The sequence below is a fragment of the Micromonospora sp. U56 genome, from assembly GCF_018070095.1.
Lineage (GTDB): Bacteria > Actinomycetota > Actinomycetes > Mycobacteriales > Micromonosporaceae > Micromonospora > Micromonospora purpureochromogenes.
On sequence record NZ_JAGPYL010000007.1, the window covers coordinates 1 to 57671 of the forward strand.

Here is a 57671-nt window from a genome sequence, read left to right on the forward strand (position 1 = left end):
GCCCGACCGCCGGGATCGTCCGGCTGCGGCTGGTCCCCGACGGGGTGCTGGCCCAGGCGGGGCTGCAATCCGGCCTGTGGGGGGAGACCGGCGAGGAGCGGGAGCGGGCGCACCGGGCGTTGAGCCGGGTGCAGGGCATCCTCGGCCCGGAGTCGGTGGTCACCGCCGTGCTCGGCGGCGGTCGTTCCCCGGCCGACCAGACCCACCTGGTCCCCTGGGGCGACGAACGGCTCCCCGCCCGCCCCGGCCCACCCCCGCTGCCCGGCGAGCCGGCCCTGGGCGCCGACCGGGCCGTCGGTGCGGTCCGTGCCACGGACGCCGGCCGGGCCGCCGGTGCGGTCCGTGCCACGGACGCCGGCCGGGCCGCCGCCGGTGCGGGCCGTGTCAGTGGCACCGCCGGCGGGGGGAGCGCCGTCCCGCCGTGGCCGGGCCGGCTGCCGCCGCCCGCACCGGCCGTGGTGCTGCCCACCCCGCTCGCCGCGACCGTGCACGACGCCGCCGGCGAGCCGGTCGTGGTCAGCGCGCGCCTGGCGGTGAGCGCCGCGCCGGCCCGGCTGGCCGTCGGCACGGCCCGACCGGTCGAGATCGTCGGTTGGGCCGGCCCGTGGCCCGTGGACGAGCGCTGGTGGGCGCCGGCCGAGGCCCGGCGCCGGGCCCGGTTCCAGGTCTGCCTGGCCGACGGCGCCGCCCTGCTGCTGGCGGTGGAGGCCGGCCAGTGGCTGGTGGAGGCGATCTATGACTGAGCCGGTCCCGTCCGGTCCGGGGCGGTTCCCTCGCGGAGCTGGCGCGCCCGACCGGTCGGTTCGCTCCGGGTCGGGGGCGGATGCCCCGGTGAGCGATATGACTGTCAGGCATATTTATGCCGCTCAGGTATATCGCTCACCGACCCTTTCGTCGGTGGAGCCGGCCGTCGGGACCCGGTCGCCCGCGGGGGCGGCCGGATGAGCTTCCACAACCCCAAGCTGCCCTGGTCCGAGCTGGAGCGGGTGCTCTCCGGGCGGCCCGGCGGCGGGTCGGGCGGCGGCGGGAGGTCGGGGGGTGGGCGATCGCGCGAGGAACGGCACCTGCACGTGGTCGACCCGCTCGCGGTCGACGCCGACGGCGGCGACGCCCCGGCCTGGAGCCGCAAGCGCCAGCAGTACGAGGCGCCCGAGCTGCCCCACCCGGACGGCACGGTGCCCTACGCCGAGCTGCACGCGCACACCAACTTCAGCTTCCTCGACGGCGCCAGCCATCCCGAGGAGCTGGCCGAGGAGGCCGCCCGGCTGGGGCTCACCGCGCTCGCCGTCACCGACCACGACGGCTTCTACGGCGTGGTCCGCTTCGCCGAGGCGGCCCGCGCGCTGCACCTGCCGACGATCTTCGGCGCCGAGCTCTCCCTCGGGCTGCCGGGCCCGCAGAACGGCGAGCCCGACCCGCACGGCGCGCACCTGCTGGTGCTCGCCCACGGCCACGAGGGGTACGCCCGGCTGGCCACCACCATCGCCCGCGCCCAGCTGCGCGGCGGGGAGAAGGGCCGCCCGGTCTACGGCGAGCTGGCGGAGGTCGCCGCCGAGCTGCGCGACCACGTGCTGGTACTGACCGGCTGCCGCAAGGGGCACGTGCCGGGCGCGCTGCTCACCGAGGGCGTCGACGCGGCGGCCCGCGAGCTGGACCGGCTCACCGCCCTCTTCGGCGCCGAGACGGTGGCGGTGGAGCTGACCGACCACGGCCACCCGGTCGACGCCGACCGCAACGACGCCCTCGCCGAGCTGGCCGCCGCCGCCGGGCTGCCCACGGTGGCCACCAACAACGTGCACTACGCGACCCCGGCCCAGCGCCGGCTCGCCACCACCCTGGCCGCCGTCCGGGCCCGGCGCAGCCTCGACGAGATCGACGGCTGGCTGCCCGCCGCCGCCACCGCCCACCTGCGCAGCGGCGCGGAGATGGCGGCGCGGTTCGCCGCGTACCCGGGCTCGGTGGCCCGGGCCGCGGAGTTCGGCGCCGAGCTGGCCTTCGACCTCCAGCTCGTCGCGCCGCAGCTGCCGGCGTACCCGGTGCCGCCGGGGCACACCGAGATGAGCTGGCTGCGGCACCTGACGATGCAGGGCGCCCGGGAACGCTACGGCCCGCCCGAGGCGCACCCGGAGGCGTACGCGCAGCTGGAGCACGAGCTGAAGATGATCGAGGAGCTGGGCTTCCCCGGCTACTTCCTGGTGGTCTACGACATCGTCACGTTCTGCCGCGAGCAGGACATCTACTGCCAGGGCCGGGGCTCGGCGGCGAACTCGGCGGTCTGCTACGCGCTGCGGATCACCAACGTGGACGCGGTCCGGCACCGGCTGCTCTTCGAGCGCTTCCTCGCCCCGGAACGCGACGGCCCGCCCGACATCGACGTGGACATCGAGTCCGATCGCCGGGAGGAGGTGATCCAGCACGTCTACACCCGGTACGGCCGGGAGCACACCGCGCAGGTCGCCAACGTCATCTCGTACCGGCCCCGCTCGGCGGTGCGGGACGTGGCCAAGGCGTTCGGCTTCTCACCCGGTCAGCAGGACGCCTGGAGCAAGCAGATCGACCGGTGGGGCTCGGTGGCGTCGGTCGACGTCGAGGACATCCCCGAGCAGGTGGTCGCGTACGCCAACGAGCTGCAGACGTTCCCCCGGCACCTGGGCATCCACTCCGGCGGCATGGTGATCTGCGACCGGCCGGTGATCGAGGTGTGCCCGGTGGAGTGGGGCCGGATGCCCGGCCGCAGCGTGCTCCAGTGGGACAAGGACGACTGCGCCGCCGTCGGCCTGGTCAAGTTCGACCTGCTCGGCCTGGGCATGCTCTCCGCGCTGCACTACGGCTACGACATGATCGGGATGACCCTCGACCTGGGCGACATGACGCTGGACGACCCCGAGGTCTACGACATGCTCTGCCGGGCCGACTCGGTCGGGGTGTTCCAGGTGGAGAGCCGCGCCCAGATGGCCACCCTGCCCCGGCTCAAGCCCCGCGAGTTCTACGACCTGGTGGTCGAGGTGGCGCTGATCCGGCCCGGCCCGATCCAGGGCGGCTCGGTGCACCCGTACATCCGGCGCAAGAACGGCCAGGAGCCGGTGACCTTCGCGCACCCGCTGATGCGCAACGCGCTGGAGAAGACCCTCGGCGTGCCGCTGTTCCAGGAGCAGCTCATGCAGCTCGCGATCGACCTGGCCGGCTTCGACGCGGCCGGGGCCGACCAGCTGCGCCGGGCGATGGGGTCCAAGCGCTCGGTGGAGCGGATGGCGCAGATCGCCGACCGGCTCTACGCCGGGATGGCCGAGCGGGGCATCACCGGCGAGCTGGCCGACGACGTCTACCGCAAGCTCACCGCGTTCGCCAGCTACGGCTTCCCGGAGAGCCACGCGATGAGCTTCGCCTACCTGGTCTACGCCAGCTCCTGGCTCAAGCGCTACCACCCGGGGCCGTTCCTGGCCGCGCTGCTCAACGCCCAGCCGATGGGCTTCTACTCGCCGCAGACCCTGGTCGACGACGCCCGCCGGCACGGGGTGGAGGTACGCCGGCCGGACATCAACGCCAGCGGGGCCAAGGCGGTGCTGGAGTCGACGCCGGAAACCCGGTGGGGGAGCCAGCCCGGGGAGCCGCCGCACGCCTGGGGGCTGGGCGGGCCGGCCGTCCGGCTCGGGCTCGGCAGCGTGCGTACCCTCGGCGAGGACGTGGCCGAGCGGATCGAGGCGGAGCGGGCGGCGCACGGGCCGTACCGGGACATGCCGGATCTGTCCCGGCGGGTCGGGCTCACCGCCGCGCAGCTGGAGGCGCTGGCCACCGCGGACGCCTTCGCCTGCTTCGGGCTGACCCGGCGGCAGGCGCTCTGGGCCGCCGGCGCGGCGGCCCAGGACCGGCCGGGCCGGCTGCCCGGCACGGTGACCGGGACGGCCGCGCCCACCCTGCCCGGGATGGAGGCGGTGGACCGGCTGGTCGCCGACGTCTGGGCCACCGGGCTGTCCCCGGAGAGCCACCCGGCCCGGTTCATCCGCGACCGGCTCGACGCCCTCGGCGCGGTGCCGATCGCCCGGCTCGGCCGGGTGGAGCCGGGTCGGCGGATCCGGGTCGGCGGGATCGTCACCCACCGGCAGCGGCCCGCGACCGCCGGCGGGGTCACCTTCCTCAACCTGGAGGACGAGACGGGGATGCTCAATGTCACTTGCTCCCCGGGGCTGTGGCAGCGCTACCGTCGGATCGCCCGCACCAGCGCGGCGTTGGTGGTGCGAGGCCGGTTGCAGCGGCACGAGGGAGTCACCAGCCTCACCGCGGACCGGCTGGACGCCATCGAGCCACCGGTCACCCCGGCGTCCCGGGATTTCCGCTGATTCCAGTGATCCACATTACGGTTTCCTCGGACGCCAGGCGGGAGACTTCCGGCACGTGCGGGCAGAGTGGCCCGCTCGCGGCAAGGGGGAAGACGCGATGACGTCGAACAGCATGTACACCGGCGGCGTGGCGAACGCCCGGCGCACCCGGCTCGCGGCCGGCTGGGCGCCGGCGCAGGACGTGGAGACGCGCGAGTACCAGGTGCACGACGGCCCGGTGGCCAACGCGAACCGGTCCCGCGCGGAGGAGGACCCCGCCGCCGGCGGCGAGTCCTGACCAGCGCGGTACCGCCTGCGGGGGGTCCGGTGGCGCGGGTGACTAGGCTCGACCGGGTGGAGCAGACCACCCGAGGCCGGTTCACCGGGCCACCGTTGACCCCCCGTACCGCTGTCATCTGGTCGGTCCTCGCCGCCGAGCTGGACCGACGTGCCGGCGCCGAGCTGACCGTGCTCGACGTCGGCGGTGGGACCGGCGGCTTCGCCGTCCCGCTCGCCCAGGCCGGGCACCGGGTCACCGTCGTCGACGCCAGCCCCGACGCGCTCGCCGCGCTGACCCGCCGGGCCGCCGAGGCCGGGGTCGCCGCCCGGGTACGCGCCGTGCAGGGCGACGGCGACGCCCTGGCCGGGCTGGTCGAACCGGCCAGCGCCGACCTGGTGCTCTGCCACTCCGTGCTGGAGGTGGTCGACGACCCCACGCCGGTGGTCAGCGCGCTGGCCGCCGCGCTGCGACCCGGGGGCGCGGCCAGCGTGCTGGTCGCCGGCCGGGCCGCCGCCGTGCTGGCCCGGGCGATGAACGGCCACCTGGACGTCGCCGCCGCGCTCGCCGCCGCCCCGGACGGCTCCGCCGGGCCGCGCGACACCCTGCGCCGGCGCTTCGACGCCGACGGCGCCGCCGCGCTGCTGCGCGCCGCCGGGCTCACCGTCGAGGAGATCCACGGGGTACGCGTCCTCGCCGACCTGCTCCCCGCCGCCGTGGCCGACGGCCAGCCGGGCAGCCTGGTCGAGCTGGAACGGGCCCTCGCCGCCCGGTCGCCGTACCGGGACCTCGCCGCCCAGCTGCACCTGTTCGCCCGCCGGCCGGCATGACGGCATGACCCCCACCGCACCGGCCGATCCGCTGGTCGTCGTGGCGCCCCGCTACGGCGGCGGCAGCCTCGCCGACGTGGTGCCCAGCGCGCTGGCGGTGCTCGGCGTGCCCGGCGCGGTCGACCTGCTCGGGCTCACCCCCCGGCTGGCCGGGGTGCGGCGGATCGCCGTGCTCCTGGTCGACGGGCTCGGCTGGTACCAGATCCCGACGGCAGCGCCGTACGCGCCGACCCTGGCCGGGCTCGCCGCCACCGTCGGTCGGCCGCTGACCTCGGGTTTTCCCTCCACCACCCCGACCAGCCTGGTGAGCTTCGGCGCGGGCGTCGCGCCCGGGCCGCACGGGGTGCTCGGCTTCACCGTCCGGGTGCCCGGCACCGACCGGGTGCTCAACCACATCGAGTGGGCCGGCGACCCGGAGCCGCTGACCTGGCAGCCGGTCCGTACCCAGTGGGAGCGGGCCCGGGCGGCCGGTGTCGCGGTGACCGTGGTCAGCCGCCCCGAGTTCGCCGGCAGCGGGTTGACCCTGGCCGCCAACCGGGGTGGCGACTACCGGGGCGCCACCGGGGTGGACGCCCTGGCGGCGACGATGCTCGCCGCGCTCGCCGCCGGCCCCGGGCCGACCCTGGTCTCCGGCTACCACCCCGACCTGGACCGGCACGGTCACCTCACCGGCGTCGACTCCGCGCCCTGGCGGATCGCCGCCGCCGAGGTGGACGCGCTGCTCGCCCGGCTCGTCGACGGGCTGCCGCCGGACGCCGCGCTGCTGGTCACCGCCGACCACGGGCAGCTCGACGTGCCCGCCGCGCACCGCTTCGACCTGGACACCGATTCCCGGCTGCGGGCCGGGGTGCGGGTCGTCGCCGGGGAGCCGCGGGTGCGCTACCTGCACGTCGAGCCGGGCGCCGTCGACGACGTGGTGGCCGCCTGGTCGGCGGTGCTCGGCCCGGCCGCCCGGGTGGAGACCCGGGGGGAGGCGGTGGCCGCCGGGCGGTTCGGCCCGGTGCCGGAGGAGCACCTGCGGCGCATCGGCGACGTCGTGGTGACCTGCCACGGCACGTACGCCGTGCTGGCCAGCCGCTCCGAGCCGCCCGCGGTGTCCCGGCTGGTGGCGTACCACGGGGCGGACACGGCGGCGGAGCTGACCATCCCGCTGCTGGTGGTGCGGGGCTGACCGGTCGGGCTGTCGTACCGGCGGGCTAACCTGCGGGAATGGGTCGGAGCCAGTCGTTGCCGCGCGGTGGTGGTGACCCGCGTTTCGGTCCCGACGCCGACGACTCCGGCAGCCCGATCCTGCACGTCGACATGGACGCCTTCTTCGCCTCGGTGGAGGTGCGTCGCCGCCCCGAGCTGCGTGGCCGGCCCGTGGTGGTCGGTGGCGTCGGGCCGCGCGGCGTGGTCAGCTCCGCCAGCTACGAGGCCCGGCGGTACGGTGTCCGCAGCGCCATGCCCACCATGCGCGCCCGGGCGCTCTGCCCGCACGCGGTCTACCTCCCGACCGACTTCGCGCAGTACACGGCCGCCTCCCGGGCGGTCATGCAGATCTTCCGGGACGTCACCCCGCTGGTCGAGCCGCTCTCCCTGGACGAGGCGTTCCTCGACGTGGCCGGCGCCCGGCGGCTGTTCGGGCCGCCGGCCGAGATCGCCCGCCGGATCCGTGAACGGGTGGCGGCCGAGCAGGAGCTGACCTGTTCGGTCGGGGTGGCCCCGACCAAGTTCGTGGCCAAGCTCGGCTCCACCCGGGCCAAGCCGGACGGCCTGCTCGTGGTGCCGGCCGACCGGGTGCTGGAGTTCCTGCACCCGCTGCCGGTCGGCGCGCTCTGGGGGGTGGGGGAGCGCTCCGCCGAGACGCTGCGCCGGCTGGGCCTGAACACCATCGGCGACCTGGCCGAGGCGCCGTACGGCATGCTCCGCAAGGCGGTCGGCGAGGCGTCCGCCAGCCACCTGCACGAGTTGGCCTCGGGGCGCGACCCGCGCACGGTCAGCCCCGAGCACGTGGAGAAGTCGATCGGCGCCGAGGTGACCTTCGACGCCGACGTCGCCGACCCGGTGGAGATCCGCCGCGCCCTGCTCGCCCTCAGCGACAAGGTCGGCGCCCGAATGCGCCGGGCCGGGCAGGTCGGCCGGACGGTCTCGCTCAAGGTGCGGCTGGCCGACTTCCGCACGGTCAACCGGTCCCGCACCCTCGGCGTGTCCACCGACACCGCCCGGGAGATCTTCGACACCGCCTGGGCGCTCTACACCGTTCTCGACCCCGCCGAGCGCGTCCGACTGGTCGGCGTCCGGGTGGAGGGGTTGGCCGGGGTGACGGAGACCCCACAGCAGCTGACCCTCGGCGCGCCCGAGCGCGGCTGGCGGGAGGCGGAAGCTGCCGCCGACGCCGCGGCTGCCCGTTTCGGGCGGTCCGTCATAGGTCCGGCCAGTCTGCTCGCCAAGCGTGATACCCGTAGAGGCGAAAATCCGACGCGGCCGTAGGTCGTCCCGCTTTCCGACGCGCGAGCCCCCTCGTAGACTTGACGGCAAGCAGCCGGTTGGCTGCCACGGTCTGTCGGCCCGACCGGGCCGACCAACGTGACCGGGGAGGAGTGCCGTGCCGCTCTCGGAGCACGAGCAGCGGCTGTTCGAGCAGATCGAGCGGTCGCTTGCCGAGGACCCCAAATTCGCCTCGGCCGTGCGCGCCAGCGACCCGCGTTTCCACGCGCGGCGTCGCCTGCTCGTCGCTGCCGGCGTGGTCGTCGTCGGCCTGGCCCTGTTGGTCTACGGCGCGGTGATCAAGACTCCGCCGCTGGCAGTGGCGGGCTTCGTCGTCATGCTGGCCGCGCTGGGCTACGCGGTGCAGTCGCATCGCCGGTCGCAGTCACCCGACCTGCACGTGGTGGGTGGCACGACGAGTCGCCGTCGTCCGCGCGGGCGCGCGGGTGGTCGACGGCCGTCGCTGCTGGACCGCATGGAGGACCGGTGGCGGCAGCGTCCGGAGGGACATCGCTGAACGCTCACCGCCCCTGAGGCGGGTGGGCGTCGCCACGACGGTGGGTGCCGGACGCGTCCGGCCACCTCCGTCGTTTCCGCACGTCCAGCCCCAATCCGAAGCCGCCCCACCGACCTGCTGATCTGGAACGCGTCCAGCCGCGCTACCCGTCTGGGTCCCGACGCGCCGGGGTGCCCCGGCCGGCTTTCGACTCCATGTCGGCGTCGTGGCGGGGTTCGGCGGCGCGTGATGCTGCCATGTCGGCGTCGTGGCGGGGTTCGGCGGCGCGTGATGCTGCCATGTCGGCGATATCGCGTGACGCCGCAGACGGAATGTCCAGCGACCGAGCCCGACAACGCGGCATCACCCGGCACGCCCAGTTGTCCTCACGCATTTTCCGAGAAAGCGTGGCTATCCGGCGAAGAATAGCCACGCCTTCTCGGAAAGTGCTCGGGGCCGGGGCGGCTCGAGCGCGTGGCCGGGTGGGGGGCGGGTCAGGCGCGGCGGGTGGCGCGGTTGGCGAGCAGCCGGCGCGGGTTCCAGCGCAGCAACCGTGAGCGGGTCCTGCCGCCGCTGGCCACCAGCTGGGAGGACGAGTCCGCCACCGCCAGCCGCCAGCGCAGCAGCACCGACGGCGGCAGCACGGTCGCCATGAACCGGGTGCGCCGGTCCGACCGGGCGGCGAGGGCGCCCCGGACCGCCGTCAACGCCGGGTGCAAGGGCTCGCCGGTGAGCGGGTCACGGGCGTAACGGGCCCGCTCCTCCGCCCGGCCGAGCAGCCGTACCGCCGCCGCGGACGCGGTGTCGTCGGCGACGGCCTCGCGGGCCAGCCGCTCGGCGGTGGCCCGGGGCGTCTCGGTGCGGTCCACGCGTACCCGGTAGTCGACCAGCGTGTCGAGCAGTTCGTCCCAGGCCGCGTGCGCGTCGGCGCGGGCCCGGTCGTGGTCCGCGCCCAGCACGACCATGCCGGGCGCGTCGGCGCCCGCCCCGGCCGCCCCGTCCGGGCCGCCGGCGCCGGCGACGGCGGCGACCGGCCGGGCCGGCCGGCCGTGCCGGCGACGCCGCAGCGCCATCCGCCGCAGGGCCGGCAGGCAGAACAGGGCGATCAGCGCCAGCACGGCACCCGCCGTCCACCAGGGCCAGCTCGGCGCGCGCCGGGTCGGGGCGCCGCCGGCCGCGTCGAAGCCGGCGTCGGTGTCCCGGTCGGCGGCGTCCTCCCGGTCCGGCCCGGCCGTGGCGGCCGGGTCCTCCGGGGAGGCGCCCGGCGCGCTGGTCTCCGACGGCTCCGGGTCCGGGGCGTCGCTGTCCGGGGCCCAGGCCGAGCGGTTCGCGCCCTGCACCGCGTACGCCGGGGTCGCATCGAACGGGACCCAGCCCAGCTGGTCGAAGTAGACCTCCGTCCAGGCGTGCAGGTTGCGGTTGGTCAGCACGTACGCGTCGTCGCCGGCGCTGGTGCCGTTGGTGAAGCCGAACGCCACCCGGGCCGGGATGCCGGCGGAGCGCACCAGCCAGGCCATCGCCGCCGCGTACTGCTGGCAGTAGCCGACCTTGCTGGTGAGGAAGTCGACGATCTCCTCGCCGCTGGTGCCACCCTTGGTGCTCAGCGAGTAGCTGAAGCCGTTCTCCCGGGAGAAGTAGTCGTAGATCGCCCGGACCTTGTCGTAGTCGTTCTGCTTCCCCTCGACCAGCCGGGACACCAGCAGGTCGACCTGCTGCACCGCCGGCCGCCGGGTCTGCTGGACGGCGATCGGGTGCTCGGCGGGCAGGGAGCGGGCCCGGCGCAGGGCCGACGGGGTGAACGTCGAGCGGACGTATTCGAAGGAGTAGCGCTTGCCCCGGGAGTTGTCCTGGTTGGAGAAGACCACCCCGAGGTTCGAGTCGTAGAGCCAGTTGCGGCTGAGCCCGTCGACGTTCACCGGGTCGGCGTACACCGGCACGAACGGCATCTCCAGGTTGCGGGTGACCTCGACCGTGGCCCGGTACCGCTGCTGCTCGGAACCCTGGCGGGCCGGTGGGGCGGGCAGGTCCCGGTCCACCCGCCGGCCGTTGGGCGGGCGCACCCGGAAGCCGTCCGGCCGCAGCTCGTCGGCGACGCCGAAGCGCAGGTAGAACGGGCTCGGCTCGGTGGTGGTCACCTTGACCATCTCGGCCACCTCGCTCTGGTTGAGCTGGCCGCTGAGCGCGGCGAACAGGTCGATCCGGCCGGGGCTGCCGCCCTGGCCGGGCCGCCCGTTGCCGGTGCCGTTGCCGGTCGAGTTGACCTGGTCGAGTAGCCCACCGGTCATCCCGGGCACGGCCAGCGGGAGCACCACGGCCAGCGCCACGCCCACCACCGCCAGCCGGCGGCCGGCCGCGGCCAGCGGGGAGGACTCCCAGACGTCGACGTCACGTCCCTCGCCGGTGAACCGGCGGCCGAACCGGCGTACCCGGTCGACGTTGTCGGTGACCAGCAGCCACAGGTAGCCGGAGGCGCCGACCACGAACGGCAGCGCGGGCACGCTGTCCACGTAGACCGCCACCGGCACCGAGTAGATCGCCAGCATCGGCAGGCCGGCCAGCGCCGGACGGCGCAGCCCCACCGCGAGCACGTCCACCATGATCGCCACCGAGCCCACCCCGAGCGCGGTGATGAACAGCAGCGGGGTGGTGTCCGGCACCTCGACGCCGTACGAGCGCATGTCCTGCAACGAGCCCTGCAACAGCTCGCCGAAGTGGGCCAGGGTGGCCGGCGTGGGCAGGAACGCGACCAGTTCGGTGCCGCCCGGGAAGAGCCAGGTCAGGGCGAGCAGCAGGCCGGCCAGCATGCCCAGCACCTGGCCCCACAGGGGAGCCCGGACCAGTCGGGTCAGCGCGGCCACCCCGGCGACCACGGCCACCGCGATGGCGGCCTCGATCAGCCAGGTCCAGCGCTGGAAGATCGAGGACAGCGGCGCCGCGGCGAGCAGAGTCGCCGCGGCGGCCACGAAGCCGAGGTTCCGGGACGCGATCACGACGTCACCCTTTCCGTCATCGGACGCCGCCGGCGACCGTCTCGGCGAGCGCCGCGCGCAACGCGAAGCCCTGCGAGCCCCGGGCGGCCTGCGGCCAGAGCGCCGGCAGCCGGCCGCCGTGGTCGACCCCGATCACCCGCCAGCCGCCCTGGAGCAGGGCGAGCGCGGCCGCGCCGTGCGCCCGTTCCGACTCGGCGCGGGCCTTTTCCGGCAGGTTGAGCCAGGTGGAGCTGTCCAACAGGAAGGCGACGCAGGTCGCCCCGTTGGCGCGCAGCCCGGCCAGCAGTTCGGCCTCGGCGGTGCTCACCGCACCGAGCAGGGCGATGATCAGGCCGCCGTCCGAGCGCTGCCGGACCCGCTGCACCAGGGTGGCGACCTCGCCGCGCTGGTCGAGGCGGACGTCCGCCAGGTGGTCCAGGAGCAGGCCGTCCCCCGCGCCCTCGGTGGCGTCCACGTCCGCACCGGAGCCGGTGACCAGCCGCAGCTTGTAACCGGACTGGCGCAGGTGCACCGCGATGCTCGCGGCGGCGGAGACCGCCCACTCGAAGCTGGCGGTCGGGCCGTCGCCGCGGTGGCCGAACGCCCGGGTGTCCAGCACGACGGTGGCCCGGCTCTCCCAGGGCTGCTCCTCGCGGCGCACCATCAGCTCGCCGGTGCGGGCGGTCGACTTCCAGTGCACCCGGCGCAGGTCGTCGCCGACCCGGTACTCCCGGGTGGCGGCGTCGTCCTCGCCGTGCACCGCCACCGACCGGGCCCGGCTGTCGCCGCTGCCGGCGTACTCGCCGGGGAGGCGGACCGTCGGCAGCGGGGTGACCTGGGGAATCACGGTCAGGTGGTCGGTGCTGGGGAAGGCCCGGGTCAGCTCGCAGAGCCCGAACGGGTCGGTCAGCCGGACCACCAGCGGGCCCACCTCGTACCGGCCGCGCACGTCGGCGCGGACGGTGTACGCCACCGAGCTGGCCTGGTGCGCGCCGAGCCGCTCCAGCACCACCCGGGGCCGGCTGCCCAGCGCGTACGGCAGCCGGTCCTCCAGCAGCAGGGTGCCGGTGGGCAGGCGGGACATGTTCTGCAGGCGCAGCACCACCCGGGAGCTGGCCCCGACCGGCACCCGGTGCGGCTCCAGCGACCGGTTGCAGGCCAGCTTGTAGCGGCTGCGCCCGACGTAGAGCGCGGCGAGCAGCGGCAGGACGGCGAGCAGCACGGCCACCCGCAGCAGGTCCTTCTCGCCGAGGATGCCGGCGGAGACCGCCGCCGCGACCGCGGCCGCCAAGAACGAGCGACCGCGGGTGGTCAGGCCGCGCAGCCCGTCGCGCACCTCAGGGCCTCCGCGGCTCGTACGGCCCGCGGCCGTTGCCCGCGGCGGGCCGCGGCGTGTCGTACGGGGTGCGCTTGCGCTCCTGCGGCAGCGCCAGCCGGTGCACCAGCTCCGAGACGATCGCGTCGGTGGTGCGCCGGGCCAGCTGGGCGTCGGCGGTCGGGATGATCCGGTGCGCCAGCACCGGCACCGCCAGCGCCTGCAGGTCGTCGGGGAGCACGTAGTCGCGACCCTCCAGCGCGGCGACCGCGCGGGCGGTGCGCAGCAGCTGGAGCGTGGCCCGGGGGGAGGCGCCGAGGCGCAGGTCGGGGGCCTCGCGGGTGGCGGTGACCAGGTCCACCGCGTACTGCTTGACCGCGTCCGCGACGTGCACCTGCCGGACCGTGGCGATCAGCTGGCGCACCATCGCGGCGTCGGAGACCGGGCGCAGCTCCTGCAGCGGGTCGGTGGCGCCGTGGCCGTCCAGCATGGCCAGCTCGGCGCCGGGGTCCGGGTAGCCCATGGCGATCCGGGCGGTGAACCGGTCGCGCTGGGCCTCCGGCAGGGGGTACGTCCCCTCCATCTCGATCGGGTTCTGGGTGGCGATCACCATGAACGGCGTCTGGAGCTGGTAGGTGACCCCGTCGACGGTGACCTGCCGCTCCTCCATGCACTCGAGCAGCGCGGACTGGGTCTTCGGCGAGGCCCGGTTGATCTCGTCGCCGACCACCAGGTTGGCGAAGACGGCGCCCGGACGGAACTCGAAGTCGTGCGTCTCCTGGTTGTAGACGCTGACCCCGGTGACGTCGCTGGGCAGCAGGTCGGGGGTGAACTGGATCCGCCGGACCGAGCAGTCGATCGAGCGGGCGAGGGCCTTGGCCAGCTTGGTCTTGCCGACGCCCGGCACGTCCTCGATCAGGAGGTGTCCCTCGGCGAGCAGGACGGCCAGGGCGAGGCGCACGGTCGCGGTCTTGCCTTCGATGACCTGCTCGATGTTGGCCACGATGGCTTCGCTGGCGGCGCGGAACTGGTCGTGCGGCAGCAGGCCGCCCACCTCGTCCCAGGTCTGTTGTGTCACGGGCCTCCTCCTCGTCGCCGGAACGGCAGCTCTGTATAGAGCACCTGGACCCGCCGTTGGGTTCGCGACGCCGAGCCACGTCTGCCGCAGAAATCTCACTGGTTCTCAGGCTAACCATGTTTCTCGTTGTCGCCGACCCCCGCAGGTAGACGGTCGGTTACGCCCCGAATATCCACCGCAACGGGGGACCTGACGGTCGCTGTCGGTGCCCACCATGATCACGATGGGCACCGGCGCGGGCCCCGGCGGGGGTGGTCCCGGCCGGCCCGGCGCCGACCCGCGGTGGCGGGCCACCCGCGCGCCCGGCGGGCGAGGTACACTGCCGGACATGGCCGGAGTCTTCCTGCTTCTTACCGGGCCGTGCTGATGCGCTGACGCGCGACAGCACGGCGGCCCCTCCTGCGCGAGGGGCTTTTTTGTGCCCTCCGCCGGCCGGCGTGTGCCCCGGGCCCGCCCGGGCGGGCCGCACCGAGAGCGGATCCACTCCCCATACCGACCCATGACCACGCCGAGCGAGGTCAGCACCCAGCCCGGCCGCGCATGGCCGGCGGCGACGAGCGAAGCGAGGAGACGCCATGAGTGAGGCAGCCGCACCGGCGGGCGACATTCCCCCCTACCGGTACACCGCGGCCCTGGCCGACGAGATCGAGCAGCGTTGGCAGGACGTCTGGGCGCGTGAGGGCACCTTCCACGCCCCGAACCCGACCGGCCCGCTGGCCGACCCGGACCACCCCCGGGCCGGCGCGGAGAAGCTGTACGTGCTGGACATGTTCCCGTACCCGTCGGGCGCCGGCCTGCACGTCGGCCACCCGCTGGGCTACATCGGCACCGACTGCTTCGCCCGCTACCAGCGGATGGCCGGGCGCAACGTGCTGCACGCGATGGGCTTCGACGCGTTCGGCCTGCCCGCCGAGCAGTACGCGGTGCAGACCGGCACCCACCCGCGGACCACCACCGTGGCGAACATCGAGCGGTACAAGGCGCAGCTGCGCCGGCTGGGGCTGGCCCACGACGAGCGCCGCTCGGTGGCGACCATCGACACCGACTTCTACCGCTGGACCCAGTGGATCTTCCTGCAGATCTTCAACTCCTGGTACGACCCGGACGTGCGCAGGGCCCGCCCGATCGCGGAGCTGATCGCCGAGTTCGAGGGCGGCAACCGCCCCACCCCGGACGGCCGGCCCTGGGCCGAGCTGACCGTGGCCGAGCGGCGGACGATCGTCGACGACCACCGGCTGGCGTACGTCTCGCAGGCCCCGGTGAACTGGTGCCCGGGGCTGGGCACCGTGCTGGCCAACGAGGAGGTCACCGCCGACGGCCGCTCCGAGCGGGGCAACTTCCCGGTCTTCAAGCGCAACCTGAAGCAGTGGATGATGCGGATCACCGCGTACGGCGACCGGCTGCTGGACGACCTGGACACCCTGGACTGGCCCGAGCCGATCAAGCTGATGCAGCGCAACTGGATCGGCCGCTCCCAGGGCGCGCACATCTTTTTCCCCACCTCGACCAGTGATTCCGGTTCTGCGGGCGAAGCCCGCATCACTGTCTTCACCACCCGGCCGGACACCATCTTCGGCGCCACCTACATGGTGCTGGCCCCGGAGCACGAGCTGGTCGACGCGCTGGTGCCGGCGGCCTGGCCGGCCGGGACGAAGGACGCCTGGACCGGCGGGCACGCCAACCCGCGCGCCGCCGTGGAGGCGTACCGGAAGGCGGCGGCGGCCAAGACCGACGTCGAGCGGCAGTCCGACACGAAGGAGAAGACCGGCGTCTTCGTCGGCGCGTACGCCGTCAACCCGGTCACCGGCGGGCAGATCCCGATCTTCATCGCCGACTACGTGCTGGCCGGCTACGGCACCGGCGCGATCATGGCGGTGCCCGCGCAGGACGAGCGGGACTGGGCGTTCGCCGAGGTCTTCGAGCTGCCGATCGTGCGGACCGTGCAGCCGTCGGAGGGCTTCGACGGCAAGGCGTACACCGGGGAGGGCCCGGCGATCAACAGCGCCGCGCCCGACCGCGGCGTGGACCTGAACGGCCTGGGGGTCGCCGACGCCAAGGCGGCGATCATCGAGTGGCTGGAGGCCAACGGGCACGGCGCCGGCGCGGTCACCTACCGGCTGCGCGACTGGCTGTTCTCCCGGCAGCGCTACTGGGGCGAGCCGTTCCCGATCGTGTACGACGAGACCGGCGCGGCGATCGCGCTGCCCGAGGAGATGCTGCCGGTCGAGCTGCCCGAGGTGGACGACTTCTCGCCGCGCACCTTCGACGCCGACGACGCCGCCAGCAACCCGGAGACCCCGCTGTCGCGGCGGCGCGACTGGGTCGAGGTCGAGCTGGACCTGGGTGACGGCCCGAAGCGCTACACCCGCGAGACCAACGTGATGCCGCAGTGGGCCGGCTCCTGCTGGTACGAGCTGCGCTACCTGGACCCGACGAACCCGGACCGGTTCGTCGACGCGGAGAACGAGCGGTACTGGATGGGCCCGCGCGGCGAGGGCGACTGCGGGGGAACCGACATGTACGTCGGCGGCGCCGAGCACGCCGTGCTGCACCTGCTGTACGCCCGCTTCTGGCACAAGGTGCTGTACGACCTGGGCCACGTCTCGTCGTTCGAGCCGTTCCGCAAGCTGTTCAACCAGGGCTACATCCAGGCGTACGCGTACACCGACGCCCGGGGCGCCTACGTGCCGGCGGAGGACGTGATCGAGCGCGACGGCGGCTTCTACCTGGGCGACACCCAGGTCAAGCGCGAGTACGGCAAGATGGGCAAGTCCCTGAAGAACGTCGTCACGCCCGACGAGATGTGCGCCGCGTACGGCGCCGACACGTTCCGGGTCTACGAGATGTCGATGGGCCCGCTGGAGGTGTCCCGCCCGTGGGAGACCCGGGCGGTCGTCGGGTCGTACCGGTTCCTGCAGCGGGTCTGGCGGGCGATCGTCGACGAGCAGACCGGCGCGCTGCGGGTCACCGACGCCCCGGCCGACGAGGCGACCCGGCGGCTGCTGCACAAGGTCGTCGACGGGGTCCGCGGTGACATGGAGGCGATCCGGTTCAACACCGCGGTCGCCAAGCTGATCGAGCTGACCAACGGGCTGACCCGGCTGTCGGAGACCCCGCGCGAGGTGGCCGAGCCGCTGGTGCTGATGCTGGCGCCGTTCGCCCCGCACGTGGCCGAGGAGCTGTGGCGGCGGATGGGGCACGAGACCTCGCTGACGTACGCGGACTTCCCGACCGCCGACCCGGCGCTGCTGGTCGCGGAGACGGTGACGTACCCGGTGCAGATCAACGGCAAGGTCCGCGGCCGGGTCGAGGTCCCCGCCGACGCGTCCGAGGAGACCGTCCGCGCGGCGGCCCTGGAGGCGGTCGCGTCGTCGCTGGCCGGCAAGGAACCCCGCAAGGTCATCGTCGTCAAGGGCCGCATGGTCTCCGTAGTCGCCTGACCCCCCCCGCCCCCGGCCGGCGGCTTGCAGTTTCAGAGAAAGAGTGGCTGTTCCGCACGGGCACTCTTTCTCTGAAAGTGGGCGGATCTTGGGGCGGGGGGTGGGGCAGAGCTCGGCGTCCGCGACCGGGTGCACCTGGTCATCGCCGCCTACGAGGCGAGGCTGGTCCACCCGTCGGAATGACCCACCGGCCCGCGGCGGTCGGGCGCGGCCCGGTCCATCGGGGAACGCCGCCCAAAAGGCCGGGACACGGAGCGTGACGTCCGTGGTGGCACACGGCGAGACGAGCGTGATGACTGTGCGGCATATTTATGCCTCACAGTCATCACGCTCCTCGGCCACGTTCACTTCGGGCCGCGACACGCCCGGGCCGTACACGGCCGGCGGCGGAGAGGGCTTCAGGCGTGGAGGGTCGACTCCACGGTGCGCCGGTGGGTGCGCACCCCCCGGCCGGCTACCACCCGTCACGGTCGCGGCTCCGTCGCACCGAGCCGGCGCTGCCGTTCGGCCCGCCACCAGCGGTGGATCAGCACGGCGCTGGCGATCAGGCCGAGGCTGGCGGGGGCGGCGGCGTACCAGTTGATCTCGCCCGGCAAGCTGACCGCCGCGCCGATCGCGGCGTAGCCGAACGCGGTCGGGGCGGAGGCGAGCAGGCTGCCGGCGAGGAACGGCAGCACCCGCGCACCCGTGGTGCCGTAGCCGTAGCTGACCAGGCCGAAGCCGGCGATGGGCAGCAGCCGGACGGTGATCACCCCCAGCACGCTCTGTCGGGCGAACCAGCCGTCGAGCCGGGCCAGCCGGCCCCGGAGGTGTTCCGCGACGAACTCCCGGCCCAGCACCCGGCCGACCGCGAAGCCGATCGCTGCGGCGAGCAGGGCCGCGCCGAGCGCGTACGCGGCGCCCTCCAGGGGGCCGAAGATGGCGCCGGAGGCGAGCGTGACGAAGGTCCGCGGGACCAGCGCGACCAGCAGCACCGCCCCGGCGGCGATTGCCGCGAGCGGGGCGTACCCGCCGAGGGAGTCGGCGAGGCGCGGCAGCCGGGCGACGTCCGGCCGGGGCACCACCAGCAGCAGCACCCCGAAACCGGCGAGCAGGAGCAGCAGCGCGGCGAAGCGACGCCCGGACGGCTGGCCGAGCAGCCGCCGGACGGCGTGGATCATGCCCGGTCGGCGGCGGCCACCGCGGCGCGGCGCTCGGAGCGGAGCCGGTCGGCCCAGGTGTCGTCCAGCGGCGGGAGCTGGTGCACCCCGGTGGCCCAGCGCAGCAGCAGGTCGGCCAGGGCCGGGTTGCGGGCCAGCGCCGGCCCGTGCGAGTACGTGCCGAGCAGCTTGCCGCGCCAGGCGCCCTCGGTGGCGCCGTCGTTGCCGACCCCGGCGGTGACCCGGGCCAGCGGCGAGACGCCGGGGCCGAGGTGGGTGCGCCCGCCGTGGTTCTCGAACCCGGACAGCGCCGGTACGCCGAGCCGCGGGTCGATCTCGCCGGCCAGCTCGCCGACGGCCCGGGTGGGGCCCCGGTCGGAGGAGAGATCGAGCAGCTCCAGCCCGGCGTACCTGGTGCCCTTGGCGAAGAAGGAGGTGCCGAGCAGCTGGTAGCCGGCGCAGACGCCGAAGACCACCGAGCCCTGGGCGACCGCCCGGTGCAGGCCGCCGTCGGCGAGCAGCCGCTGGGCGCCCAGCGCCTGCGGGCCGTCCTCGCCACCGCCGATCAGGTAGATGTCGGCGGTGGCGGGCAGCCGCTGGTCGGAGCGGACCTCCAGCACCTCGACCGGCATCCCGCGCAGCTGCGCCCGGCGGGCCAGGATCAGCATGTTGCCCCGGTCGCCGTAGGTGGAGAGCAGGTCGGGGTAGATCCAGACGATGCGCAGGCTCTCAGTTGACACGGTCCAACTCCGCTCGGATGTCCTGGAAGGCGGTGTAGTTCGCGATGACCTCCAGCCGGCCCGGCGGGACCGCCCGGACCGCCTCGTCGAACGTCCGCACGTGCTGGAACGGCACGGCGTTGACGTCGAGCCGGACCGCCAGGTCGTACGCCCGGTCGCCGGTGATCAGCACCTGCCGGCCGCGCAGCGGGGCGAAGTCGACGTCGAAGAGCCAGGAGGTGTCCAGCCCGTCGGGGTCGCGGGCGTTGATGGAGAGCAGCGTCGGCGCCACGTCGGCCATGTCGAACGCCTCCAGCCAGCTGGCCGGGTTCTTGGCCAGCAGCAGCCGGATGTTGCGCCCGTCCCGGTCGACCTGGGCGTAGCGGCCGGCGACCGAGGTGACCGTGCCCAGCCGGGAGACCGCGTCGACGGGGCGTACCCCGAACTCGGCGGCGACGGCCAGCGCGGTGGCCGCGTTGCCGATGTTGACCTTGCCGGGAAGCTGGAGGGCCACCTTGTGCCAGGCGCCGGTGGGGTCGAGGACGCCTTCGTCCTCCACGGTCCACTGCGGCTCGGGCCGGCGCAGCGGGCAGCCGGTGCACCACCACTGCTCTCCTGAGCGCTGGATGGTGGAGCCGCACTCCGGGCAGACCCAGGAGTCGTCGTGCCAGCGCTGGCCGGCGCTGAACCAGGTGACGTGCGGCGGGTTGACCCCGCGCGCCGGGTCGGCCGGCGGGGTGGCCGCCCAGACCACCATCGGGTCGTCGGCGTTGGCCACCACCCGCACGTCGGCGTGCCGGACCAGCGCCGCGCGCCAGAGCTGCGCCATCATGGCGACCTCCTTGGCCCGGTCCAGCTGGTCGCGGGAGAGGTTGAGCAGCGCCACCACGTGCGGCTCGGTGGCCTCCAGCACCTGCGCGAGGTAGTGCTCGTCGACCTCCAGCACCGCGTACGGGGTGCTGCCGGCCTTGGCCAGGGCGGAGGTGTGGCCGGTCGGCATGTTGGCGCCGAAGGAGTTCGTGGCCACCCGACCGAGCACCCCGACGGCGGCGGCGGCGAGCCGGGTGGTGGTGGTCTTGCCGTTGGTGCCGGAGATCAGCGCGATGGCGCGGCCGGCAGAGAGGTGGGCCAGCAGGTCGGGATCGATCTTCAGCCCGATCCAGCCACCGATCACCGAGCCGTCGCCCCGGCCGGCGGCGCGCGACAGGGCCGCGGCCGTCCGGGACACGGAGCTGGCCACCTTTGCCCGCAGGGGCATCTTCGCGTCCGTCACCCGAGCGAGGTTACCGGACCCGCACGCCCACCAGATCGCCGCCGACGGCGAACCGTTCGGCCGGATCCTTCTCGGGCGTCCGGTCGCCCCGCGCTCCGCCGGTCGGAGTCGACCGGTGTCGGGTAGCGGACGCGGCTCGGGGGCGCTCCGGCCCTCCACTCCGCTCCACCCCTTCTGACGTGCGCTTTTGCCCGGCAGAGCGGCGCGCCACGCGGGCGTTTCTGGTTGCAGGTGGAGGGAAGTGGAGTAGAGTGGGGCGCGATGGTGAGGCCGGGAGGGCCCACCGGCCCGGGGGGTCAGCGGCGCCGCGAACGCCGCTAAAGGGCGAGGGGGTAGGGCCGATGTTCCTCGGCACCCACACTCCGCGCCTGGACGACAAAGGCCGGTTGATCCTTCCGGCGAAGTTCCGGGACGAGCTGGCGGGGGGTGTCGTGATCACCAAAGGGCAGGAGCGCTGCCTCTACGTCTTCCCGACGCCCGAGTTCCAGCGGATCGCGGACCAGTTGCGCGCGCAGCCGATGACACACAAGGCGGCCCGGGCCTACAGCCGGGTCTTCTTCGCCAGCGCGCACGACGAGGTCCCCGACAAGCAGGGACGGGTCACCATCCCGGCCCACCTCCGGTCGTACGCCGCGCTCGACCGGGACCTGGTGGTGATCGGGGCGAGCACCCGGGTGGAGATCTGGGACAAGGCGGCCTGGGAGACCTATCTCGCCGAGAGCGAAGACGACTTCGCCGACATCGAGGAGGGGGTGCTGCCCGGCGGCCTGTAGGGCGTGGCGACGCCCGACGTACTGCGAGATCTCCAGCCGCTTTCGAGTTCCTGGCACCCCTTCCCCGGTGCCAGGCGCACGATCAGTCTCCGGGGCCGCGGCCTCGGGAGGCGAAGCGGGAGCGGATGGGGATCTGGCGGTACGACGGCACGGCGTCGTCCGACGAGCAGGGTCGCAGGACCGAACGGAACTTTCAACCAGTGGGGGTCGACATGGGGGAGCTACGCGGCACGCACGTGCCGGTGCTGCTCGAGAGGTGTCTCGAGTTGCTGGCCCCCGCGCTGGACCGGGGTGACCGGACGGTGCACGTCGACGCGACGCTGGGGCTGGCCGGGCACGCCGAGGCGGTGCTGGAACGGCACCCGCGGACGGTGCTGATCGGCCTGGACCGGGACACCGAGGCCCTCGCCCACGCGCGGGTCCGGCTGGCTCGCTTCGCCGACCGGATCCACCTGGTGCACGCCGTCTACGACGAGCTGCCCGAGGTGCTGGACCAGCTCGGCTACCCGGGCATCGACGGGATCCTGTTCGACCTGGGGGTCTCCTCGTTGCAGCTGGACGCGCCCGACCGCGGGTTCGCGTACGCCCAGGACGCGCCGCTGGACATGCGGATGGACCAGACCCGGGGGGTGACCGCCGAGGAGGTGGTCAACACCTACTCGCACCCGGACCTGGCCCGGGTGCTGCGGGTCTACGGCGAGGAGAAATTCGCCGGGCGGATCGCCTCGGCGATCATCCGGGAGCGCGAGCGCGGCCGGATCACCTCCTCGGCCCGGCTCGCCGAGCTGGTCAGGGAGAGCATTCCGGCACCAGCCCGGCGAACGGGTGGACACCCGGCCAAGAGAACGTTTCAGGCTTTACGGATCGAGGTAAACAGGGAGCTGGCAGCGCTGGAGACGGCGCTGCCGGCCGCTCTGGACAAGCTCAACGTGGGCGGCCGCATGGTGGTCCTGTCCTACCACTCGCTCGAGGACCGGCTCACCAAGCAGGCGCTCGCCGACCGGGTCCGCAGTAAGGGCCCGATCGACCTTCCGGTGGAACTTCCCGGGTCGGGCCCGACGTTCCGGCTGCTCAGCCGGGGCGCCGAGCTTCCCGGGGAGGCGGAGGTCGCCGTGAACCCGCGCGCCGCCTCGGTGCGCCTGCGGGCCGCGGAGCGACTCGACCCGGCCACCGAGCAGCAGGGGCGGACCGACCGCGAACGGTACCGCCGCCGGGTCAAGGCGATGCACCAACCGGGGACGGGGTCGACGCCGGGATCCACAGTGGACCGTGGGTCGGCGCCGGGGGACGGCAGAGGGACGGACGAAGAGGGGGAGGGGACATGAACGTCAACAAGCGCGACGGCCGGGAGGCCGTCGGGCAGCGCGCACCGCGGTCGGGGGGCCGGACCGCGGCGCAGCGCACCACGCGCGGCGACAAGCCGGCGGACCTCGCCGGCCGGCAGGGGGAGACTCGCGCCCGGGGGGCGCGCGAGTTCCCGGTCCAGGGCAACGCCGCGCTGCGGCCGGCCGAGAAGGTCGCCGACACCACGGCCGCCCGGCCCCGGCTGCGGGTCGCTCCGCCGGCGCCGGTGCGGGTGCCGCGGGCGCCGTTCGCGGCGCTGATCGTGGTGCTGGTCGTCGGCGGGGTGCTGGGCATCCTGGCCGTGAACACGAAGATCAACGAGAACGCCTTCAAGCTCCAGCAGCTCCAGCAGCAGCAGTCCCGCCTCGACGTGGACGAGCAGCAGCTGAACAAGCAGATCGAGGAGGCCCGGGCGCCGGGCAACCTGACCGCCGAGGCGCGCAAGCTCGGCCTGGTCGAGGCCGGCGAGCCGGCGTACATCCGGCTGCCGGACGGCCGGATGATCGGCGTGCCGCAGCCCGCCGACGGGCAGCCGGCGATCACCAGCCAGCAGGGCAACGGGGGATAGCAGTGCCGCCGAGATCGGACGAACCGCGCCGGGACCCCACCACGGGCTCCCGGCGCGGCCCGTCCCGGGCCGGCCGGGGCGGGGACCCGCGGACCGGCGAGCCGGGGATCGGCGGGATCTCCGACGCCCGGGCGTACACCCCTCGGGGCCGGACCATCCGGGAGAGCGGCGAGGAGCGGGCCGCCGGCCGTGAGGAGCGGGCCGGCCAGCGGCGTACCCCCCGGGCGGGCCGCTCCGGCGACCCGTTCCGCCCGGCGTTGCAGGTGCTCGACGGCGGCCGGGCGGGGGCGCGCGCCGGGCGGCGGGAGGCCGCCCCGGTCGCCCGGGCCGGCGTCATCCGCACCGTCCCGACCCGGCCGGCCTGGACCGACGACGAGGAGGAACTGGCCCCGCCGCGCCGCCGGGCCGGCGGGCGCACGCCGCGCCGGCCGGAGCGTCCAGCGGCCCGCCGCCCCGCCCGCAAGCCGCGCCGGCCGCCGAAGCTGGCCGAGCCGCGCCGCCGGCTGCGGCTGGGCACCATGCTCGTGCTGGCGCTCTTCGTCACCATCGGCATCCGGCTGGTCTTCCTCCAGGCGGTGGACACCCCGGCGTACGCGGGTGGGGGCATCGACTCCCGGCTCACCCGGGTCGACCTGCCCGCCCCGCGCGGCGCCATCGTCGACCGCACCGGCGCGCCGCTGGCCCGCAGCGTCGAGGCCCGGTACGTCTTCGCCGACCCGACCCAGGTCAAGGACCGGGCGACCAGCGCCCGGCTGCTCTCCCCGCTGCTCGGCGTGCCCGCCTCCGAGCTGGCCGAGAAGATGAAGCGGCGCGGCCTGCCCGGCGGCGGCGAGTCGCAGTTCCAGTACCTGGCCCGGGGCGTCGACATCCCGAGGGCCAAACAGATCGAGGCGCTCGACCTCGACGGCATCGGCACCCACCGCGACGAGCGGCGCGAGGTGCCCGGCGGCGACCTGGCCGCCAACCTGGTCGGCTTCGTCAGCCAGGACATGAACGGCCTGGAGGGGCTGGAGGCGCGCTACGACGACGTGCTCCAGGGCAAGGACGGCCGGCGCGTCTACGAGGCGGGCCAGGGCGACCTGGACGCCCCCATCCCCGGCGGCTACAGCCAGACCACCCCGGCCAAGCCGGGCAGCTCGCTGGTGCTCACCATCGACCGGGACCTGCAGTACCAGGTGCAGCAGGTGCTCGGCCGGCAGATGGCGCAGACCCGGGGCAGCGTCGGCGCGGCCGTGGTGCTGGACGTGGCGACCGGCGAGGTGCTGGCCCAGGCCAGCCACCCCAGCTACAACGCGGCCAACCCGGAGCCGAGCCGGCCGACCGACCGGGAGGACGCGGCGACCAGTTTCGTGGTCGACCCGGGGTCGGTGCACAAGGCGATCACCTTCGGCGCGGCGTTGCAGGAGGGCGTGATCACTCCAGACAGCACCCTGCCCATCCCCAACACCGTCACCAAGGGCGACACGACCTTCGCCGACACCCACCCGGCGAACGGCCGGCGGATGAGCCTGCCGGGGATGATGGCCTTCTCGTCCAACGTCGGCACCATCAAGATCGCCGACGAACTGGGCCGGGACCGGCTGATCGACTACCAGAAGCGGTTCGGGCTGGGGCAGCCCACCGGCGAGGGGATGCCGGGGGAGGCCTCCGGGCGGCTGCTGCCCGCCGACGAGTGGAGCGACTCGTCGAACGGGTCGGTGCCGATCGGGCACAGCGTGGACGCCACGCCCCTGCAGATGGCCGCCGCGTACGCCGCCATCGCCAACAACGGCACGTACGTCCAGCCGCACCTGATCAAGGAGGTGATCAGCGGGGCGGACGGGAAGCGGACGGCCGCCGGGCCGCCGGTCACCCGGCCGGTGCTCAGCCCGGCCAACGCCGCCGCGCTGCGCACCATCCTGGAGGCGGTCACCACCGTCGACGGGGCGACCGGCGTGGCCGCGGCGGTGCCCGGCTACCGGGTCGCCGGCAAGACCGGCACCGGCTGGCGGCTGGTCGACGGGGACAAGCAGCCCGGCGAGGTCGGCTCGTTCATCGGGATGGCCCCGGCGGAGAAGCCCCGGTACGTGGTGGCGGTCTTCGTGTGGAGCCCCGGCGGCGAGGGTGGCACGGTGGCCGCGCCCGCCTTCCGCGAGATGATGGGCTTCACGCTGCGGCATTACCGGGTTCCCCCGTCGGGCGGCAAGGCCCCCAAGTTCGAGGTCTTTCCGCGCTGAACAGCCACGGCGGGACATCATCGGTGAGTGGGGACGAACCACCGGGGCGGCTGTGCGGTCGGAACCGGACGACCGGGTAGGGTCTGACGCCGTGCCCGGCAATCCACGTCCCCGTACCGTGCCCGGAGTCCGGCTCGGCGACCTCGCCGCCCGGCTCGCCGTCGCGCCGCCGGAGGCCGCCGCCGACGTGGCGGTGACCGGGGCGACCCACGCCAGCCAGGAGGTCCGTCCCGGCGACCTGTACGCCGCGCTGCCCGGCGCCCGCCGGCACGGCGCGGAGTTCGCCGCGGCCGCCGCGGCGGCCGGCGCGGTGGCCGCGCTGACCGACCCGGCCGGCGCCGCCGCGGTGACCGCGGCCGGCCTGCCCGCCCTGGTGGTGCCCGACCCCCGGGCGGTGCTCGGCGACCTCGCCTCCGCCGTCTACGGCGACCCGACCGAGGGGCTGACCGTGATCGGGGTCACCGGCACGGCCGGCAAGACCTCGACGGCCTACCTGGTGGAGTCCGGCCTGCGCGCCGGCGGGCACACCACCGGCCTGATCGGCACCGTGGAGACCCGGCTGGGCGATCTGGTGATCGACAGCGTGCGGACCACCCCGGAGGCGACGGACCTGCACGCCATGCTCGCCGCCGCGCGCGAGCGCGGGGTGACCGCGCTGGTCATGGAGGTCTCCAGCCACGCCCTGGCGATGGGGCGGGTCGGCGGGGTCCGGTTCACCGTCGGCGGCTACACCAACTTCGGCTCCGACCACCTCGACTTCCACGCCGACTCGGCCGACTACTTCGCGGCCAAGGCGCGGCTCTTCGACGGCCGCTGTGCCTTCGAGGTGCTCAACCTCGACGACCCGGCGCTGCGCCCGCTGTTCAAGCCCGCCACGGTCAGCTACTCGGCGGCCGGCGACCGCGCGGCCACCTGGTGGGCGGACGAGGTCGGGGGCGAGGGGTACGCCCAGCGCTTCACCGTCCACGGCCCGGACGGCCTGGCGCTGCCCGCCGGGGTGGCCCTGCCCGGCCGGCACAACGTGGCCAACGCGCTGCTGGCCATCGCCAGCCTGGTGGCCGCCGGGGTGGACCCGGCGGTCGCCGCCGAGGGGGTGGCCGCCTGCGGCGGCGTCCCGGGGCGGCTGGAGCTGGTCAGCGCGGCCGGTCCGGTGCGCGGCGTGGTCGACTACGCGCACAAGTCCGACGCCATCGTGGCCGCTTTGGCCGCGCTGCGCGAGCTGAGCGCGGGTCGGCTGATCTGCGTCATCGGCGCGGGCGGTGACCGGGACCGGGGCAAGCGGCCGGTGATGGGCGCCGCCGCGGCGCGGGGCGCCGACGTGGTGCTGGTGACCGACGACAACCCGCGCACCGAGGACCCGGCCGCGATCCGGGCCGAGGTGCTCGCCGGGGCGTACGCGGCCGGCGCCCCCGCCCGGATCATCGAGGCCCCGGGCCGGCGGGCCGCCATCGCCGAGGCGGTCCGGCTCGCCGAGCCCGGCGACGTGGTGGCGCTGCTCGGCAAGGGCCACGAGCGTGGCCAGGAGGTCGCCGGCGAGGTGCACCCGTTCGACGACCGGGTGGAGCTGGCGGAGGCGCTCGGCGCCCGCTTCGGGGACCTGGCGGGCCGACGGTGATCCCGCTGAGCCTGGCCGAGGTCGCCTCGGCCGTCGACGGCCGTCTCGTCGGCGCCGACCCGGCGGCCCGGGTCACCGGCCCGGTCGAGTTCGACTCGCGCAAGGTCACCGCCGGGGCGCTCTTCGTCGCGTTCCCGGGCGAGAAGGTCGACGGGCACGACTACGCGGCCGGTGCGGTGGAGGCCGGCGCGGTGGCGGTGCTCGGCACCCGCGAGGTGCCCGGGGTGCCGATGGTGCTGGTGGGAGACGCGCTGACCGCGATGGGCCGGTTGGCCCGCGCGGTGGTGGGGCGGCTGCCGCAGCTGACCGTGATCGGGCTGACCGGCTCGTCGGGCAAGACCACCACCAAGGACCTGATCGCCCAGCTCACCGTCCGGCTCGGCCCGACGGTGGCCCCGCCCGGCTCGTTCAACAACGAGCTGGGCCACCCGTACACGGCCCTGCAGGCCACGCCGGAGACCCGCTTCCTGGTGATGGAGAAGGGCGCCCGGGGGATCGGGCACGTGCGCTACCTGTGCGACGTGGTGCCGCCGCGGATCTCCGTGGTGCTCAACGTCGGGGTCGCGCACCTCGGCGAGTTCGGCTCGGTGGAGAACATCGCCCTGGCCAAGGGGGAGCTGGTCGAGGCGCTGCCGGCCGACGGGCTGGCCGTGCTCAACGCCGACGACCCGCTGGTCGACGCGATGGCCGCGCGCACCGGCGCCCGGGTGGTCCGGTACGGCGAGGCCGCGCACGCCGACGTCCGGGCGGTCGACGTGTCGCTGGACGACCGGGGTCGGCCGTCGTACACGCTGGTCACCCCGGAGGGAAGCGCCCCGGTGCGGCTCGGGCTGACCGGCCGGCACCAGGTCTCCAACTCGCTGGCCGCGGCGGCGGTGGCTCGCGAGCTCGGGATGCCGCTGGCCGAGGTGGCCGGCGCCCTCGGCGAGCTGGGGCTGGTCTCCACCCGCCGGATGGACGTCTTCGACCGGCCCGACGGGGTGACCGTGATCGACGACTCGTACAACGCCAACCCGGCGTCGATGGCGGTGGCGCTGCGCGCGCTTGCCGGCATGCGCCGCGAAGGGCGTATCTTTGCCGCGCTCGGCTACATGGCCGAGCTGGGCGACTTCGAACGCGACGGGCACCGGGAGGTGGGCCGGCTCGCGGCGGAGCTGGGCGTGGACCGGCTGCTCGTGGTGGGTGAGCCGGCGACGCCGATCCACGAGGGCGCGACAGCGGTAAGTGACTGGGGAGGAGAGTCGGTGCTGCTCACCGATCAGGCGGCGGCCGTCGAGGTGCTGCGCAGCGAGCTACGGCCGGGCGATGTCGTCCTGGTGAAGGGCTCCCGGTACCGCACCTGGGAGGTGGCCGACGCGCTGCGCACCGGCGCCACCGGGAACGGGGACGCCGCATGAGGGCGGTGATCATCGCCGTCGGCGTGGCGTTCCTGATCTCGCTGCTCGGCACCCCGATCGCGATCAAGGTGTTCACCCGGCTCAAGGCCGGCCAGCCGATCCGGGCCGAGGGCCCGGCGATGCACCAGGGCAAGAAGGGCACGCCGACGATGGGCGGCGTGGTCTTCATCCTGGCCACGGTGATCGCGTACGTCGCCGGTCACCTGGCCCTGACCACGCTGCCGGACGCGCAGATCGCCCAGGTCGAGCCGACCATCACGGCGCTGGTGCTGCTGGGGCTGATGGTGTTCTCCGGGGCGGTCGGCTTCATCGACGACTTCCTCAAGGTCCGCAAGCGGCACAGCGGCGGTCTCAACAAGCGCGGCAAGCTCTTCGGGCAGATCCTGGTCGGCGCGATCTTCGGGGTGGTGGCGCTCTACTTCCCGAGCACGATGACCGACGCCAGCGGCGCGGCGACCAACACCGAGACCGTCGGGGCCACCACGCTCAGCTTCATCCGGGACATCCCGGCGCTGGAGATCGGCAAGATCGCCTCGGTGATCGTCATCATCTTCGTGGTGATGGCCGCCACCAACGGGGTGAACCTCACCGACGGCCTCGACGGCCTCGCCACCGGCGCCTCGGTGATGGTCCTGGCCGCGTACGCGTTGATCGCGTTCTGGCAGTACCGGCACTGGTGCGCCGACCCGAGCTACACCGCCAACCCGAACAACTACTGCTACGCCGTGCGGGACCCGCTGGAGATCGCGCTGATCGCCGGGGCGGCGGCCGGCGCCTGCGTCGGCTTCCTCTGGTGGAACACCTCGCCCGCCCGGATCTTCATGGGCGACACCGGTGCGCTCGGCCTGGGCGGTCTGATCGCCGGCATGGCGATGTCCACCCGGACGATCCTGCTGCTGCCGATCATCGGCGGGCTGTTCGTGATCATCACCATGTCGGTGGTGATCCAGATCATCTCCTTCCGGACCACCGGCAAGCGGGTGTTCCGGATGTCGCCGCTGCAGCACCACTTCGAACTCGCCGGCTGGAGCGAGGTCAACATCGTGGTGCGGTTCTGGATCATCGCCGGGATCGGCGTCGCCATCGCCCTCGGCCTGTTCTACAGCGACTTCCTGGCCAGCATGGGCTGAGTCGCCGACACCGGCCCCGGCCGGGTCGCGAACACCGGCCCCGACCAGGTCGGAAACGCCGGCCGGCCGCGCCGCGACCGTCGCGTACGGGGGTCCCTCATAGCCGAGGGGCCCCCGTTCCGCATTCCGACACGCCGACCGGGCCGAACGGCGCGAACGGGCCCGGCGAAGCGGCGATGATGGGCTCGTGGGGGAGGACCGAGGCAGCACCGGCACGACGACGACGGCGGAGACCCAGGCACGGCGGGGCGCGGGCGCGGGGCGTACCGCCGATCCGCCGGCGTCGATCAGCGGCCTGGACGCGGCCGGCGGCCTGGCGGCGCTGCGCGGCCTGCTGGCCCGCCCGCTGGCCTCCTACTACCTGCTGCTCTCCAGCGCCGGCCTGCTGCTGCTGATCGGCCTGGCCATGGTCTTCTCGGCGACCAGCGTGAGGGACTACGCCGAGGCCGGCGACGCCTCGGCGTCGGTGACCAAGCAGGCCGTCTTCGCGGTGATCGGCATCGTCGCGTTCTGGGCCTGCCAGCGGCTGCCGGCCAGCACCTTCCGCTCGCTCGGCCGGCCGGTGCTGGGTGCGGCGGTGGTGCTGCTGCTGGTGCTCAACCTGCTGCTGGCCCTGGAGTCGCTGTTCAAGATCAAGGCGCTCGGGCCGCTGCGGGCCAACCTGCTCTGGCTCTACCTCGGCCCGATCCAGGTGCAGCCCTCCGAGCTGGCCAAGCTCGCGCTGGTGCTCTGGGGCGCGCACGTGATCGCCCGCAAGGGCGCCGCGCTCGGCTGGTGGAAGGAGCTGGCCACCCCGCTGTTCCCGGTGGTCGGGCTGCTCTTCGTGCTGGTCGGCTACAACGACCTGGGCACCATGCTCTGCCTGCTGGCGATCGTGGTCGGGCTGCTCTGGGCGGCCGGGGTGCGGATGCGGGTGTTCGCCGCGCTCTCCGCGGTGGGCCTGCTCGGCATCGGCGTGCTGGTGGCGGTGGCCTCGCTCGGCGCCGGTTCCGGCGCGGTCGGCGAGGAGAACTACCGGCTGGCCCGGTTGACCTCGTTCATCAGCCCGCCCGACCCGGCCACCTGCCTGGAGACCGGCTGCTGGCAGCTCGTCCAGGCCCGCAACGCCATCGAGCACGGCGGCTGGTTCGGCGTCGGGCTGGGCAAGAGCAGCGCGAAGTTCGGCTGGCTGCCGGCGGCGCACAACGACTTCATCTTCGCGGTGATCGCCGAGGAGCTCGGGGTGGTCGGCTGCACCGTCATCCTGGTGCTCTTCGCCGTGCTCGCCTACACCGGGCTGCGCGTCGCGCGGCGGGTCGAGGACCCGTTCCGCCGGCTCGCCGCCGCCGCGATCACCGCCTGGCTGGTCGGCCAGGCCGTCATCAACATCGGTGGCGTGATCGGCCTGCTGCCGCTGACCGGCGTGCCGCTGCCGTTCATCTCCGACGGCGGCAGCGCCCTGGTCGTGACGCTGGCGGCGGTCGGCATCCTCGCCTCGTTCGCCCGCGCCGAGCCCGACGCCGCGCGAGCCCTGCATGCCCGTCCGCCCGCCCGGTGGGTCCGACTACTCTGGGCCCCGTTGCCGCCGCTTCCCGGCCGGCGCCGCCGCCCGGCGACGCCACCGGCTGCCCGAGGGTCCGTGCCCCGGTCGCGAGCGCGGCGGGAGGACGACCAGGCCGCACCGCGCGGTGGCCGGCAGGGCCGGACCCGTGGCGGGACGGCGAGCGAGAGGAGACGCTGATGGGTCCGCTGCGTTCGGTGATGCTCTGTGGAGGCGGTACGGGTGGCCACATCTACCCGCTGCTCGCCTTCGCCGACTGCCTGCGCCGACACGACCCGGGCGTCCGGATCACCTGTCTGGGCACGCCGAAGGGCCTGGAGAACGAGCTGATCCCGCCGGCCGGCTACGACCTGCGCCAGATCCCGGCGTACCAACTGCCCCGCTCGGTCAACATGAGCCTGGTGCGCACCCCGGACCGGATGTGGAAGGCGGCCCGCGCCGCGGGCAAGGTGATCGACGAGGTGCAGGCCGACGCGGTGGTCGGCTTCGGCGGGTACGTCTCCGTCCCCGGCTACCTCGCCGCCTGGCGCCGCGAGCTGCCGATCGTCATCCACGAGGTGAACGTGCCACCGGGCGTGGCCAACCGGCTCGGCATGAAGTTCACCAAGAACGTCGCGGTCGGCTTCCCGCACCAGCCCGACCAGGCCGAGTCGCTGCGCGACGCCCGGGTGGTCGGCGTGCCGCTGCGTCGGGGCATCGCCGGGCTGGACCGGGTCGCCATGCGCAACGCGGCTCGGGCCCACTTCGGACTCCGCCCCGACCTGCCGGTGCTCTTCGTCGCCGGCGGTTCGCAGGGCGCCCGCTCGATCAACCTGGCGGTCTCGGGCGCGGCCAAGGAACTGGCCCGCAACGGCGTGCAGGTGCTGCACGTGATGGGCGCCCGCAACGAGCCGGTGCCGGTCCCCACCGACCTGCCGGTGCCGTACGTGACCCTGCCGTACCTGTCCGAGATGGAGCTGGGCTACGCCGCCGCCGACCTGATGCTGGGCCGGGGCGGGGCGATGACCTGCGCCGAGGTGGCCGCCATCGGCCTGCCCACCATCTACGTGCCGTACCCGCACAGCAACCAGGAGCAGAAGCGCAACGCGCTGCCCGTGGTGGAGGCCGGCGGCGGGCTGCTCGTCGACGACGCCGAGCTGACCCCGGACTGGCTGGAGCGGACGGTCATCCCGCTGGTCCGCGACCCCCGCCGGCTCGCCGCGATGAGCGCGGCCGCGGCCGGGTACGGGCGGCGCGACGGCGACGTCGCGCTGCTGAACTTCGTCTACGAGGCGGTGGCTCGGTGAGCGCGAGGAGTGAGCTTGCGAGCCCCGCAGTCGGGAACGACGGTGGCTCGGTGAGCGCGAGGAGTGAGCTTGCGAGCCCCGCAGTCGGGAACGACGGTGGCTCGGTGAGCGCGAGGAGTGAGCTTGCGAGCCCCGCAGTCGGGAACGACGGTGGCGCGGCGACGCCGGCCACCGCGACGGGAAGGTACCTGGCATGAACACCGCGCAGTTCACCCCGGCCGGCACGCTCACCGCCGAGGACCTGGGCCGGATCCACCTGATCGGGGTGGGCGGGGTCGGCATGAGCGGCCTGGCCCGGCTCTTCCTCACCCGTGGCCTGCCGGTCTCCGGCAGCGAGCTGCGCGAGTGGCCGTCGCTGGCCGGGCTGCGGGCGCTCGGCGGGACGATCCACATGAGCCACGAGGTGAGCAACCTCGACGGCGTGGACACCGTGGTCTACTCCTCGGCCATCCCCCAGGACCACCTGGAGATGGTCGAGGCCCGCCGGCGCGGCCTGCGGGTGCTGCACCGCTCCGAGGCCCTCGCCGCGGCGATGACCGGCCGCCGGACGGTGGCGGTCGCCGGCACCCACGGCAAGACCACCACCACCTCGATGGTCACCATGGTGCTCCAGCAGGCCGGGACGGACCCGTCCTTCGTCATCGGCGGGGAGATCTCCGAGGTCGGCTCCGGCGCGCACCACGGCACCGGCGAGTACTTCGTGGTCGAGGCGGACGAGAGCGACCGCTCGTTCCTGATCTACCGCCCGTACGTCTCGATCATCACCAACATCGAGGCGGACCACCTCAACACCTACGGCGACCTGGCCAACCTGGAGGCGACCTTCGCCGAGTTCGCCCGGCTCACCGATCCGGACGGCTTCATCATCACCTGTGCCGACGACCCGGGCGGCCGCCGGCTGGCCGAGACGCTGCGCGCGGAGGGTCGCCGGGTGCACACCTACGGCCTGTCTCCCGACGCCGACCTGCGGCTGGACGACATGGCCTCCACCGCGCAGGGGGTGCGCTTCCTGGCCGAGGTCGACGGCCACTCGCTGGGCGAGATCCGGCTGCCGGTGCCGGGGCGGCACATGGGGCTCAACAGCGCCTCGGCGGTGCTCACCGCGTACCTGCTCGGGCTGCCCGTCGAGGCGGCCGAGGCGGCGCTGGGCGCCTTCCCCGGCGTACGCCGGCGCTTCGAGCGCAAGGGCGTCGCGGACGGTGTGCTGGTCTACGACGAGTACGCGTACCACCCGACCTCGATGACGCTGGCGTTGCAGACGCTGCGCGAGGTGGCCGGGGACGGCCGGCTGATCGTGGTCTTCCAGCCCTACCGGCTCTACCGCACCCGGGACCTCCAGGCGGAGATCGCCGCGGCCCTGGGCATCGCCGACGAGCTGGTGCTGCTGGAGGTCTTCGGGCCGGGCGAGCTGCGCCAGCCGGGGGAGGGCTCGGCGGCCCTGGTCGAGGCGGTGCCGCTGGACGCCGCGCACAAGGTGTTCGTCGACTCGTGGGAGGACGCCCCGGTCGAGGTGGCCCGGCGGGCCCGCCCCGGCGACGTGGTGGTGACCATGGGCGCCCCGCCGATCTCCCTGATGGGCGACCAGCTGATCGACGCCCTCACCGCGCGGGCCTCCGGCGGCGCCGCCGACCCGACGGCCCTCGGCGCGGCCGTCGACCCGGACGGCGCGGCCTCCGCCGCCGGATGAGCCCGGGTCCGGCGCGGGGCCGTACCGCCGGCACGGACGGCGGCGGCCCCCGGCGTAACCCGGTCCGGCGTTGGCAGCTCGTCCGGGCCGGCAGCGACGCGGTCCCGCCGTCCACCCGGCGGTTCATGGCCCGGGCAAGGCAGCGGCGGATGCGCGCGGCCCTGCCCTGGGCGGTGGCCGCCGCGGTGCTCGCCGTGGCCACGCTGGTCGCCTGGACGGTGCTCGGCACCGGGCTGTTCGGGGTCCGCGAGGTGCGGGTGGTCGGCGCGGAGCTGGTCACCCCGGTCGAGGTGCGCGAGGCCGCGGGTGTCCCGGACGGGGTCCCGCTGGCCCGGGTGGACCTGGCCGCGACCGGCCGCCGGATCGGCGCGCTGGCCCCGGTGGAGCGGGCCACGGTGACCCGCGACTGGCCGGGCACGCTGGTGGTGACGGTGGTGGAGCGGACCGGGGTCGCGGCGGTGCCCCGGGACGGGCAGTTCGTCGTGCTCGACGCCGACGGGGTGGTGTTCCGGACGGTGCCGCGCGCCCCCGACGGCCTGCCGGTGGTCCGGCTGGCCACCCCCGGCCCGGACGACCCGGGCACCCGGGCCGCGCTGGAGGTGCTGGCGGTGCTCACCCCGCCGCTGCGCGCGGAGCTGACCGAACTCACCGTGCAGGGGCTGGCCCGGATCAGCCTCACCCTCCGTGGCGATCGGACGGTCGTCTGGGGTGACGCGACCCGGGGGACGGACAAGGCGCGGGTGGCCACCGCGCTGCTGGGTCGCAAGGCCGACACGATCGACGTCAGCGCGCCCGACGTGGTGACCTTCAAGTGATACCGGGACGCCGGAGGTGAGCCGTCCCGCCAATGGCGGCGACACGCCGGGCAGGTCCTTGGCTCTCGGCGTGGGGGCGCTTACGTTGCCCCGAAGAGGATCAGTGGTTGACATAACTGTAAGCCTCTAGTAGAGGGTGAGGGTTTATTCCTGATCCTCTGTGGTGACAGCTGTCGTCGACCGTCGGTCTGGTCACGCCGTACCCGGTCGGGGCGATGCCAATCTCGAAGGGAAAGGACCGGAGATGACACCTCCGCACAACTACCTGGCGGTCATCAAGGTCGTCGGCATCGGGGGCGGCGGCGTCAACGCCGTCAACCGGATGATCGAGGTTGGGCTCAAGGGCGTCGAGTTCATCGCGATCAACACCGACGCGCAGGCGCTGCTGATGAGTGACGCCGACGTCAAGCTCGACGTCGGCCGGGAGCTGACCCGGGGCCTCGGCGCCGGCGCCAACCCGGACGTCGGCAAGAACGCCGCCGAGGACCACCGCGACGAGATCGAGGAGGTCCTCAAGGGCGCCGACATGGTCTTCGTGACCTGCGGCGAGGGCGGCGGCACCGGCACCGGGGGCGCGCCGGTGGTGGCGAACATCGCCCGCAAGCTCGGCGCGCTCACCATCGGCGTGGTGACCCGGCCGTTCTCCTTCGAGGGCAAGCGCCGCCAGGTGCAGGCCGAGTCCGGCATAGACGAGCTGCGCAACCAGTGCGACACGCTGATCGTCATCCCGAACGACCGGCTGCTGGCGCTCGGCGACCGCAACATCTCCATGATGGACGCCTTCCGCACCGCCGACCAGGTGCTGCTCTCCGGTGTCCAGGGCATCACCGACCTGATCACCACGCCGGGTCTGATCAACCTGGACTTCGCCGACGTCAAGAGCGTGATGAGCGGCGCCGGCAGCGCGTTGATGGGCATCGGCAGCGCCCGCGGCGAGAACCGCGCGGTGGAGGCGGCCGAGGCGGCCATCTCCAGCCCGCTGCTGGAGCAGAGCATGGACGGCGCGCGGGGCGTGCTGCTCTCCATCGCCGGCGGCTCCGACCTGGGCCTGTTCGAGATCAACGACGCGGCCCAACTGGTCACCGACGCGGCGCACCCGGAGGCCAACATCATCTTCGGCGCGGTCATCGACGACGCGCTCGGCGACGAGGTGCGGGTCACCGTCATCGCGGCCGGCTTCGACGGGGGCACGCCCTCGTACAAGGCGGCCGAGGCGCCGCGCAAGACCAACCAGAACCAGCCGGCGCCGCAGAACCCGCCGGTCGCGCCGCCGACCACCCTGCCGGCCCAGCAGCAGTCGCCGCGCCGGGTGCTCTTCGACGACGTGGACGTGCCCGACTTCCTCAAGAACGGTTCCTGAGCTCCGCCGATGACCGATCAACCAGCCACGGTACGGCCCGACCGGCGTGCCGAACTCGCGGCCGGGCTGGCCCGGGTCCGCGCCCGGATCGCCGACGCCTGCGCCGCCGCCGGACGGGGCCGCGCCGAGGTCACCATGATCGCGGTCACCAAGACGTACCCGGCCGGCGACGTGGTCGCGCTGGCCGGGCTCGGGGTGGCCGACGTGGGGGAGAACCGCGACCAGGAGGCCGCCCCGAAGGCGGCCGAGGTGGCCGCCGCCGGGGTGGCCGTCCGCTGGCACTTCATCGGCCAGCTGCAACGCAACAAGGCCCGCTCGGTGGTCCGCTACGCCGACGTCGTGCACTCGGTGGACAGCGTCCGGCTGGCGCGGGCCCTGGACGCGGCCGCGTGCGCCGGCCGGGACCGGCCGCTGGACGCCCTGGTGCAGGTGAGCATCGACGGCGACCCGGCGCGCGGCGGCGCGTTGCCGGACTCGGCCGACCCGGACCGCGGCCTGGGCCCGGTGGCCGAGGCGCTGGCCGGTGCCGGCGGCCTGCGGCTGGCCGGGCTGATGGCGGTGGCGCCGCTGGGCTGGGAGCCGGAGCGGGCGTTCGCCCGGCTCGCCGAGGTGGCGGCGCGCTTCCGCGACCGGCACCCGGAGGCGACCGCGCTCTCCGCCGGAATGAGCGGCGACCTCGAACCGGCCATCGAATATGGCGCGACACATGTCCGCGTCGGCAGCGCGTTGCTCGGAATGCGTCCCACGCTGCGGTAGCCTGACCGCGGTAGAAGCAAATTACATCTGTGTTGTTTGAGGAACGGCGTCCCGTTGTCGGGGGCCACGGCGGGCGGCCGCGAATCGCCTGTCGGGGGATTGCCGCTCCGATCCGGTGGGCATGGATTGTCCATTCGTGATCAGGCGACACGGCACGGGGGTGCGTGCCGCACGGCGGACGGAAGGGCGCGGGATGGGTGCACTGCGCAAGGCGGGGGTCTGGCTCGGTCTCGTCGAGGAGGATGACGAGCGGGCCTACGACGACGGCTACGACAAGCCGGGCTACCGCGACTCGCGGTACCGGTCGAGCCGGTACTCCGAGGAGTTCGCCGACGACGACGAGGACGAGTCGGAGGAGCCGCCGGCGCCGCGCCCGCGGCTCGGCGAGCGGGGCCGGCTGAGCGAGCGCGGCGCGAGCCGGGCCGTGGAGGCCGACCGGGCCGACGACGAGCGTCCGGAGCGGGTCGAGCGGTCCAGCGTCCGCTCGATCACCCGGTCCGGCGCGGGGGAGACCTCGGGTGCGCTGACCTACCACACCCGGGACAACCTGGCCCTGGCTCCGCAGACCCAGGCGCGCGAGCGCGCGGTGGTGGCCGAGGAGGAGCAGCGTTACCAGATCACCACGCTGCACCCGACCACCTACCGGGAGGCGCGGACCATCGGCGAGCACTTCCGCGACGGCGTTCCGGTGATCATCAACCTCACCGAGATGGACGAGGCCGACGCCCGTCGGTTGGTTGACTTCGCCGCCGGGCTGGCGTTCGGGCTGCGCGGTACGATCGAGCGCGTGACCAACCGGGTGTTCCTGCTCTCACCGGCCAACGTCCAGGTCACCGCGGAGGACAAGGCCAAGATCGCTGAGGGCGGCTTTTTCAGCCTGAGCTAAGTCCGCCCGACCGAGGGACGTCGCCTGCCGTGTTGTCGATCGTGCTCCAAGTGCTGTACCTGCTCCTGTACCTCTTCCTGATTGTGCTGTTGGCCCGATTCGTCCTCAGCGCCGTCCTGCAGTACGGTCGCCGTTGGCAACCGGGGCGCGGGGCATCGGCGGGACTGGAATCCGTGTGGAGCGTCACTGATCCGCCTCTCAAGGCGTTGAGGCGTGTGATCCCTCCACTGCGAATTGGTACCGTGAGCATCGACCTGGCCTCCCTTGTGCTCCTGGTTATCCTGTTCGTGCTGATGGAGTTCGTGTTGAAGCGGTTGATCATCGGATGAACGTCCGGTGGCCCAGCCCGCTACGCGGCCGCAACTGACCCGAGGAGTTTCGATGCCGCTGACCCCGGCCGACGTCCACAACGTCGCCTTCAAAAAGCCGCCGATCGGCAAGCGGGGGTATGACGAGGAGGAGGTCGACGCCTTCCTGGACGAGGTCGAGCGTGAGCTTGCCCGTCTGATCGAGGAGAACAACGAGCTGCGCGCCCAGGTGGAGCGCGGGGGCCGTGGTGGCGCTCCCGCCGGCCCCGGCGGCGACGCCCGTCTCGCGGCGGAGCTCAACGACGTCAAGGCCCAGCTCGACCGGGTGCAGCGCGACAAGGCCGCGGCCGAGCAGGCCGCCCGGGCCATGCAGGCCGAGCTGGAGCAGGTCCGGTCCGCCGGTGGCCCGGCCGGCGGCGGCGACGGCGAGCAGCAGGCGCTGCGGGTGTTGATGATGGCCCAGCGCACCGCCGACGACCACGTGTCGGACGCCCGCCGCGAGGCCGACCAGCTTCTCTCCGAGGCCCGGTCCAAGGCCGAGGAGGTCACCCGTGAGGCGCGCGCCAAGGCCGACGCCCTCGAGCGGGACGCCCGCCAGCGGCACCAGGAGGCCATGGGCGGCCTGGACGCCAAGCGCACCGCGCTGCAGAAGCACATCGAGGAGCTCAAGCAGTTCGAGCGCGAGTACCGCACCCGGCTCAAGGCGTACCTGGAGAGCCAGCTGCGGGACCTCGACGGCCGGGGCCAGGGCCTGGAGGCCGAGATGACCCGCGCCGAGGGCAGCCGCGCCGCCACCGGCAACGGACTGGCCGCCCCGAGCCTCGCCGGCTCGTACGGCGGCGGTCGCTCCGGCGCTCTCGAAGCCGGTCGCTGATCCACGGTCGGCGGCCGTCGCCCGACGGTCGCCGGCTGCGCCACATCGACACGACGCGGCGGGGGTGAGCCGTGATAGTCGCAAGTCTGCTGCTCATCCTCGTCGCGGTCGTACTGCTGGTGTTCGGTCTCGCTGACGGCTCCAGCACCCTGTTGATCAGTTCCATCGCGGCCAGCCTGTTGGCCGCCGTCGCGTTGATCGCGGGCGCCCGCCAGGTGGCCGCCGCCAAGGCGACGACGGACCGGGCCGGGCCGCGCGCGGGCCGGGGTTTCGCGGGTACGCCCCGCGCCACGACCCCGCCGGAGCCCTACGCCCCGGTGGAGCCGGAGATCCCCGTCCAGCATGTTCCCCCGACGAGCGGCACCGGTGGCGACGGGTGGCGGCAACCGCCCGAGCCGCCGGTGACCGGCGACGCCGACCCGTGGGAGCCGCAGGCCGAGAGCCCGTGGGACTCCGACGGCGTGGCCGCGCGCCGCGCACCGGACGCGGACCCGGCGTGGGAGGCCGCGCCGACCGCCGGGCGGTCCCGCGACGTCGACGACGCCGGCCCGTGGGACTCGGTGAGTCCGGCGCCGGGCCCCGGGCGCGACGGAGCGGCCGGCGGCTGGGCGGCGGAACCGGTCGAGGTCGACGACGAACCGGAGGCCCAGGACGTGTCCCCGGCCGACGCCGCGTGGGTGGCCCGGCTCGACACCGAGGTGCGGGTCGTCGACGGCCGCCCCCGCTACCACCTGCGCTCCTGCCCCCACCTGCGCGGCCGGGACGACGAGCCGCTGGCGGTCTCCGAGGCGGTCTCGCTCGGCTTCACCCCGTGCGCGGACTGCGCGCCGGACACCGCCCTGCTCGCCGACACCCGACCCGGCTGAGTCGCGTCGATGCCCACCGGGGAGCCGCTCACCGTGGCGGTACGTGTCAAGCCCGGCGCCTCCCGCGCCCGCGTCGGCGGCCGCTTCGACGGCCCGCACGGCCCCGCGCTGGTGATCGCGGTGAACGCGCCGGCGGTGGACGGGCGGGCCACCGAGGCGGCCCGGAAGGCCCTGGCCGGGGCGCTCGGCGTACGACCGGCGGCGGTGTCGCTGCGTACCGGCGCGGCCAGCCGCGACAAGCTGTTCACCGTCGAGCGTCCCGCCCCCGGGTTGACCGACGTGCTCCGCCGGCTGCGCGACGGATCGGACGGGTGAGGGCGCTGCGGGTCGGTGACCCGTGACGGCGGGGCTGGACCTCGCGCTGCTGCTGGGCGCCGCCGTCCTGCTGGTGGCGATCGGCGCGGTCCGCTTCTCCACCCGCCTCGGCGTACCGAGTCTGCTGGTCTACCTGGCGCTCGGCGTGGCGATCGGGGAGGCCGGCCTCGGCATCCGCTTCGACGACGCCGAGCTGACCCGGGTGCTGGGCTTCTGCGCGCTGATCGTGATCATCGCGGAGGGCGGGTTGACCGCCCGGTGGAGCACGCTGCGCCCGGTGCTCGGGCTGGCCGCCGCCCTGTCCACGGTCGGGGTGCTGGTCAGCATCCTGGTCGTCGGCCTGGTGGTGCACCTGCTGCTCGGCCTGGACTGGCGGCTCGCCCTGCTCTACGGCGCGGTGCTCTCCTCCACCGACGCGGCGGCGGTCTTCGCCACGCTGCGCCGGCTGCGCCTGCCGCCCCGGCTGGTGGCCACGCTGGAGGCCGAGTCCGGGATGAACGACGCCCCGGTGGTGATCCTGGTGGTGCTGCTCTCCCGCGGCGCCGAGGGCGGTCACCCGTGGTGGTACGAGGTGTTCCTGGTCGGCTACGAGCTGGGCGTGGGGGCGGCGGTCGGGCTCGCCGCCGGGCTGACCGGCCGCTTCGCGCTGCGCCGCGCGGCGCTGCCCTCGTCCGGGCTCTACCCGATCGCCGCGGTCGGCTTCACCGTGCTGGCGTACGCGGCCGGGGCGGTGCTGCACGCCTCCGGCTTCCTCGCCGTGTACGTGGCCGGGGTGCTGCTCGGCAACGCCCGGCTGCCGCACCGGCAGGCCATCCTGGGCTTCGCCGACGGGCTGGCCTGGCTGGCCCAGATCGGGCTGTTCGTGCTGCTCGGGCTGCTGGCCACGCCCAGCCGGCTGGACGCGGCGGTGCTGCCGGCGGTGGTCGCCGGCCTGGCCCTGCTGCTGCTGGCCCGGCCGCTGTCGGTGCTGGTGGCCGCGCTGCCGTTCCGGGTCAACCTGCGCGAGCAGGCGTTCCTGTCCTGGGCCGGGCTGCGCGGGGCGGTGCCGATCGTGCTGGCCACCATCCCGCTCTCCGAACGGGTGCCCGGGGCGGACCGGCTCTTCGACGCGGTCTTCGTCCTGGTGGTGATCTTCACGGTGTTGCAGGCGGGCACGCTCGCGCCGGCGGCCCGCCGGTTGCGGGTGACCGCGCCCGCCGAGCTGGCCGAGATCCACGTGGAGACGGCGCCGCTGGAGCGGATGCGGGCGGACCTGCTCCAGTTGGCGGTGCCGCCGGGTTCCCGGCTGGCCGGCGTGCACGTGGACGAGCTGCGGTTGCCGGTGGGCGCCTCGGTGACCCTGGTGCTGCGCGACGGGGCGGGTTTCGTTCCCGGCCCGGACACCCGGCTCAAGACGGGCGACAGCCTGTTGATCGTGGCGACCGCCGGGGTGCGGGACGAGGTCGAGCGGCGGCTGCGGGCGGTCAGCCGGCGGGGTCGACTGGCCAGGTGGTTTGGCGAGTACGGCGAGGATCGGGATGGCTGATCTGCTAGCGTTCCCTTTGCCCCGATTAGGGCTTACTAGGGGCTGAATAGCGGCACGACGGTGCGCCACGTTGTCGGACGCCTGTACGTTCCGTATTCTTGCCAACCTCCGGAGTGCGCGGCCCTCGTTGCCGTGCGCCCGTTTTGTTACGTGGGGGCGCCAGGCCGGTGACCCCTGTCCGGACACCGCCGACCGCCGCGTTACGCGGCTGAGGGAGCTGACGATGGCGAAGCCAGCCGACACCAGGACCGCGGGCCGTAAGCCTGCGGTGAAGGCCACCCGCAGCGCGGCGGAGACCGAGAAGATCCGGGCGGCCCTGGCGGCCCGACGGGACGAGCTGCGAGCCGAGTACGATCAGACGCTGAGCGAGATCACCGAGCTGCAGCGCGACCGGCTGACCGACTCGGCCGGGGACGACCAGGCCGACACCGGCACCAAGACGTTCGAGCGCGAGCAGGAGATCTCCCTCGCCAACAGCATCCGGGAACGGATCACGCAGGTCGAGCGGGCCCTGGAGCGCCTCGACGAGGGTGGCTACGGGTGGTGCGAGCGGTGCGGGAACCCGATCCCGGTCGAGCGGCTCGCCGCCTTCCCGTCGGCGACCCTCTGCGTGACCTGCAAGCAGCTGGAGGAGCGGCGCTGACGTCCGCTCCCCGGTGACGAACGCGAGACGGTGAACCGCTCACCGTCGGACAGTCGATGGGGAGTCGATGACCACAGCACCGACCGCCGGATCCGGCACCGCTGAGCCGGGCGACGGTACGCCTCGCCGCAAGGCGGTCGTGGTCCTGGCCAGCATCGCCCTCGCGGCCCTGCTGGCCGACCTGTTCACCAAGCACCTCGCGCTGGTGACGCTCGACGACCGGGGGCCGGTACGCCTGCTCGGCGGCGCGGTCTACCTGACCCTGACCCGCAACAGCGGGGCGGCCTGGAGCATCGGCGCCGACCACACCTGGATCTTCCCGCTGATCACCATCGGCGTGGTCGGCTGGATCGTCTGGATGGCGGTACGGCTGCGGTCCCTGCCCTGGGCGGTCTCCCTCGGCCTGGTGCTGGGCGGCGCGCTGGGCAACCTCACCGACCGGATCTTCCGCGCCCCCGGCCACTTCGTCGGGCACGTGGTGGACATGGTCAGCCTCTTCGACCCGTACGGGCAGGTCTGGCCGGTGTTCAACCTGGCCGACAGCGCGCTGGTCTCCGGGGTGCTCCTCGCCGTGCTGCTCGAACTGACCGGCCGCCAGCGCGACGGCAGCCGGGCCGGTACGCAGGGCGCCGCCGACGACGCGGCGGCCGACGACCGGGACGCCACCGGCGCTCAGCCCCGGGAGCGGGCGTGACCTCGGCCTTCGCCGCCGGTGGCGGTGACCAGCGTTCCCTGCCCGTTCCGGACGGGCTCGACGGCATGCGCCTGGACCAGGCGGTGTCCCGCCTCTTCGGGCTCTCCCGCACCGCCGCGGCGGCCCTGGTCGACGCCGGTGACGCGCTGGTCGACGGGGCCGCGCGGCCCAACTCGCACAAGGTGAAGGCCGGCTCCTGGCTGGAGGTGACGCTGCCCGCCCCGGCCGCGCCGCCGACGGTGGTGCCGCAGGCGGTGCCGGGCCTCACCGTGGTCCACGCCGACGACGACATCGTGGTGGTGGACAAGCCGGTCGGCGTGGCCGCCCACCCCAGCCCCGGCTGGACCGGGCCGACCGTGATCGGCGGCCTCGCCGCCGTCGGGCACCGGATCTCGACCAGCGGCGCCGCCGAGCGGCAGGGCGTGGTGCACCGGCTCGACGTCGGCACCACCGGTATCATGGTGGTGGCCAAGAGCGAGCAGGCGTACACCGCGTTGAAGCGGGCGTTCAAGTACCGCGAGGTGGAGAAGCGCTACCACGCCGTGGTGCAGGGGCACCCCGATCCGCTGCGCGGCACCATCGACGCCCCGATCGACCGGCACCCCCACCACGACTACCGCTGGGCGGTGGTCTCCGGCGGCAAGCCGAGCATCACCCACTACGACACCATCGAGGCGTTCCCGGCGGCGAGCCTGCTCGACGTGCGCCTGGAGACCGGTCGCACGCACCAGATCCGGGTGCACTTCTCGACGCTGCGGCACCCCTGCGTGGGCGACATCACCTACGGCGCCGACCCCACCCTCTCGGCCCGGCTCGGGTTGGGGCGGCAGTGGCTGCACGCCCGGTCGCTGAGCTTCCTGCACCCGCGTACCGGCGACGAGGTGACCTTCGTCAGCGAGTACCCGGACGACCTGGCCCGGGCGCTGGCGATCCTGCGCGACTGACCGCACCCGGTCCGAGCCGACCGAACCGCAACCGACCCGAGCCGACCGAACGGCATTCGGTCCGAGCCGACCGAACCGCACCCGATCCGAGCCGACAGGGGGCCCGCGCCGGTGAGCGCCGCCGTACCGCCACCGGCCGACCGGCCGACACCGCCGGTGGGCCGGCCCGGCCGTGCCCGGCCGCGCTGGCTCACCTCGGCCGCGCTCGCCGCGGTGGGGGCGGTGCTGCTCACCGCCGGCTGGGCGGGGCGCCGGGAGGAGCCGGTCGGCGACCGCACCGTCGGCGAGGTCACCCGGGTCGGGGTGCGGCCCGGCGACCGGATCCCCGAGTACGTGCGCGCCGCCGCGGCGGAACTGACCGCGTTGCCGCCGTCCGAAGCGCCGTCCGGGACGTACGCGCTGGTTTCGTTCACCGGCTACCTCGCGCCGGCGCAGTTGCCCGGCGTGCTCGCCGACGCGCCGGTCTCCGAGGTGGTGACGCGGGTGCCGCTGCCCGACCGGCAGACCGAGGTGGTCCGCCTGGCGGCGCAGCTGCTGCCGCAGGACGTGGTCGCCGGGATGACGGCGGTGGCCGAGCGCAAGGACCGGGAGGCCGCCGACCAGCGAGCCCGGGCCGCCGGCACCGCCGAGGGCGAGCTGCGCCGGGTGTACGCCACCGGCGCGGAGGTCGCCGCGCGGGAGGCGCGGGCGTACCGGGCGGGGTGCGCGTGCGTCTACGCGGCGGTGGTGCGCGCCGACCCGGCCGTGCTGCGGACGCTGGCCGGCCGGCCCGGGGTGCGCGCGGTGGACCCGGCCCCGGAGCTGCGCCGGCTGGACCGGGCGGTGGTCCTTCCGCCGCTGCCCGAGCAGCGGGACGTGGTACGACCGCCGGCCGACACCGCGCTGGACTTCCCGTCGGTGGGCGTTTCGTCGGAACAGGCACGGGACGTGATCGATCCCTCACCCGGCGGATCGGCCGGCTCGCGGGCGCCCACACCGCCTCCGACCTCGCCGGACACCGGCGGTGGGGGTGGGCCAGCGCCGGGCGGGTGAGGATTGCCCATGGGGGATGTGCGGGGACAGGTGTGGTCCGAATAGGGTTTCGTTCGTAGCCTGTCAGGCGGAGATCGATGGCGCGGGGAGGGCGAGCCTTGGACGGCACCGAGACCGGCTGGGGCCGGTCGGCCGAACCGGCACCGCGATGGCGGGCCTTGCTCGACCGTGCCCGGCTCGGCGGTCGCGGCGGCGAGCCGGCGGAGGCCGACCACCGCCCCGAGGAGCCCCCACCGGCGCGCGAGGCGCTGCCCCGGCGCGGGCCGGGCACCGGCTGGTCCGGCCGGGCCTCGGCCGCCGTGCCGCCCGTCGAGCCCCGGTACGGCACCGACCCGGGCTACCGGGCCGAGGCGACCTACCGGGTCGACCCGGCGTACCGGGTGGAGCCGTCGTACCAGGTGGAGCCGTCGTACCAGCCCGAGCCGTCGTACCGGAGTGAGCCGGGGTACCCGCCGGAGCCGGCCTACCGGGCCGAGCCCGGTTACCCGCCCGAGCCGACGGCGGAGTCCCGCTACGCGTTGCTGGACAACGGCTACCGGCACGAGCCGCCGCCGCCGGTCGAGTCGCGGTACGCCCCGCTGATCGACGACGGCTACCGACCCGGTCATGCCCCGGCCGAGCCGGCGTACCCGCCGCAGCCGTCGTACCGGCCCGAGCCGACCTATCCGCCGGAGCCGGCCGTGCCCGCCGAGCCGGCGTACCCACCGGCGGTGACCGCCGACCGGGGCTATTCGCCGGCGCGGATCGAACCGGCCCGGATCGAGTGGCGCCCGCAGGCCCCGCAGGACGAGCAGGAGCGGGCCGCCGGCGTGCTGCGCCGCGAGCTCGGCACGCCCCGGGTGCTCGCCTTCGCCAACCCCAAGGGCGGGGTGCACAAGACCACCGCCACCGTGCTCGCCGCGGCCACCGTCGGCAGCGTCCGCGGCCGGGGCGTGCTGGCCTGGGACGACAACGAGCTGCGCGGCACCCTCGGGCTGCGCGCCGGCAGCGCCCGGCACGCCCGGACGATCCGGCACCTGATCAGCGACCTGGCGCACATCGAGATCCGTGAGGGCGCCGAACTGCTGGAGTCCCTCGACGACTACCTGCGGCACGCCTCCGACGGCTCGTACGACGTGCTGGCCGGCGAGGAGAGCCCCCGGTTCGCCCAGCGGCTGGACCAGTTCACCGTCAAGCGGGTGCTGGAGCTGCTGCGCCGCACCCACGACGTGGTCTGCGTGGACACCGGCAACAACGTGGAGAGCGCCAACTGGCGCACCGTCATGCACGCCGCCGACCAGCTGGTGGTGACCACCGTGCCGCGCGAGGACGCCGCGTTCAGCGCGGACTGGATGCTGGACCTGCTGCACGAGGAGGGGATGGGGGAGCTGGCCGACAACGCGGTCACCCTGATCTCCTGCCCGACGCCCGGCCGCTCGCAGCTCCAGGACGACCTGGAACGGCACTTCGCCACCCGTACCCGGGCCGTCGCCGTGGTGCCGTACGACCCGGCGCTGGAGACCGGCTCCTCGATCGAGTACCACCAGCTCCAGCCGGAGACCCGGCAGGCGTGGCTGCGCGCCGCCGCGGTGATGCTGGAGCCGTTCGCCCGCTGAGGGGGTGTCCGGCCACCGGCGCCCCGCGTCGCCAACCCGCCTGAGAGGATCATCGGGTGAGCCCGGACACCCCCGATCCGCACCGGTCCGTCGACCGTCCCGACGAGCCGGACCGTGCCGCCGCGCCCGCCGGCCCCGCCCCGCCGGCCCGCTCGGCGAACGACGGCTGGACGCCGCTCTCCGGCGCGCCCGACGCCGGATCGTGGCCCGGCGAGGCGGGCCCGGTCGAGCCGGCCACGCCGGGCGGTGGCCCCTGGCCGCAGGCGGGTGGACCGGCCGCGTCGTGGCCCCCGGCGTACGCCGGTTTTCCGGAGCAGCCGGCCGACCGGCCTCGCCGGCCCGTCGCGGCGACCCTCGCCACCGTGCTCGCACTGACCGTCCTGGGCGTGCCGCTCGGGCTGCTGTGGGCGGCCGTGGCCCCGGACACCCCGGTGCTCAAGACCGCCGAGGGCGCCATCTACGCCCAGCCGCAGCCGGAGCAGCCGATCGCCGCCGACGGCTGGTTCAGCCTGCTCGGGCTCGGCTTCGGGCTGCTCGCCGCGGTCGGGCTCTGGGTCGTGCTGCGCCGCCGCCGGGGCCCCGCCGTGCTGGCCGGGGCGGCGTTCGGCGCGCTCGGCGCCGCGCTGGTCGCCTGGCAGGTCGGCCGCCGGGTCGGGCTCTCCGGCTACCAGCGGTTGCTGGCGAGCGCCCCGGACGGCACCGCCTTCGGCAAGCCGGCCGACCTGCGCGCCGGCGGGATCGAGTGGCTGTTCGGGTTCCTGCCGGTGCCCTTCGGGGACGTGCTGCTGCCGGCGTTCGCCGCGGCCGTGACGTACACCCTGCTGGCCGGCTGGTCGCGCTGGCCGTCGCTGCGTCCGGAGCCGGAGCCCGGCGGCCTCAGTTGGGGGCCGGGGGCGACGCCAGCTCCGACAGCGGCACCGGAACCGCCCGCACCTGGCGCAGCAGAGCCGCCTCGCGGTTGAGCAGCCGCAGCTCGGCGCGGAGCCGGGTGGCGGTGTCGTCGATGGCGAGCAGTCGCTGGCGGTCCGCCACGGTGAGCGCGGCCGTCGCGGCGACCAGGTGGGACAGCACGGTCGGGTCCTCCGGCAGCTGCTCGGAGATCTCCTCCGGATCGGGCCGGATCAGCCCCAGGTACTGCCGGAACACCGCGATCACCCGGGCCGCGAGCAGTTCGGCGATCTCGTCGGTGCCGCCCGGCTCGGGCAGCCACTCGACCTGCGCGGTCAGGTACGGCGTGGAGGAGCGGTCCACGTCGGCGATCCGGAACCGCCGCCGGCCCACCGTGACGATGTCGAAGCCGCCGTCGTCGAGCTCGGTGACCTGCCGCAGTTCGGCGGTGCACCCCACCTCGTGCAGTGTCACGTCACCGCCGCCGGGGGTCGACCGGCCGGGTGCCGGGGCGACCTCCCAGCCGGCCTGGATCGCCACCACGCCGAACTCGCGGGGCGCCCCCTCGGGCAGCCCGACCAGGTGGCGCACCAGGGCGCGGTAGCGCTCCTCGAATATGTGCAGCGGCAGCACGAGCCCGGGAAAGAGCACCGTTGCGAGCGGGAACACCGGCAGCCGCGCAGTCACGCGTCGAGCCTAGCCGGACCGGACGCCCGCGGCGTGGCTCGGCTCACGCCTCCCGCGGTACGGGCGGCGCGGAAAGATCCCGCCGAGGCCGCCTAGACTCGCAAGGGTGTTGAATCGGATCGACCTGCGCGGCGGTGTCCGTGACCCGCGCCGCCTGCTGCCCCGTGCCCAGCTCGACGTCTCCGTGGCCGTCGAGCGGATCCGCCCGCTCGTGGAGGCGGTCCGGGAGCATGGGTATTCGGCGATCCGGGAGGCCAGCGAGCGGTTCGACGGGGTCTCCCCGGCGGTGCTGCGGGTGCCGGCCGAGGCGATCGCCGAGGCCGAGGGGACGCTCGACCCGCAGGTGCGCGCCGCGCTGCTGGAGTCGATCGCGCGCGCCCGCCGGGTGCACGCCGACCAGCGGCGCACCGACCACACCACCCGGGTCGTCGCCGGCGGCACGGTGACCGAGCGCTGGGTGCCGGTCGACCGGGTGGGCCTCTACGTCCCCGGCGGCCTGGCGATGTACCCGTCGACCGTGGTGATGAACGTGGTCCCCGCCCAGGCGGCCGGGGTGCGCTCGCTGGTGGTGGTCAGCCCGCCGCAGCAGGACAACGGCGGCCTGCCCGACGCGCGGGTGCTGGCCGCCTGCGCGCTGCTCGGCGTCGACGAGGTGTACGCCGTCGGCGGCGCCCAGGCGGTGGCGATGCTGGCGTACGGCGCGGCGGTCGACGCCGAGGGCAGCGCGCACTGCGACCCGGTCGACATGATCACCGGTCCGGGCAACATCTGGGTCACCGCCGCCAAGCGGCTGCTGCGCGGCGTGGTCGGCATCGACGCCGAGGCCGGCCCGACCGAGATCGCCATCCTGGCCGACGACACCGCCGACCCGGCGCACGTCGCCGCCGACCTGATCAGCCAGGCCGAGCACGACCCCCTCGCCGCCAGCGTGCTGGTCACCCCGTCGGTCGAACTGGCCGAGGCGGTCGAGCGGGAGCTGGCCCGGCAGGTGCCGGCCACCAAGCACGCCGAGCGGGTCACCACCGCGCTCAGTGGCGAGCAGAGCGGCGTGGTCCTCGTGGACGACCTCGACGCCGGGCTGCGGGTGGTCGACGCGTACGCGGCCGAGCACCTGGAGATCCAGACCGTGGACGCCCGCGCGTGGGCGATGCGGGTCCGCAACGCCGGGGCGATCTTCGTCGGTGCCTGGTCGCCGGTGTCGCTCGGCGACTACTGCGCCGGCTCCAACCACGTGCTGCCCACCGGCGGCTGCGCCCGGCACTCCTCGGGGCTGTCGGTGCAGTCCTTCCTGCGCGGCATCCACCTGGTGGAGTACACCGAGGACGCGCTGCGCGAGGTGGCCCCGCACGTGGTGACCCTGGCCAACGTGGAGGACCTGCCGGCGCACGGCCAGGCCGTCGCGGCCCGTTTCCCCGGGGGGCCGGCGTGAGCACCCTGAACGACCTGCCGCTCCGCGACGACCTGCGGGGCCTGCGGCCGTACGGGGCGCCGCAGCTCGACGTGGCGGTGCGGCTGAACACCAACGAGAACTCGTACCCGGTGCCCGAGCCGGTGGTCGAGGCGATCGGCAAGGCCCTCGCGGCGGAGCTGCGCGACCTCAACCGGTACCCGGACCGGGACGCGGTGGCGCTCCGCGCCGACCTGGCGGCGTACCTCGGCCACGGGCTCACCGTCGAGCAGGTCTGGGCGGCCAACGGTTCCAACGAGATCCAGCAGCAGCTGCTCCAGGCGTTCGGTGGCCCCGGTCGCACCGCGCTCGGCTTCACCCCGGCGTACTCGATGCACCCGCTGCTGGCGCTGGGCACCGGCACCGGCTGGGTGCCGGGGGTCCGGGGCGCCGACTTCGGGCTGACCGTCGACGACGCGGTGGCCCAGGTGCGCCAGCACCGGCCGGACCTGGTCTTCCTCTGCTCGCCGAACAACCCCACCGGCACCGCGCTGGACCCGGCGGTGGTCGCCGCGGTGCTCGACGCCGCCCCCGGCATGGTGGTGGTCGACGAGGCGTACGCCGAGTTCGCCCGCCCCGGCACGGTGAGCGCGCTGGCCGTGCTGCCCGGTCACCCGCGGCTGGTGGTCACCCGGACGATGAGCAAGGCGTTCGGCTTCGCCGGCGGCCGGCTGGGCTACCTGGCCGCCGACCCGGCGGTGGTGGCCGCCGTGCAGCTGGTCCGGCTGCCGTACCACCTCTCGGCGCTCACCCAGGCCGCCGCCCGGGCGGCGCTGGCGCACCGCGACGCCCTGCTCGGCACCGTCGACGCGATCAAGGCCCAGCGCGACCGGATCGTCGCCGAGCTGCGCGCCCGGGGCCACCGGGTCGCCGACAGCGACGCCAACTTCGTGCTCTTCGAGGTGGCCGGCGACCAGGCGGTCGCCTGGCGTGCCCTGCTCGACGCGGGCGTGCTGGTCCGCGACGTCGGCCTGCCCGGCTGGCTGCGGGTCACCGCCGGCACCCCGGCCGAGACCGACGCCTTTCTCACCGCTATGGAGACGCTGACATGAGTCGCACCGCCCGGGTGGAGCGGATCACCAAGGAGACCAAGGTGCTGGTCGAGATCGACCTCGACGGCACCGGCCAGGCCGAGATCAGCACCGGCGTCGGCTTCTACGACCACATGCTGCACCAGATCGCCCGGCACGGCGGCTTCGACCTCACCGTGCGTACCGTCGGCGACCTGGAGATCGACGCCCACCACACGATGGAGGACACCGCGCTGGCCCTGGGCGCCGCCTTCGACCAGGCGCTGGGGGACAAGGCCGGCATCCGGCGGTACGGCTCGGCCACCGTGCCGATGGACGAGGTCCTCGTCCGCGCCGCCGTCGACCTCTCCGGCCGCCCGTACGTGCTGCACGACGAGCCGGCGCTTGCGCCGTACATCGGCCCGGTCTACCCCACCAGCATGACCCGGCACATCTGGGAGTCCTTCGGCCAGTCGGCCCGGATCACGCTGCACGTGGACGTGCTGCGGGCGGCCCGCCCCGGCGGCCACCCGGACGCCCACCACGTGGTGGAGGCGCAGTTCAAGGCGGTCTCCCGGGCACTGCGCGAGGCCACCGCGGTCGACCCGCGCTCGGCCGGCGTGGTGCCCAGCACGAAGGGTGCGCTCTGATGAGCGCGAGGAGTGCAGCGCAGCGGAGCCCCGCAGTCGCGAATGACGGAGAGCTCTGATGGGGCCGGTGCTGCCGACGCTGCTGCTGATCCTGGCCGGTGTGCTGGTCGGCGGGACGTGGTCGTTGCACAAGCAGGGCGCGCCGCGCGGCGCCGTGGTCATCATGGCGCTGCTGGCCACGCTCGCCACCGTCGGTGGGGTGCTCTGGCTGCTTCCCGGGGAGGGCTGATGACGCGGATCGTGGTGCTGGACTACGGCTCGGGCAACCTGCGTTCGGCCGAGCGCGCGCTGGAGCGCGCCGGCGCCGAGGTGACCGTCACCGACGACCTGGCCGCCGCCGCCGAGGCGGACGGCCTGGTGGTGCCGGGCGTGGGCGCCTTCGCCGCCTGCATGGCCGGGATCGAGGCGCTGGGCGCCGGTCCGGTGATCGCCGAGCGAGTCGTGGCCGGCCGGCCGGTGCTGGGCATCTGCGTCGGCATGCAGGTGCTCTTCGAGCACGGCGACGAGCACGGCGTGGTCACCAAGGGGCTCGGGCTGCTGCCCGGCGGGGTGACGAAACTGCCCGCCGACCGGCTGCCGCACATGGGCTGGAACACGGTCGACGCGCCGGCCGGCTCGGTGCTCTTCGCCGGGCTGCCCGCCGACAGCCGGTTCTACTTCGTCCACTCGTACGGGGTGAACGACGTCGCCGGGCTGGCCGCCGCCGGGGCCATGGTCACCACCGCCCACCACGGCACCGACTTCGTCGCCGCGGTGGAGCGGGGCGCGCTGTCGGCCGCCCAGTTCCACCCGGAGAAGTCGGCGGACACCGGTGCCGCCCTCCTGCGCAACTGGCTGGCCACGGTTGGCTGAGTTGGCTGAGCCGGCCGGCCCGGCGCGGGGCACGTCGGCCGCCGGGGCACCGCGGGGCACGGCGTGAGCGCGAGGAGTGAGCCGGGTTTGCGAGCCCCGCAGTCGCGAACTGAGGTGAACCAGTGAGCAAGGAGCGGGCCCGCCGCCGCGCCGTCCGGGAGGCCGAGGCCGCCCGGGAACGCGTCGTGCGCCAGCGCCGGCTGGCCCGCCGGCAGCGCACCCGCACGCTGGTACGCCGGCTGACGCCGCAGTGGCGGCGGGGTCGCACCGGCCGGCTGGGCCGCCGCAGCCGGGGGGAGCGGGCCGCGATCGTCGGCCTGAGCCTGGCCGCGCTGTTCGGGATCTGGACGTTCGTCGACGATCTGGCGTTGCGCCTGGTGCTGGTCGTCCTGCTGCTGCTGGTCCTGCCGGCGATCGTCGTGATCGCGCTGGACCGTCGGATCTGATGCGAGGAGAGAGAAATTGAGCCTCACCCTTTTGCCCGCCGTGGACGTCGCCGACGGCCAGGCCGTCCGGCTCGTGCAGGGCGCCGCCGGCAGCGAGACCGCGTACGGCGACCCGCTGGAGGCCGCGCTGGCCTGGCAGGCCGACGGCGCCGAGTGGATCCACCTGGTCGACCTGGACGCGGCGTTCGGTCGGGGCTCCAACGCGCACCTGCTCGCCGAGGTGGTGCGGCAGCTCGACGTGAAGGTGGAGCTCTCCGGCGGCATCCGGGACGACGAGTCGTTGCAGGCGGCGCTGGGCACCGGGGCGGCCCGGGTGAACATCGGCACCGCCGCGCTGGAGGACCCGCAGTGGTGCGACCGGGTCTGCGGCGAGTACGGCGACCGCGTCGCGATCGGGCTGGACGTGCGTGGTCGTACCCTCTCCGCCCGGGGCTGGACCCGCGACGGCGGTGACCTGTGGGAGGTGCTGGAGCGGCTGGACAAGGCGGGCGCCGCCCGGTACGTGGTGACCGACATCACCAAGGACGGCACCATGCGCGGGCCGAACCTGGACCTGCTGCGCGAGGTCTGCGCGCGTACCGCCGCCCCGGTGATCGCCTCCGGCGGCGTGTCCACCCTGGACGACCTGCGGGCGCTGGCCACCCTGGAGCCGATCGGGGTGGAGGGCGTGATCGCCGGCAAGGCGCTCTACGCCGGTGCGTTCACCGTGGCCCAGGCGCTGGAAACGCTGGCCGCCGCGTGACCGTCACCCGGTTGGGCTCGGGCGGCCCGTGGGAGGCCGTCTACGGCTACGCCCGGGTGGTCCGGGCGGGCGACCTGGCGTGGACGGCGGGATGCACGTCGACCGTGGACGGTCGGGTGACGCACGTCGGGGACGCCGCGGCGCAGACCGCGCAGGCGCTGCGGATCGGGCTGGACGCGCTCGCCGAGGTGGGCGCCGAGCCGGGCGACGTGGTCCGGACCCGGATGTACGTGACCGACCGGAGCTACGCCGACGAGGTGGGCCGGGCGCACAACGCGGTGTTCGGGGCCGTCCGTCCGGCGGCGACGATGGTGGTGGTGGCCGGCCTGCTCGACCCCAACCAGCTGGTCGAGGTGGAGCTGGAGGCCTGGCTCGGCGACCGCTGAGCCCGGCCGCCCCGCCCGGGCGACCGGGTGGTCGGGGCCACATCCTGGCCAGATCGGTTGTGCGCAACTCAATCGTGGGCTACGGTTTCCCGGTGACCGATGATCTGGTGCTACGTCGACAGGTGTGCTTCGCGCTCTACGCCGCGTCGCGCGCCCTCACCGACGTCTACCGGCCCATCCTCGACGAGGTCGGCCTGACCTACCCGCAGTACCTGGTGCTGCTGGTGCTCTGGGAGCGCGAGGACGCCCCCACGGTCTCCGAACTCGGCGCCGAGCTGCGGCTGGACTCCGGCACGCTCTCCCCGCTGCTCAAGCGGTTGGAGGCGGCGGGCCTGGTGGTCCGGTCCCGGTCGGCGCGCGACGAGCGACGGGTGGAGGTGGGGCTCACCGCCGACGGTCGGGCCCTGCGGCAGCGGATGGACGAGGTGCCGCTGCAGGTCGCCCGCGCCACCGGCCTCACCGAGGCCGAGCTGATCGCCCTGCGCGACACCCTCACCCGGGTCACCGAGACGATCCACCGACAGAAGGAGCAGTGACCATGCAGGTGCTCTACACCGCGTCCGCCCTCGCCAGCGGCGACGGCCGCGACGGCCACGTCCGCACCTCCGACGGCACCGTCGAGCTGGACCTGGCGGTCCCGAAGGAGATGGGCGGCGCCGGTGGCGCGGCGAACCCCGAGCAGCTCTTCGCCGCAGGCTACGCGGCCTGCTTCCACTCGGCGCTGCGCCTGGTCGCCCGCCGGGCCAAGGCCGACGTCTCCGGTTCGGTGGTCGAGGCCGAGGTCGGCATCGGCCCGAACGGCAGCGGCGGCTTCGGGCTGACCGTCGCCCTCCTGGTCGACCTGCCCGCCGTCGAGCGCGCCGCCGCCGAGCAGCTGGTCGCGCAGGCCCACCAGGTCTGCCCGTACTCGAACGCGACCCGCGGCAACATCGAGGTCGCCCTCGCCGTCCGCGAGGCCGCCGCGGCCTGAGCGCCGCCCGGCCCTTCCCCCCCGCGTACGAAAGGACGACACCGTGAGCACCAACCGCGAGATCCACCTGGCCTCCCGCCCCCAGGGCTGGCCGACCGCCGACAACTTCCGCCTCGTGCAGACCGAGGTGCCGACGCCCGGCCCGGGCCAGATCGTGGTCCGCAACCAGTTCATGTCGGTCGACCCGTACATGCGGGGGCGGATGAACGACGTGAAGTCGTACGTCCCGCCGTTCCAGCTCGGGGCGCCGCTCGACGGCGGCGCGGTCGGCGAGGTCGTGGCCAGCGAGGCCGACGGCGTCAAGGTCGGCGACACCGTGCTGCACGGCCTCGGCTGGCGGGAGTACGCGCTGCTCGACGCCAAGGCCGCCCGCCCGGTCGACCCGACGATCGCGCCGGTGAGCGCGTACCTGAGCGTGCTCGGCATGACCGGTCTGACCGCGTACGCCGGGCTGCTCGACGTGGCCGGGCTGAAGCCGGGGGAGAGCGTCTTCGTCTCCGCCGCCGCCGGTTCGGTCGGCAGCCTGGTCGGCCAGATCGCCAAGCTCAAGGGCGCCGGGCACGTGGTCGGCAGCGCCGGCTCGGCGGCCAAGGTCGAGCGGCTCAAGGCGCTCGGCTTCGACGCCGCCTTCGACTACCACGACGGCCCGGTACGCGACTCGCTCAGGGCGGCCGCCCCCAACGGCATCGACGTCTACTTCGACAACGTCGGCGGCGACCACCTGGAGGCGGCGATCTCGGCGATGAACCTGCACGGCCGGGCCGCCATCTGCGGCATGATCGCGCAGTACAACGACACCGAGCCGCCGGCCGCCCCGCGCAACCTGGCGATGGTCATCGGCAAGCGGCTCACCCTGCGCGGCTTCCTCGTCAATGACCACGGCAACCTGCGCGAGCAGTTCGTGCGGGACGTCTCCGGCTGGCTGCGCGACGGCAAGCTCACGTACGACGAGACGATCGTCGACGGCATCGAGAACGCCCCCGAGGCGTTCCTCGGCCTGCTGCGCGGCGAGAACCTGGGCAAGATGCTCGTCCGGGTGTGAGTCCCGATCCGACGCGCGGCGGTGGCCGGCCTCACAGGTCGGTCACCGCCGCGTGCCCGTTGGATAGGCTCGCCACATGACGGTGGCGGTACGGGTGATTCCGTGTCTGGACGTGGACGCCGGGCGGGTGGTCAAGGGGGTCAACTTCCTCGACCTGCGCGACGCCGGCGACCCGGTGGAGCTGGCCGCGGCGTACGACCGGGCCGGCGCGGACGAGTTGACCTTCCTCGACGTCACCGCCTCCTCCAGCGACCGGGGGACCATGCTCGACGTGGTCCGGCGCACGGCGGAGTCGGTCTTCATTCCGCTGACCGTGGGCGGTGGCGTACGGCAGGTCGCCGACGTCGACACGCTGCTGCGGGCCGGCGCGGACAAGGTCGGGGTGAACACCGCCGCGATCGCCCGCCCCGAGCTGATCGCCGAGATCGCCGACCGGTTCGGCCGGCAGGTGCTGGTGCTCTCGCTGGACGTGCGCCGGGCTCCGGCGGGCACCACGCCCAGCGGGTTCGAGGTGACCACCCACGGCGGCCGCCGGGGCACCGGCCTGGACGCGGTCGAGTGGGCGCGGCGCGGCGCCGAGCTGGGGGCGGGGGAGATCCTGCTCAACTCGATGGACGCCGACGGCACCAAGGCCGGTTTCGACCTGGCGCTGATCCAGGCGGTCCGCGCCGTGGTGGACGTGCCGGTGGTGGCCAGCGGCGGCGCCGGCGAGGTGGCGCACTTCCCGCCGGCCATCGGCGCGGGCGCCGACGCGGTGCTCGCGGCGAGCGTCTTCCACTTCGGCGAGCTGACCGTCGGCGAGGTCAAGGACGCGCTGCGCGCCGCCGGCCACCCCACCCGCTGACCGGGCGCCGTTTCCCCCCTGTGGGGGCGGTGTTCCTGACCGTCCGGCCTGTCGCTCCCCGTCGGGCATCTGGTCCGTGAGTGATATGCCTGTCAGGCATAAATATGCCTGACAGGCATATCACTTCCGGGGGTGTTGTCCTCCGGTGCCGCGCGCGTCTGTCCACCGACCCGCGTCGCCAGCCGCCCGCGCGATCGGCCGGCACCGTCCACCACCACGGGCCGCCGACCCGTCGTCCGGCGCGCCTCGCGCCGCTGTGCGCGCCGGCCCTGGGCTCGCCCGCCGCGCCGGCCGGGCGACTCAGCGGCCGGTCCGCCCCTCAGGCGAGCGGCGCGGGGCCGGGATCGACCGGACGATGTACTCCTGGACGGCGGCGGCGTGGTCCTCCTCGGGCAGGTGCCACTCGGCGCTACCGGGGGTGTGCCGCCGGACCAGTACGCCCTGCACGGTGTCCACGGTGGTCCCCACGCCCGCGCTCGGCCGGGTGCGCCAGAGCCGCTCGCCGTCGGGGGTGATCCGGAACCAGCCGTCGGAGACGCTGACCAGGCCGGCGCCGGCCAGCCGGCGGACCGCCGCCTCGACGTCCTCCCGCTCCGGGATCGCCTGGTTGAGGTGCTCCGCGGTGGAGAGGACGTCGGTCAGCCGGACGCCCTCCGGGCGCCGGGTGTCCGCCGCGCGGCGGTGCCTTCCGGCGCCGCTCGCGATCACCAGTGACACGAAGATCCAGGCGTCATTCCAGCGCCATCCGCTCTCCCCCATGCACGAATGATGCCCGGCGGGGTCGGCGGAGGAAACACCTACTTTCCCGGCGTGACGTCAGCGCAGCTCAGCGAGGGTGGCCACCGGGGTGTCTGGGGTGGACCGGGGCGGGACGGTGAACAGCGGGGTGAACAACTGGGCCAGCGGACCGATGGCGAGGGCGTACGCGACGGTGCCGATGCCCGCCGTGCCGCCGAGCAGCCAGCCCAGGGCCAGCACGGTCACCTCGATGCCGGTGCGGACCAGCCGGACCGAACTGCCCGGGCGCCGGGCGACCAGCCCGGTCATCAGGCCGTCGCGCGGGCCGGGGCCGAGGTCGGCGCCGAGGTAGAGACCGGTCGCGACGCCGTTGGCGACGATTCCGGTGACCAGCAGGCCGATCCGCGCCGGCAGCGGCAGGTCCGCCGGGAGCAGCGCCACGGTGGCGTCCACGGCCAGGCCGATCACCACCACGTTGC

Annotated in this window: 53 protein-coding genes and 1 pseudogene (1 of these 54 running past the window's edge); 45 read left to right on the forward strand and 9 right to left on the reverse strand. The window is 74.5% G+C overall.

Annotated elements, in window-relative coordinates:
• From KBX37_RS35865 to KBX37_RS04850, 7 genes and pseudogenes are all read left to right on the forward strand, one after another.
• A pseudogene (locus KBX37_RS35865) lies at window positions 1–272 on the forward strand (DNA polymerase Y family protein); the annotation flags it as partial.
• Between the two features lie 669 nt (window positions 273–941).
• Window positions 942–4337: an error-prone DNA polymerase gene (locus KBX37_RS04825; RefSeq protein ID WP_210774718.1), complete on the forward strand. Its 3396-nt coding sequence runs from the start codon at window positions 942–944 to the stop codon at window positions 4335–4337.
• Window positions 4338–4434: 97 nt separating this feature from the next.
• Window positions 4435–4614, forward strand: a complete 180-nt coding sequence (locus KBX37_RS04830) for a hypothetical protein (RefSeq protein ID WP_210774719.1) — start codon at window positions 4435–4437, stop codon at window positions 4612–4614.
• A 38-nt stretch (window positions 4615–4652) separates the two neighbouring features.
• On the forward strand, window positions 4653–5423 hold the full coding sequence (locus KBX37_RS04835; RefSeq protein WP_210774720.1) for a methyltransferase domain-containing protein: 771 nt from the start codon (window positions 4653–4655) through the stop codon (window positions 5421–5423).
• Window positions 5424–5427: 4 nt separating this feature from the next.
• Window positions 5428–6594, forward strand: coding sequence for an alkaline phosphatase family protein (locus tag KBX37_RS04840; protein ID WP_210774721.1), 1167 nt, complete (start codon window positions 5428–5430; stop codon window positions 6592–6594).
• A gap of 38 nt (window positions 6595–6632) precedes the next feature.
• A complete protein-coding gene (locus KBX37_RS04845; protein WP_210774722.1) occupies window positions 6633–7895 on the forward strand; it encodes a DNA polymerase IV in 1263 nt (420 codons plus the stop codon).
• 115 nt (window positions 7896–8010) lie between these two features.
• Window positions 8011–8409, forward strand: a complete 399-nt coding sequence (locus KBX37_RS04850; RefSeq protein ID WP_088961106.1) for a DUF3040 domain-containing protein — start codon at window positions 8011–8013, stop codon at window positions 8407–8409.
• Between the two features lie 473 nt (window positions 8410–8882).
• On the opposite strand, the gene KBX37_RS04855 is transcribed toward KBX37_RS04850, so the two are convergent.
• From KBX37_RS04855 to KBX37_RS04865, 3 genes are read right to left on the reverse strand one after another with little or no spacing between them, the layout of a single operon-like run.
• Window positions 8883–11378, reverse strand: coding sequence for a DUF3488 and transglutaminase-like domain-containing protein (locus KBX37_RS04855; RefSeq protein ID WP_210774723.1), 2496 nt, complete (start codon window positions 11376–11378; stop codon window positions 8883–8885).
• Between the two features lie 16 nt (window positions 11379–11394).
• Entirely contained in the window at window positions 11395–12693 is a 1299-nt protein-coding gene (locus KBX37_RS04860; RefSeq protein ID WP_210774724.1) for a DUF58 domain-containing protein, read from the reverse strand.
• Window position 12694: 1 nt separating this feature from the next.
• Complete coding sequence (locus KBX37_RS04865; RefSeq protein ID WP_210774725.1) at window positions 12695–13750, reverse strand: MoxR family ATPase; 1056 nt, start codon at window positions 13748–13750, stop codon at window positions 12695–12697.
• Between the two features lie 575 nt (window positions 13751–14325).
• Here KBX37_RS04865 and leuS point away from each other — a divergent pair.
• A complete protein-coding gene (gene leuS, locus KBX37_RS04870; protein ID WP_210774726.1) occupies window positions 14326–17190 on the forward strand; it encodes a leucine--tRNA ligase in 2865 nt (954 codons plus the stop codon).
• Between the two features lie 464 nt (window positions 17191–17654).
• On the opposite strand, the gene KBX37_RS04875 is transcribed toward leuS, so the two are convergent.
• From KBX37_RS04875 to KBX37_RS04885, 3 genes are read right to left on the reverse strand one after another with little or no spacing between them, the layout of a single operon-like run.
• Window positions 17655–18350 (reverse strand): TVP38/TMEM64 family protein, encoded by a 696-nt coding sequence (locus tag KBX37_RS04875; protein ID WP_210774727.1) that lies wholly within the window; start codon window positions 18348–18350, stop codon window positions 17655–17657.
• Window positions 18347–19069, reverse strand: coding sequence for a type 1 glutamine amidotransferase (locus KBX37_RS04880; protein ID WP_210774728.1), 723 nt, complete (start codon window positions 19067–19069; stop codon window positions 18347–18349). The genes KBX37_RS04875 and KBX37_RS04880 overlap by 4 nt, the downstream gene beginning before the upstream one ends.
• Window positions 19059–20306 carry a MurT ligase domain-containing protein gene (locus KBX37_RS04885; RefSeq protein WP_210774789.1) on the reverse strand — a complete coding sequence of 416 codons (1248 nt, stop codon included), beginning with the start codon at window positions 20304–20306 and terminating at the stop codon, window positions 19059–19061. Before KBX37_RS04885 ends, KBX37_RS04880 begins: the two co-directional genes overlap by 11 nt.
• Window positions 20307–20662: 356 nt before the next feature.
• Between KBX37_RS04885 and mraZ the strand changes: the two genes are divergently transcribed.
• The 25 genes from mraZ to KBX37_RS35550 all read left to right on the forward strand — a co-directional run bounded on the left by mraZ (window position 20663) and on the right by KBX37_RS35550 (window position 47452).
• Window positions 20663–21094, forward strand: coding sequence for a division/cell wall cluster transcriptional repressor MraZ (mraZ, locus tag KBX37_RS04890; RefSeq protein ID WP_088961118.1), 432 nt, complete (start codon window positions 20663–20665; stop codon window positions 21092–21094).
• A gap of 212 nt (window positions 21095–21306) precedes the next feature.
• On the forward strand, window positions 21307–22419 hold the full coding sequence (gene rsmH / locus KBX37_RS04895; RefSeq protein WP_210774790.1) for a 16S rRNA (cytosine(1402)-N(4))-methyltransferase RsmH: 1113 nt from the start codon (window positions 21307–21309) through the stop codon (window positions 22417–22419).
• Window positions 22416–23006: a hypothetical protein gene (locus tag KBX37_RS04900; protein WP_210774729.1), complete on the forward strand. Its 591-nt coding sequence runs from the start codon at window positions 22416–22418 to the stop codon at window positions 23004–23006. The genes rsmH and KBX37_RS04900 overlap by 4 nt, the downstream gene beginning before the upstream one ends.
• Before the next feature lie 2 nt (window positions 23007–23008).
• Window positions 23009–25222, forward strand: a complete 2214-nt coding sequence (locus tag KBX37_RS04905; RefSeq protein ID WP_210774730.1) for a penicillin-binding protein 2 — start codon at window positions 23009–23011, stop codon at window positions 25220–25222.
• A gap of 52 nt (window positions 25223–25274) precedes the next feature.
• Window positions 25275–26837, forward strand: a complete 1563-nt coding sequence (locus tag KBX37_RS04910) for a UDP-N-acetylmuramoyl-L-alanyl-D-glutamate--2,6-diaminopimelate ligase (RefSeq protein WP_210774731.1) — start codon at window positions 25275–25277, stop codon at window positions 26835–26837.
• Window positions 26834–28234, forward strand: a complete 1401-nt coding sequence (gene murF, locus KBX37_RS04915) for a UDP-N-acetylmuramoyl-tripeptide--D-alanyl-D-alanine ligase (RefSeq protein ID WP_210774732.1) — start codon at window positions 26834–26836, stop codon at window positions 28232–28234. The genes KBX37_RS04910 and murF overlap by 4 nt, the downstream gene beginning before the upstream one ends.
• On the forward strand, window positions 28231–29364 hold the full coding sequence (gene mraY, locus KBX37_RS04920; RefSeq protein ID WP_210774733.1) for a phospho-N-acetylmuramoyl-pentapeptide-transferase: 1134 nt from the start codon (window positions 28231–28233) through the stop codon (window positions 29362–29364). The genes murF and mraY overlap by 4 nt, the downstream gene beginning before the upstream one ends.
• A gap of 313 nt (window positions 29365–29677) precedes the next feature.
• Window positions 29678–31084, forward strand: a complete 1407-nt coding sequence (locus KBX37_RS04925) for an FtsW/RodA/SpoVE family cell cycle protein (protein WP_210774791.1) — start codon at window positions 29678–29680, stop codon at window positions 31082–31084.
• Window positions 31084–32190 carry an undecaprenyldiphospho-muramoylpentapeptide beta-N-acetylglucosaminyltransferase gene (gene murG, locus KBX37_RS04930; RefSeq protein WP_210774734.1) on the forward strand — a complete coding sequence of 369 codons (1107 nt, stop codon included), beginning with the start codon at window positions 31084–31086 and terminating at the stop codon, window positions 32188–32190. Before KBX37_RS04925 ends, murG begins: the two co-directional genes overlap by 1 nt.
• Window positions 32191–32383: 193 nt before the next feature.
• Window positions 32384–33877 carry a UDP-N-acetylmuramate--L-alanine ligase gene (gene murC / locus KBX37_RS04935; protein WP_210774735.1) on the forward strand — a complete coding sequence of 498 codons (1494 nt, stop codon included), beginning with the start codon at window positions 32384–32386 and terminating at the stop codon, window positions 33875–33877.
• Entirely contained in the window at window positions 33874–34692 is an 819-nt protein-coding gene (locus tag KBX37_RS04940; protein ID WP_210774736.1) for a cell division protein FtsQ/DivIB, read from the forward strand. The genes murC and KBX37_RS04940 overlap by 4 nt, the downstream gene beginning before the upstream one ends.
• Window positions 34693–34936: 244 nt before the next feature.
• Entirely contained in the window at window positions 34937–36052 is a 1116-nt protein-coding gene (gene ftsZ / locus KBX37_RS04945) for a cell division protein FtsZ (RefSeq protein WP_179801026.1), read from the forward strand.
• A 9-nt stretch (window positions 36053–36061) separates the two neighbouring features.
• Complete coding sequence (locus KBX37_RS04950; protein WP_210774737.1) at window positions 36062–36808, forward strand: YggS family pyridoxal phosphate-dependent enzyme; 747 nt, start codon at window positions 36062–36064, stop codon at window positions 36806–36808.
• 193 nt (window positions 36809–37001) lie between these two features.
• A complete protein-coding gene (locus KBX37_RS04955) occupies window positions 37002–37694 on the forward strand; it encodes a cell division protein SepF (protein WP_210774738.1) in 693 nt (230 codons plus the stop codon).
• Between the two features lie 29 nt (window positions 37695–37723).
• Complete coding sequence (locus KBX37_RS04960; RefSeq protein WP_210774739.1) at window positions 37724–38023, forward strand: YggT family protein; 300 nt, start codon at window positions 37724–37726, stop codon at window positions 38021–38023.
• Window positions 38024–38075: 52 nt separating this feature from the next.
• On the forward strand, window positions 38076–38876 hold the full coding sequence (locus tag KBX37_RS04965) for a DivIVA domain-containing protein (protein WP_210774740.1): 801 nt from the start codon (window positions 38076–38078) through the stop codon (window positions 38874–38876).
• A 71-nt stretch (window positions 38877–38947) separates the two neighbouring features.
• Window positions 38948–39742, forward strand: a complete 795-nt coding sequence (locus KBX37_RS35870) for a hypothetical protein (protein WP_210774741.1) — start codon at window positions 38948–38950, stop codon at window positions 39740–39742.
• Between the two features lie 9 nt (window positions 39743–39751).
• The gene (locus tag KBX37_RS04975) at window positions 39752–40057 is read left to right on the forward strand and encodes a DUF167 domain-containing protein (RefSeq protein WP_210774742.1); all 306 of its coding nucleotides are present in this window, start codon (window positions 39752–39754) and stop codon (window positions 40055–40057) included.
• Between the two features lie 22 nt (window positions 40058–40079).
• Window positions 40080–41582, forward strand: a complete 1503-nt coding sequence (locus KBX37_RS04980; protein ID WP_210774743.1) for a potassium/proton antiporter — start codon at window positions 40080–40082, stop codon at window positions 41580–41582.
• 223 nt (window positions 41583–41805) lie between these two features.
• The gene (locus KBX37_RS04985; RefSeq protein WP_154943859.1) at window positions 41806–42225 is read left to right on the forward strand and encodes a TraR/DksA C4-type zinc finger protein; all 420 of its coding nucleotides are present in this window, start codon (window positions 41806–41808) and stop codon (window positions 42223–42225) included.
• A 67-nt stretch (window positions 42226–42292) separates the two neighbouring features.
• A complete protein-coding gene (lspA, locus tag KBX37_RS04990; protein WP_210774744.1) occupies window positions 42293–42919 on the forward strand; it encodes a signal peptidase II in 627 nt (208 codons plus the stop codon).
• Complete coding sequence (locus tag KBX37_RS04995; RefSeq protein ID WP_210774745.1) at window positions 42916–43863, forward strand: RluA family pseudouridine synthase; 948 nt, start codon at window positions 42916–42918, stop codon at window positions 43861–43863. Before lspA ends, KBX37_RS04995 begins: the two co-directional genes overlap by 4 nt.
• A 111-nt stretch (window positions 43864–43974) precedes the next feature.
• Window positions 43975–44895 (forward strand): hypothetical protein, encoded by a 921-nt coding sequence (locus tag KBX37_RS05000; RefSeq protein ID WP_247657060.1) that lies wholly within the window; start codon window positions 43975–43977, stop codon window positions 44893–44895.
• 77 nt (window positions 44896–44972) lie between these two features.
• Window positions 44973–46490: an AAA family ATPase gene (locus tag KBX37_RS05005; RefSeq protein WP_210774746.1), complete on the forward strand. Its 1518-nt coding sequence runs from the start codon at window positions 44973–44975 to the stop codon at window positions 46488–46490.
• 56 nt (window positions 46491–46546) lie between these two features.
• Complete coding sequence (locus KBX37_RS35550; protein WP_210774747.1) at window positions 46547–47452, forward strand: DUF2567 domain-containing protein; 906 nt, start codon at window positions 46547–46549, stop codon at window positions 47450–47452.
• Here KBX37_RS35550 and KBX37_RS05015 read toward each other — a convergent pair.
• Window positions 47367–48065, reverse strand: coding sequence for an LON peptidase substrate-binding domain-containing protein (locus KBX37_RS05015; protein WP_210774748.1), 699 nt, complete (start codon window positions 48063–48065; stop codon window positions 47367–47369). The genes KBX37_RS35550 and KBX37_RS05015 overlap by 86 nt on opposite strands.
• A 106-nt stretch (window positions 48066–48171) precedes the next feature.
• Between KBX37_RS05015 and hisD the strand changes: the two genes are divergently transcribed.
• The 12 genes from hisD (at window position 48172) to hisF (ending at window position 56454) form a co-directional block, all read left to right on the forward strand.
• A complete protein-coding gene (gene hisD / locus KBX37_RS05020) occupies window positions 48172–49494 on the forward strand; it encodes a histidinol dehydrogenase (RefSeq protein ID WP_210774749.1) in 1323 nt (440 codons plus the stop codon).
• Entirely contained in the window at window positions 49491–50564 is a 1074-nt protein-coding gene (locus KBX37_RS05025) for a histidinol-phosphate transaminase (protein ID WP_210774750.1), read from the forward strand. The genes hisD and KBX37_RS05025 overlap by 4 nt, the downstream gene beginning before the upstream one ends.
• Entirely contained in the window at window positions 50561–51172 is a 612-nt protein-coding gene (hisB, locus tag KBX37_RS05030) for an imidazoleglycerol-phosphate dehydratase HisB (RefSeq protein ID WP_210774751.1), read from the forward strand. The genes KBX37_RS05025 and hisB overlap by 4 nt, the downstream gene beginning before the upstream one ends.
• A 58-nt stretch (window positions 51173–51230) precedes the next feature.
• On the forward strand, window positions 51231–51401 hold the full coding sequence (locus KBX37_RS05035; protein WP_170285505.1) for a hypothetical protein: 171 nt from the start codon (window positions 51231–51233) through the stop codon (window positions 51399–51401).
• Window positions 51401–52024 carry an imidazole glycerol phosphate synthase subunit HisH gene (gene hisH / locus KBX37_RS05040; RefSeq protein WP_210774752.1) on the forward strand — a complete coding sequence of 208 codons (624 nt, stop codon included), beginning with the start codon at window positions 51401–51403 and terminating at the stop codon, window positions 52022–52024. Before KBX37_RS05035 ends, hisH begins: the two co-directional genes overlap by 1 nt.
• 122 nt (window positions 52025–52146) lie before the next feature.
• Window positions 52147–52470: a hypothetical protein gene (locus tag KBX37_RS05045; RefSeq protein ID WP_154943842.1), complete on the forward strand. Its 324-nt coding sequence runs from the start codon at window positions 52147–52149 to the stop codon at window positions 52468–52470.
• Window positions 52471–52486: 16 nt separating this feature from the next.
• Complete coding sequence (gene priA / locus KBX37_RS05050; protein WP_210774753.1) at window positions 52487–53212, forward strand: bifunctional 1-(5-phosphoribosyl)-5-((5-phosphoribosylamino)methylideneamino)imidazole-4-carboxamide isomerase/phosphoribosylanthranilate isomerase PriA; 726 nt, start codon at window positions 52487–52489, stop codon at window positions 53210–53212.
• Window positions 53209–53598, forward strand: a complete 390-nt coding sequence (locus tag KBX37_RS05055; RefSeq protein WP_210774754.1) for a RidA family protein — start codon at window positions 53209–53211, stop codon at window positions 53596–53598. Before priA ends, KBX37_RS05055 begins: the two co-directional genes overlap by 4 nt.
• 92 nt (window positions 53599–53690) lie before the next feature.
• Window positions 53691–54134, forward strand: a complete 444-nt coding sequence (locus KBX37_RS05060; RefSeq protein WP_210774755.1) for a MarR family winged helix-turn-helix transcriptional regulator — start codon at window positions 53691–53693, stop codon at window positions 54132–54134.
• Window positions 54135–54136: 2 nt separating this feature from the next.
• Window positions 54137–54568: an organic hydroperoxide resistance protein gene (locus tag KBX37_RS05065; RefSeq protein ID WP_210774793.1), complete on the forward strand. Its 432-nt coding sequence runs from the start codon at window positions 54137–54139 to the stop codon at window positions 54566–54568.
• A gap of 43 nt (window positions 54569–54611) precedes the next feature.
• Window positions 54612–55610, forward strand: a complete 999-nt coding sequence (locus KBX37_RS05070; protein ID WP_210774756.1) for an NADP-dependent oxidoreductase — start codon at window positions 54612–54614, stop codon at window positions 55608–55610.
• A 76-nt stretch (window positions 55611–55686) separates the two neighbouring features.
• Window positions 55687–56454: an imidazole glycerol phosphate synthase subunit HisF gene (gene hisF, locus KBX37_RS05075; RefSeq protein ID WP_210774757.1), complete on the forward strand. Its 768-nt coding sequence runs from the start codon at window positions 55687–55689 to the stop codon at window positions 56452–56454.
• Between the two features lie 300 nt (window positions 56455–56754).
• On the opposite strand, the gene KBX37_RS05080 is transcribed toward hisF, so the two are convergent.
• Window positions 56755–57213 (reverse strand): hypothetical protein, encoded by a 459-nt coding sequence (locus KBX37_RS05080; protein ID WP_154943830.1) that lies wholly within the window; start codon window positions 57211–57213, stop codon window positions 56755–56757.
• A gap of 57 nt (window positions 57214–57270) precedes the next feature.
• Window positions 57271–57671: the 3' portion of a YitT family protein gene (locus KBX37_RS05085; RefSeq protein WP_210774758.1), read on the reverse strand. The gene runs 253 nt beyond the window's last position; only the last 401 of its 654 coding nucleotides appear in the window; the start codon falls outside the window, past its right edge — the gene reads right to left on this strand; its stop codon occupies window positions 57271–57273.

Bases quoted from the DNA above. Each gene is read 5' to 3' on its own strand.
- mraY (WP_210774733.1), top strand. From the start codon at position 28,231: ATGAGGGCGGTGATCATCGCCGTCGGCGTGGCGTTCCTGATCTCGCTG.
- KBX37_RS04840 (WP_210774721.1), top strand. From the start codon at position 5,428: ATGACCCCCACCGCACCGGCCGATCCGCTGGTCGTCGTGGCGCCCCGC.
- ftsZ (WP_179801026.1), top strand. From the start codon at position 34,937: ATGACACCTCCGCACAACTACCTGGCGGTCATCAAGGTCGTCGGCATC.
- KBX37_RS04825 (WP_210774718.1), top strand. From the start codon at position 942: ATGAGCTTCCACAACCCCAAGCTGCCCTGGTCCGAGCTGGAGCGGGTG.
- hisF (WP_210774757.1), top strand. From the start codon at position 55,687: ATGACGGTGGCGGTACGGGTGATTCCGTGTCTGGACGTGGACGCCGGG.
- KBX37_RS04965 (WP_210774740.1), top strand. From the start codon at position 38,076: ATGCCGCTGACCCCGGCCGACGTCCACAACGTCGCCTTCAAAAAGCCG.
- murC (WP_210774735.1), top strand. From the start codon at position 32,384: ATGAACACCGCGCAGTTCACCCCGGCCGGCACGCTCACCGCCGAGGAC.
- leuS (WP_210774726.1), top strand. From the start codon at position 14,326: ATGAGTGAGGCAGCCGCACCGGCGGGCGACATTCCCCCCTACCGGTAC.
- KBX37_RS04845 (WP_210774722.1), top strand. From the start codon at position 6,633: ATGGGTCGGAGCCAGTCGTTGCCGCGCGGTGGTGGTGACCCGCGTTTC.
- KBX37_RS04985 (WP_154943859.1), top strand. From the start codon at position 41,806: ATGGCGAAGCCAGCCGACACCAGGACCGCGGGCCGTAAGCCTGCGGTG.
- KBX37_RS04975 (WP_210774742.1), top strand. From the start codon at position 39,752: ATGCCCACCGGGGAGCCGCTCACCGTGGCGGTACGTGTCAAGCCCGGC.
- mraZ (WP_088961118.1), top strand. From the start codon at position 20,663: ATGTTCCTCGGCACCCACACTCCGCGCCTGGACGACAAAGGCCGGTTG.
- KBX37_RS05065 (WP_210774793.1), top strand. From the start codon at position 54,137: ATGCAGGTGCTCTACACCGCGTCCGCCCTCGCCAGCGGCGACGGCCGC.
- KBX37_RS05035 (WP_170285505.1), top strand. From the start codon at position 51,231: ATGGGGCCGGTGCTGCCGACGCTGCTGCTGATCCTGGCCGGTGTGCTG.
- KBX37_RS04875 (WP_210774727.1), bottom strand. From the start codon at position 18,350: ATGATCCACGCCGTCCGGCGGCTGCTCGGCCAGCCGTCCGGGCGTCGC.
- KBX37_RS04955 (WP_210774738.1), top strand. From the start codon at position 37,002: ATGGGTGCACTGCGCAAGGCGGGGGTCTGGCTCGGTCTCGTCGAGGAG.
- murG (WP_210774734.1), top strand. From the start codon at position 31,084: ATGGGTCCGCTGCGTTCGGTGATGCTCTGTGGAGGCGGTACGGGTGGC.
- KBX37_RS05005 (WP_210774746.1), top strand. From the start codon at position 44,973: ATGGCGCGGGGAGGGCGAGCCTTGGACGGCACCGAGACCGGCTGGGGC.
- KBX37_RS04885 (WP_210774789.1), bottom strand. From the start codon at position 20,306: ATGCCCCTGCGGGCAAAGGTGGCCAGCTCCGTGTCCCGGACGGCCGCG.
- KBX37_RS04830 (WP_210774719.1), top strand. From the start codon at position 4,435: ATGACGTCGAACAGCATGTACACCGGCGGCGTGGCGAACGCCCGGCGC.
- rsmH (WP_210774790.1), top strand. From the start codon at position 21,307: ATGGGGGAGCTACGCGGCACGCACGTGCCGGTGCTGCTCGAGAGGTGT.
- KBX37_RS04940 (WP_210774736.1), top strand. From the start codon at position 33,874: ATGAGCCCGGGTCCGGCGCGGGGCCGTACCGCCGGCACGGACGGCGGC.
- KBX37_RS04900 (WP_210774729.1), top strand. From the start codon at position 22,416: ATGAACGTCAACAAGCGCGACGGCCGGGAGGCCGTCGGGCAGCGCGCA.
- hisH (WP_210774752.1), top strand. From the start codon at position 51,401: ATGACGCGGATCGTGGTGCTGGACTACGGCTCGGGCAACCTGCGTTCG.
- KBX37_RS05080 (WP_154943830.1), bottom strand. From the start codon at position 57,213: ATGGGGGAGAGCGGATGGCGCTGGAATGACGCCTGGATCTTCGTGTCA.
- lspA (WP_210774744.1), top strand. From the start codon at position 42,293: ATGACCACAGCACCGACCGCCGGATCCGGCACCGCTGAGCCGGGCGAC.
- KBX37_RS04950 (WP_210774737.1), top strand. From the start codon at position 36,062: ATGACCGATCAACCAGCCACGGTACGGCCCGACCGGCGTGCCGAACTC.
- hisB (WP_210774751.1), top strand. From the start codon at position 50,561: ATGAGTCGCACCGCCCGGGTGGAGCGGATCACCAAGGAGACCAAGGTG.